48 protein-coding genes, 1 pseudogene and 1 riboswitch (2 of these 50 only partly in view) are annotated in these 57,188 nt (G+C 63.2%); of the genes and pseudogenes, 27 read left to right on the forward strand and 22 right to left on the reverse strand.

What is annotated here, in order from left to right; translation table 11 throughout:
- Positions 1–183 carry the 3' end of a serine protease gene (locus Q7J44_RS18415; protein ID WP_304882419.1) on the forward strand. 1,584 nt of this gene lie to the left of the window's left edge, so 183 of the gene's 1,767 nt are visible here — the last part of the coding sequence; its start codon lies beyond the left edge, outside the window; it ends in the stop codon at positions 181–183.
- 113 nt (positions 184–296) lie between these two features.
- Here the strand turns inward: Q7J44_RS18415 and Q7J44_RS18420 are convergent, their stop codons facing one another.
- The 7 genes from Q7J44_RS18420 to ftsY form a co-directional block, all read right to left on the reverse strand.
- A complete protein-coding gene (locus Q7J44_RS18420) occupies positions 297–1,745 on the reverse strand; it encodes a TrkH family potassium uptake protein (RefSeq protein WP_304882421.1) in 1,449 nt (482 codons plus the stop codon).
- A 60-nt stretch (positions 1,746–1,805) separates the two neighbouring features.
- A complete protein-coding gene (locus Q7J44_RS18425) occupies positions 1,806–3,254 on the reverse strand; it encodes a TrkH family potassium uptake protein (protein ID WP_304882423.1) in 1,449 nt (482 codons plus the stop codon).
- A gap of 63 nt (positions 3,255–3,317) precedes the next feature.
- Positions 3,318–4,406 carry a GTP cyclohydrolase FolE2 gene (gene folE2 / locus Q7J44_RS18430; protein ID WP_304882425.1) on the reverse strand — a complete coding sequence of 363 codons (1,089 nt, stop codon included), beginning with the start codon at positions 4,404–4,406 and terminating at the stop codon, positions 3,318–3,320.
- A 191-nt stretch (positions 4,407–4,597) separates the two neighbouring features.
- The gene (metZ, locus tag Q7J44_RS18435; RefSeq protein WP_304882427.1) at positions 4,598–5,779 is read right to left on the reverse strand and encodes an O-succinylhomoserine sulfhydrylase; all 1,182 of its coding nucleotides are present in this window, start codon (positions 5,777–5,779) and stop codon (positions 4,598–4,600) included.
- A 48-nt stretch (positions 5,780–5,827) separates the two neighbouring features.
- Positions 5,828–5,905, reverse strand: a riboswitch (SAM riboswitch).
- A gap of 140 nt (positions 5,906–6,045) precedes the next feature.
- On the reverse strand, positions 6,046–6,663 hold the full coding sequence (locus Q7J44_RS18440) for an inner membrane-spanning protein YciB (RefSeq protein ID WP_304882428.1): 618 nt from the start codon (positions 6,661–6,663) through the stop codon (positions 6,046–6,048).
- A 3-nt stretch (positions 6,664–6,666) separates the two neighbouring features.
- Positions 6,667–7,572, reverse strand: coding sequence for a DMT family transporter (locus Q7J44_RS18445; protein WP_304882430.1), 906 nt, complete (start codon positions 7,570–7,572; stop codon positions 6,667–6,669).
- A gap of 76 nt (positions 7,573–7,648) precedes the next feature.
- Positions 7,649–8,686, reverse strand: a complete 1,038-nt coding sequence (gene ftsY / locus Q7J44_RS18450) for a signal recognition particle-docking protein FtsY (protein WP_304882432.1) — start codon at positions 8,684–8,686, stop codon at positions 7,649–7,651.
- Positions 8,687–8,860: 174 nt separating this feature from the next.
- Between ftsY and Q7J44_RS18455 the strand changes: the two genes are divergently transcribed.
- Both Q7J44_RS18455 and Q7J44_RS18460 read left to right on the forward strand, forming a co-directional pair.
- Positions 8,861–9,919 carry an alkane 1-monooxygenase gene (locus tag Q7J44_RS18455; protein WP_304882434.1) on the forward strand — a complete coding sequence of 353 codons (1,059 nt, stop codon included), beginning with the start codon at positions 8,861–8,863 and terminating at the stop codon, positions 9,917–9,919.
- Positions 9,920–10,081: 162 nt separating this feature from the next.
- Positions 10,082–10,414 (forward strand): hypothetical protein, encoded by a 333-nt coding sequence (locus Q7J44_RS18460; RefSeq protein WP_304882579.1) that lies wholly within the window; start codon positions 10,082–10,084, stop codon positions 10,412–10,414.
- A 232-nt stretch (positions 10,415–10,646) separates the two neighbouring features.
- On the opposite strand, the gene xseA is transcribed toward Q7J44_RS18460, so the two are convergent.
- Entirely contained in the window at positions 10,647–12,221 is a 1,575-nt protein-coding gene (gene xseA, locus Q7J44_RS18465; RefSeq protein ID WP_304882435.1) for an exodeoxyribonuclease VII large subunit, read from the reverse strand.
- Between the two features lie 65 nt (positions 12,222–12,286).
- Between xseA and purD the strand changes: the two genes are divergently transcribed.
- The 3 genes from purD (at position 12,287) to ptsP (ending at position 17,456) form a co-directional block, all read left to right on the forward strand.
- Entirely contained in the window at positions 12,287–13,549 is a 1,263-nt protein-coding gene (gene purD / locus Q7J44_RS18470; protein WP_304882437.1) for a phosphoribosylamine--glycine ligase, read from the forward strand.
- Between the two features lie 207 nt (positions 13,550–13,756).
- The gene (locus tag Q7J44_RS18475) at positions 13,757–15,013 is read left to right on the forward strand and encodes an aspartate kinase (protein WP_304882439.1); all 1,257 of its coding nucleotides are present in this window, start codon (positions 13,757–13,759) and stop codon (positions 15,011–15,013) included.
- Positions 15,014–15,212: 199 nt separating this feature from the next.
- Complete coding sequence (gene ptsP, locus Q7J44_RS18480; protein ID WP_304882441.1) at positions 15,213–17,456, forward strand: phosphoenolpyruvate--protein phosphotransferase; 2,244 nt, start codon at positions 15,213–15,215, stop codon at positions 17,454–17,456.
- A 132-nt stretch (positions 17,457–17,588) separates the two neighbouring features.
- On the opposite strand, the gene Q7J44_RS18485 is transcribed toward ptsP, so the two are convergent.
- A complete protein-coding gene (locus Q7J44_RS18485) occupies positions 17,589–18,365 on the reverse strand; it encodes an EcsC family protein (RefSeq protein WP_304882442.1) in 777 nt (258 codons plus the stop codon).
- Between the two features lie 52 nt (positions 18,366–18,417).
- Positions 18,418–18,903, reverse strand: coding sequence for a GNAT family N-acetyltransferase (locus Q7J44_RS18490; RefSeq protein WP_304882444.1), 486 nt, complete (start codon positions 18,901–18,903; stop codon positions 18,418–18,420).
- A 177-nt stretch (positions 18,904–19,080) separates the two neighbouring features.
- Between Q7J44_RS18490 and Q7J44_RS18495 the strand changes: the two genes are divergently transcribed.
- A complete protein-coding gene (locus Q7J44_RS18495; RefSeq protein ID WP_304882446.1) occupies positions 19,081–19,662 on the forward strand; it encodes a flavin reductase family protein in 582 nt (193 codons plus the stop codon).
- A 185-nt stretch (positions 19,663–19,847) separates the two neighbouring features.
- Positions 19,848–21,812 carry a bifunctional 2',3'-cyclic-nucleotide 2'-phosphodiesterase/3'-nucleotidase gene (locus Q7J44_RS18500; RefSeq protein WP_304882447.1) on the forward strand — a complete coding sequence of 655 codons (1,965 nt, stop codon included), beginning with the start codon at positions 19,848–19,850 and terminating at the stop codon, positions 21,810–21,812.
- Positions 21,813–22,164: 352 nt separating this feature from the next.
- Here the strand turns inward: Q7J44_RS18500 and Q7J44_RS18505 are convergent, their stop codons facing one another.
- On the reverse strand, positions 22,165–23,583 hold the full coding sequence (locus tag Q7J44_RS18505; RefSeq protein WP_304882581.1) for an NCS1 family nucleobase:cation symporter-1: 1,419 nt from the start codon (positions 23,581–23,583) through the stop codon (positions 22,165–22,167).
- Positions 23,584–23,762: 179 nt separating this feature from the next.
- Between Q7J44_RS18505 and Q7J44_RS18510 the strand changes: the two genes are divergently transcribed.
- Entirely contained in the window at positions 23,763–24,494 is a 732-nt protein-coding gene (locus Q7J44_RS18510; RefSeq protein WP_304882448.1) for a GntR family transcriptional regulator, read from the forward strand.
- A 47-nt stretch (positions 24,495–24,541) separates the two neighbouring features.
- Here Q7J44_RS18510 and Q7J44_RS18515 read toward each other — a convergent pair whose 3' ends face one another.
- The 3 genes from Q7J44_RS18515 to Q7J44_RS18525 form a co-directional block, all read right to left on the reverse strand.
- Positions 24,542–24,718 (reverse strand): DUF4169 family protein, encoded by a 177-nt coding sequence (locus tag Q7J44_RS18515; RefSeq protein ID WP_304882449.1) that lies wholly within the window; start codon positions 24,716–24,718, stop codon positions 24,542–24,544.
- A gap of 100 nt (positions 24,719–24,818) precedes the next feature.
- A complete protein-coding gene (locus tag Q7J44_RS18520; RefSeq protein ID WP_304882450.1) occupies positions 24,819–26,207 on the reverse strand; it encodes a class II fumarate hydratase in 1,389 nt (462 codons plus the stop codon).
- 108 nt (positions 26,208–26,315) lie between these two features.
- Positions 26,316–27,311 (reverse strand): DUF2804 domain-containing protein, encoded by a 996-nt coding sequence (locus Q7J44_RS18525; RefSeq protein WP_304882451.1) that lies wholly within the window; start codon positions 27,309–27,311, stop codon positions 26,316–26,318.
- 234 nt (positions 27,312–27,545) lie between these two features.
- On the opposite strand from Q7J44_RS18525, the gene Q7J44_RS18530 reads away from it, so the two are divergent.
- From Q7J44_RS18530 to Q7J44_RS18550, 5 genes are all read left to right on the forward strand, one after another.
- Positions 27,546–28,046: a DUF2059 domain-containing protein gene (locus Q7J44_RS18530; RefSeq protein WP_304882453.1), complete on the forward strand. Its 501-nt coding sequence runs from the start codon at positions 27,546–27,548 to the stop codon at positions 28,044–28,046.
- Positions 28,047–28,059: 13 nt separating this feature from the next.
- Entirely contained in the window at positions 28,060–28,353 is a 294-nt protein-coding gene (locus Q7J44_RS18535) for a BolA family transcriptional regulator (protein ID WP_304882455.1), read from the forward strand.
- A 166-nt stretch (positions 28,354–28,519) separates the two neighbouring features.
- The gene (locus Q7J44_RS18540) at positions 28,520–29,458 is read left to right on the forward strand and encodes a rhodanese-related sulfurtransferase (RefSeq protein WP_304882457.1); all 939 of its coding nucleotides are present in this window, start codon (positions 28,520–28,522) and stop codon (positions 29,456–29,458) included.
- A gap of 3 nt (positions 29,459–29,461) precedes the next feature.
- Positions 29,462–30,094, forward strand: coding sequence for a DsbA family protein (locus Q7J44_RS18545; RefSeq protein WP_304882459.1), 633 nt, complete (start codon positions 29,462–29,464; stop codon positions 30,092–30,094).
- Positions 30,087–31,865 carry an ABC transporter ATP-binding protein gene (locus Q7J44_RS18550; RefSeq protein WP_304882461.1) on the forward strand — a complete coding sequence of 593 codons (1,779 nt, stop codon included), beginning with the start codon at positions 30,087–30,089 and terminating at the stop codon, positions 31,863–31,865. Before Q7J44_RS18545 ends, Q7J44_RS18550 begins: the two co-directional genes overlap by 8 nt.
- Before the next feature lie 95 nt (positions 31,866–31,960).
- Here the strand turns inward: Q7J44_RS18550 and Q7J44_RS18555 are convergent, their stop codons facing one another.
- The gene (locus Q7J44_RS18555) at positions 31,961–32,533 is read right to left on the reverse strand and encodes a hypothetical protein (RefSeq protein ID WP_304882463.1); all 573 of its coding nucleotides are present in this window, start codon (positions 32,531–32,533) and stop codon (positions 31,961–31,963) included.
- A gap of 492 nt (positions 32,534–33,025) precedes the next feature.
- On the opposite strand from Q7J44_RS18555, the gene hppD reads away from it, so the two are divergent.
- From hppD to Q7J44_RS23355, 8 genes and pseudogenes are all read left to right on the forward strand, one after another.
- Positions 33,026–34,114 carry a 4-hydroxyphenylpyruvate dioxygenase gene (hppD, locus tag Q7J44_RS18560; protein ID WP_304882464.1) on the forward strand — a complete coding sequence of 363 codons (1,089 nt, stop codon included), beginning with the start codon at positions 33,026–33,028 and terminating at the stop codon, positions 34,112–34,114.
- A gap of 87 nt (positions 34,115–34,201) precedes the next feature.
- Positions 34,202–35,338: a homogentisate 1,2-dioxygenase gene (locus Q7J44_RS18565; RefSeq protein ID WP_304882466.1), complete on the forward strand. Its 1,137-nt coding sequence runs from the start codon at positions 34,202–34,204 to the stop codon at positions 35,336–35,338.
- 64 nt (positions 35,339–35,402) lie between these two features.
- Positions 35,403–36,386, forward strand: a complete 984-nt coding sequence (locus Q7J44_RS18570; RefSeq protein WP_304882468.1) for a fumarylacetoacetate hydrolase family protein — start codon at positions 35,403–35,405, stop codon at positions 36,384–36,386.
- A 123-nt stretch (positions 36,387–36,509) separates the two neighbouring features.
- Positions 36,510–37,160: a maleylacetoacetate isomerase gene (gene maiA / locus Q7J44_RS18575; protein WP_304882469.1), complete on the forward strand. Its 651-nt coding sequence runs from the start codon at positions 36,510–36,512 to the stop codon at positions 37,158–37,160.
- A gap of 126 nt (positions 37,161–37,286) precedes the next feature.
- Positions 37,287–38,747: a sodium-dependent transporter gene (locus Q7J44_RS18580; RefSeq protein ID WP_304882471.1), complete on the forward strand. Its 1,461-nt coding sequence runs from the start codon at positions 37,287–37,289 to the stop codon at positions 38,745–38,747.
- Between the two features lie 310 nt (positions 38,748–39,057).
- Positions 39,058–41,073: a methyl-accepting chemotaxis protein gene (locus Q7J44_RS18585; RefSeq protein WP_304882473.1), complete on the forward strand. Its 2,016-nt coding sequence runs from the start codon at positions 39,058–39,060 to the stop codon at positions 41,071–41,073.
- 629 nt (positions 41,074–41,702) lie between these two features.
- The gene (locus Q7J44_RS18590; protein WP_304882475.1) at positions 41,703–43,625 is read left to right on the forward strand and encodes a methyl-accepting chemotaxis protein; all 1,923 of its coding nucleotides are present in this window, start codon (positions 41,703–41,705) and stop codon (positions 43,623–43,625) included.
- 92 nt (positions 43,626–43,717) lie between these two features.
- Positions 43,718–43,822: pseudogene (locus Q7J44_RS23355) on the forward strand (aminoacyl-tRNA hydrolase); the annotation flags it as partial.
- Between the two features lie 21 nt (positions 43,823–43,843).
- On the opposite strand, the gene Q7J44_RS18595 reads toward Q7J44_RS23355, so the two are convergent.
- Positions 43,844–45,052, reverse strand: coding sequence for an MFS transporter (locus Q7J44_RS18595; protein ID WP_304882476.1), 1,209 nt, complete (start codon positions 45,050–45,052; stop codon positions 43,844–43,846).
- Between the two features lie 101 nt (positions 45,053–45,153).
- Here Q7J44_RS18595 and Q7J44_RS18600 point away from each other — a divergent pair, with 101 nt between their 5' ends.
- A complete protein-coding gene (locus Q7J44_RS18600; protein WP_304882478.1) occupies positions 45,154–46,050 on the forward strand; it encodes a LysR substrate-binding domain-containing protein in 897 nt (298 codons plus the stop codon).
- Positions 46,031–46,336, forward strand: a complete 306-nt coding sequence (locus Q7J44_RS18605; protein WP_304882480.1) for a hypothetical protein — start codon at positions 46,031–46,033, stop codon at positions 46,334–46,336. The genes Q7J44_RS18600 and Q7J44_RS18605 overlap by 20 nt, the downstream gene beginning before the upstream one ends.
- Positions 46,337–46,448: 112 nt before the next feature.
- On the opposite strand, the gene Q7J44_RS18610 is transcribed toward Q7J44_RS18605, so the two are convergent.
- The 3 genes from Q7J44_RS18610 to Q7J44_RS18620 form a co-directional block, all read right to left on the reverse strand.
- Entirely contained in the window at positions 46,449–47,537 is a 1,089-nt protein-coding gene (locus tag Q7J44_RS18610) for a metal-dependent hydrolase (protein ID WP_304882482.1), read from the reverse strand.
- A 117-nt stretch (positions 47,538–47,654) separates the two neighbouring features.
- Entirely contained in the window at positions 47,655–49,571 is a 1,917-nt protein-coding gene (locus Q7J44_RS18615; RefSeq protein ID WP_304882484.1) for a bifunctional diguanylate cyclase/phosphodiesterase, read from the reverse strand.
- 6 nt (positions 49,572–49,577) lie between these two features.
- On the reverse strand, positions 49,578–50,096 hold the full coding sequence (locus Q7J44_RS18620; RefSeq protein ID WP_304882486.1) for an oxidoreductase: 519 nt from the start codon (positions 50,094–50,096) through the stop codon (positions 49,578–49,580).
- 386 nt (positions 50,097–50,482) lie between these two features.
- Between Q7J44_RS18620 and arfB the strand changes: the two genes are divergently transcribed.
- Complete coding sequence (gene arfB / locus Q7J44_RS18625) at positions 50,483–50,896, forward strand: alternative ribosome rescue aminoacyl-tRNA hydrolase ArfB (protein ID WP_304882488.1); 414 nt, start codon at positions 50,483–50,485, stop codon at positions 50,894–50,896.
- Positions 50,897–50,937: 41 nt separating this feature from the next.
- Here the strand turns inward: arfB and Q7J44_RS18630 are convergent, their stop codons facing one another.
- From Q7J44_RS18630 to gap, 3 genes are all read right to left on the reverse strand, one after another.
- Complete coding sequence (locus Q7J44_RS18630; protein ID WP_304882489.1) at positions 50,938–52,575, reverse strand: methyl-accepting chemotaxis protein; 1,638 nt, start codon at positions 52,573–52,575, stop codon at positions 50,938–50,940.
- 507 nt (positions 52,576–53,082) lie between these two features.
- The gene (locus Q7J44_RS18635) at positions 53,083–53,547 is read right to left on the reverse strand and encodes a methylglyoxal synthase (protein ID WP_304882491.1); all 465 of its coding nucleotides are present in this window, start codon (positions 53,545–53,547) and stop codon (positions 53,083–53,085) included.
- A 238-nt stretch (positions 53,548–53,785) separates the two neighbouring features.
- Positions 53,786–54,787: a type I glyceraldehyde-3-phosphate dehydrogenase gene (gene gap, locus Q7J44_RS18640; RefSeq protein ID WP_304882493.1), complete on the reverse strand. Its 1,002-nt coding sequence runs from the start codon at positions 54,785–54,787 to the stop codon at positions 53,786–53,788.
- A 134-nt stretch (positions 54,788–54,921) separates the two neighbouring features.
- Here gap and edd point away from each other — a divergent pair, with 134 nt between their 5' ends.
- Together edd and Q7J44_RS18650 are read left to right on the forward strand one after the other, a co-directional pair.
- Complete coding sequence (edd, locus tag Q7J44_RS18645) at positions 54,922–56,748, forward strand: phosphogluconate dehydratase (RefSeq protein ID WP_304882495.1); 1,827 nt, start codon at positions 54,922–54,924, stop codon at positions 56,746–56,748.
- Positions 56,745–57,188 carry the beginning of a glucokinase gene (locus Q7J44_RS18650; RefSeq protein WP_304882497.1) on the forward strand. It continues 525 nt past the right edge of the window, so the window shows 444 of its 969 coding nt (coding positions 1–444); it begins with the start codon at positions 56,745–56,747; its stop codon lies off the right edge, out of view. Before edd ends, Q7J44_RS18650 begins: the two co-directional genes overlap by 4 nt.

The following is a 57,188-nucleotide window of genomic DNA, read 5'->3' on the forward strand; positions in this document are numbered from 1 at the left end:
GCGGACCCGGCCCGTGTGCTGCCCGAAGGCGTCGAATTCGCCGCCTCGGCCAGCAGTCTGCAACAGATGCTGGGCGCGCGCGGTATTGCCCTGAGCGAGACCACCGCCACCGGCGCACTGGCCCCCGAAGACCTGACGCGCAAGGCGACGGGGATGACGGTGCTGGTCAGCTGCTGGGAATGAAGGGGGCGCGTGAGCGTCTGGCCGCGCGCGTGACCCTTGGCGTCGCAGGGGGGCCAGCCCCCCGACGCTTCGCTCCTCTCCCCGGGATATTTCTGAACAGATGATGGGCCGGTTCAGGTCTGCCAGAACCGGCGCATGAACAGGACGTAGACCGACAGCAGCTCCAGTCGGCCGACCAGCATGCCCGCCATCATCATCCATTTGGCCGATGTGGGGAAACCTGACACCGCCCCGGTGGCCCCCACCTCGCGACCAAACACCGGGCCGACGTTGGCGATGCTGGTCCAGGCGGCGGTGACGGCGGTCTTGAACTCCAGCCCGGTCAGCGACAGCGCCACCGAAAGCAGGCCGAAGGTCAGGATGAACAGGGTGAAGAACACGATCACCGAATCCACCACATCCTGCCCCACCGTGCGCCCGGCATAGCGCAGCGGGTTGACCGAGGACGGGTTGTGCAACCGCTTGATCTGCACCTTGATCGCCTCGAACAGGATCAGATAGCGGAACACCTTGACCGAACACCCCGTGGATGAGGTACAGCCGCCGATCAGCCCGACAAGGATCAGGATGACAAAGGGAAATGTGCCCCAGCCCGACAGATCGACGCTGGAAAATCCGGTGCCCGAAAAGGTCGACACCACGTTGAAGGCCGACTCGCGCAGCAAAGGGCCAAAGGCCATGCCATGCGTCGCCACCTCGTACAGAACCACTGCCAGCACCGCATAAAGGTTCCAGCGCAGATAGGCCCGCACCTGCGGGTCCTGCCAGATCGGCAGGAAGATGCCTTGCGCCAGCTGCACAAAGCGGATGAACGGCAGGCTGCCCAGCAGCATGAACGCCACCGCCGCATATTCCAGCGGCCCCTGAAACATGCCGAAAGACGCATCATGGCTGGACATGCCCCCGGTCGACACGGTCGTCAGCGCGTGCATCACCGCGTCAAACCCGCTCATCCCCAGGGCGAAATAGGTCATCGCGCAGGCCACCGTCAGCCAGACATAGATCTGGATCAGCGCGGACGAGATATCGAGCGCGCGCGGCAGCACCTTGCCCAGTGTGTCAAAGCCTTCGGAGCGGAAGAATTGCATCCCCCCCACCTTCATCACCGGCAGGAACAGCAGGGCCACGATCACAATCCCCAAGCCCCCCAGCCATTGCAGGATGCCGCGCCACAGGTTCGCCCCCAGGGGCAGCGCATCCAGACCCGCAATGACGGTTGTGCCGGTGGTGGTCATCCCCGACACCGATTCGAACAGCGCATCGGTGGCCGACAGACCCGGTGCCCCCAGCATCAGCGGCAGCGCGCCAAAGGCCGGCATCGCGACCCAGACCCCGGTGGTCAGAAGGAAAATCTGCTGCAGGCTCATCGATCCGCCCGCCCCGTTGGCCGAGGCCAGCGCGGTCGCCCCCCCCGCCACAAGGCACAGGATCGACGCCTGCACAAAAGCCTGCCAGTTCGGATCACCCGCCGCCCGGTCCAGCGCCATCGGGAACAGCATGAACACCCCCATGGCTGCCACCAGAAGGCCGATCACATAGGTCACAGGGCGCACGTCGATCATGACCCGAGCCTTGGCGAAGCCCCGCGCCCGAGTCAATCAGGCAGGGGGCAGGCAGGGACATCAGGCCCGCCAGAACGACGGCAAAGCCACAACCAGCACCGCCAGCAACCCCAGCCGCCCCAACAGCATAGCCAGTGTCATCAGCCATTTCGCGGCACTGGGAAAATCGCGGAAGGTGCCGGTATCGCCCAGCATCGGGCCGTAGCCATAGCCGATATTGCCCAACGCGCTCCAGATCCCGAACAGCGCAGAAATCATGTCGACCCCGGCCAGCGACATCGCCACCGTCAGCATGCCAAGGATCAGGATATAGCCGGTCACATACAGCATCAGGGCGTTGATCACCTCATCCTCGACCCGCCGCCCGGCGTAGCGCACCGGCGCGATCCGCTGCGGCGACTGGATGCGGGCGATCTGGCTTTGCACCGCCGCCCAGGCCACCTGCACCCGGAACACCGACAGCGCGCCGGATGATGACCCCGAACAGCCGCCGATCAGCCCGACGATCAGCGCCACCGCCATCGAATAGCCGCCCCACCCGGCGAAAGATCCGCTGAAAAACCCGGTGCCGGTGATGATCGACACCAGATTGAACAGCGCCTCGCGCAAGGCAGGCTCAAACCCCATGTCCGATGTCAGCACCCGCCACAGCGTCACGCTGGCCACCGCGTAGACTGTCCAGCGCAGCAATGCCCAGACCTGTGCGTCCCACAGCACCGCGCCGCGCTGGCCGGTGACCATCCGGGCGTAAAGGATATAGGGGAAACTCCCCAGCAGCATGAACAGCGCGCCCGCATATTCCGCAGCCCCCGGATATTTGCCGAACGACGCATCCGCCGGGGAAAACCCGCCCGTCGCAATGGTGGCCGCGCCGTTCACAACCGCGTCCAGCCAGCTCATCCCCAGCGCCAGATAGGTCGCGATGCACAAAAGCGTCAGCCCGGCATAGACCGCCAGCAGCGCCCGCGCGATATCGGTCGCGCGTGGCAGCGCCTTGCCCAGCGTGTCAAACCCTTCGGTGCGGAAAAACTGCATGCCGCCGACCCGCATCACCGGCAGAAAGATCATCGCCACAAAGGCGATGCCAAGCCCGCCGATCCAGTTCAGCATGCCGCGCCACAGGTTCATGCCGGGCGGCAACGTGTCCAGCCCCACAATCACCGTGGCCCCGGTGGTCGTCATGCCCGACGCGGCTTCAAAATACGCGTCGGTGAAGCCCAGACCCGGCGCGCCCAGCGCAAAGGGCAGGCAGGCAAACAGCGGCAACCCGGCCCAGACCAGCACGGTCAGCAGATAGGCCTGACGGATATTCAGCCGCGAAAGGTCCGCATTCGCCGTCGCAATCCGCAGGCCAAGCCCGACGCCGCCGCTGATCAGCGCGCTTTCCAGAAAATCGCCTGCGTTCGGCAGGTTGGCCCAGAAATCAACCAGCGCCGGAACCAGCATCATGGTGGCCAGAAAGATCAGCAGGCTGCCGATCACATTCGCAAGGGGCCGGATGTCGACCATGATGGCCGTGTTCTCTGCCCCCTTGCGCAGATCGTCAAGGACGATCCACGCAAGGCAAACCCGTCAGCCGATGTGAAACAGCGACTGGAACAGGCGCGGGTCCAGACTGTCCTGCGCGAATGTTGCGCCTTCGGTCAGCAGGCTGACCGCATCATGGCTGTGCAGGCTTTCCTGATGGCTGGCCAGCACCCGGAAATCACCGATGCGCGGATCGCGTTTAAGCACCGCGCAGAACAGCCGCGCGGCATCCTCGACAAAGATCGGGTTGGCGGCGTTCAGCTCGGCGAAGGCCTGTTCATCCTCGCGCTTGACCATCACCTGCGTTTCCGTGACCACGGCGGCGCGGGCGATTTCCACCAGATCCTCAACCGACAACTGATCGTCCAGCACCTCGACCGACATCCGCGCCACCGACCGCTGCGAATGCGGTGTGGCCAGCTGGCCGCGCGTGGTGCGGGCGTGTTCTGCCAGTTCAAGGCTGCAAGGGCAGGTGCTGGAATAAACATAATCCAGATGCACGATCTTTTTGCGCACCCCGGCCTGTTCCACCAGCTCGAACGCCACATCGTAATATTGCCAGCCCGACAGGCCGGACCGCAGCGACGCCACCTTCATCGGATATGAGAACCGCATCTGGATGCGCGCGTCAAAGCTGCCCAGATCGGCTTTGTAATCCTCCAGTGCGTCCTCGATCACTGCGAAACCAAAGGCGCGGTCGGCATGGGCGTAGAATGACCGCATGATGCGGCTCATGTTGATGCCCTTCTTCCCGGCCTCAAGGCTGACCGTGCCGGTCACGCTGGTTTCCAGCAGCACGGGGGCTGCGTCACGGGTCTGATACCGGATCGGCAGGCGGAAATTGGAAATACCCACATGCTGAATGCGCTGCCGCTCGCCCCGGATCAGGCTGGCGGGGCCGTTCTGCAGATCGGGCAGGCTGTCCTTGTAGGCCGGCGTCACCACAAAGCCCTGCGGATAGGCGCGGCTGAACGCCGGGCCACCGGCATCCGGCAGCAGATAGCCCACCGACGGCTCCAGCGTGGCGATCTCGTCATCCGAAGACCGCGTCGCCCATTGCCGCAGCACGGCAAGGGCTGCCTCGGCCTCATCACGGCTTGGCTTGCGGTCGATCTCGGGGGTGTGGATGTTCATCGGGGTCGGTCCTTCCGGTTCAGGCCGGGCGCGTGCCGCGGGCCGTCAATGTCAACAGGTATACGCAGGCCGGCCCGCGTCGGATCAGTGGCCGGGGCACAATGGGCCTGCGACATATGCCGCAGCCCCCTCGTGTTCCGACAAAGTATATGGGGCCGACAGCCCCGCAGACAAGTCTTGGTTCCCCGACCTCAGGCCTGTTCCAGCCCGCGCATCAGATCGCCGATCAGATCGCCCGCATCCTCCAGCCCGACCGACAGCCGGATCAGCCCCGGCGTGATGCCAAGCGCGTCCTTCTGATCCTGCGGCAGGCGCTGGTGGGTGGTGGTTGCGGGATGGGTGACGATGGTCTTGGCATCGCCCAGATTGTTGGAGATCTTGGCAATTTCCAGCGCGTTCAGGAACCGGAACGCCGCCTCTTTCCCCGCCGCCACGTCAAACGCCACCAAAGTCCCGCCCGAGCCCATCTGCGCCATCGCAAGCGCATGCTGCGGGTGGCTGTCCAGCCCCGGATAAATCACCGAGGCCAGCTTTTCATGCCCCTTCAGGGCTTTTGCAATCTTCAAAGCCGACTCCGCCATCGCCCGGCAGCGCAGATCCAGAGTCGCCATGCCGTTGAGCATGATCCAGCTTGTGAAGGGCGACATGCTGCCGCCGGTGTGCTTCATGTAAGGTTCCAGCACCTTGCGGACAAAGGCTTCGGTGCCGCAGACCACGCCGCCCAGCGCCCTGCCCTGCCCGTCGATATGCTTGGTGGCGGAATAGACGATCACATCGGCACCCTGATCGACCGCGCGGGAAAAGATCGGCGTGGCGAAAACATTGTCCACCACCACCAACGCGCCCGCCGCATGGGCAATCTCTGACACCGCGCGGATATCGACCAGTTCCAGCGTCGGGTTGGACATCGACTCGAAGAACACCGCCTTGGTGCCCGGCACCACGGCCGCGCGCCACTGGTCCAGATCAGTGCCGTCCACAAAGGTGACGCGAACACCAAACCGCGTCAGCACCTCTTCCAGCACATAGAGGCACGACCCGAACAGCGCGCGCGCGCTGACAACATGGTCCCCCGCCCGCAGCATTGCCGTCAGCGCGCCCGACACCGCCGCCATACCGCTTGCGGTGGCAAAGGCATCTTCGGTGCCTTCCAGCGCGGCAATACGCTCTTCGAACATCCGCGTGGTCGGATTGCCATAGCGGGCATAGATGAACTCATCCGGCCCCGCCTGCACGAAACGCGCCTCGGCCGCTTCGGCGGTCGGGTAGACAAAGCCTTGCGTCAGGAAAATCGCCTCGGCCATCTCGCCGTACTGGCTGCGGCGGCTGCCCTCATGCACCAGTTTCGTGCGCGTGTTCCAAGTGTCAGACATGCCGTCCCCTCAGGCAAAAGAAAAACCCCGAAACCGGCAAAGGTTCCGGGGGATGCGCCCAGGACCCTTTTAGCGGAATGTTTAACGTGGCCCGCAATCCGGTAACAAAGCACCACAAAACGCGGCATACGCCTTTGCCCCCGCCCGGTCAACGCCCTTGCGCGCGCTGTCACAAAGCCCGCACGCCTGCGGATTGCTGCTTTGGAAATACTCCCGCGCGGAGCGCTCCCGCACCCCCCACCCGTGCAACCATGCAGACAAAAGCGCTACTCGCCCTTTTCGCCCGCCTCTTCCGGCTCGATCAGGAACCGCTGCAGCGCAAAGATCTGCCACCACAGGAACGCCATCAGCGCGACCGGCATGGCAAAGGTTTCCAGCTTGACCCAGGTATCGGTCGACATCGTGCGCCAGATGAACTCATTCGCCACCGCCAGCGCCACGAACATCAGACACAGCCGCCGGGTCAGGATCATCCAGCCCTCGCGCTGCATCGGCAGCAGGTCACCGATGACATATTCCAGCCAGCTCTGCCCGCGCAGCAAGCCGATGCCCAGCAGGGCGGCAAGGCAGCCATAGACAATGCTGGTCTTCATCTTGAAAAACCGCTCGTCATTGAAATACGCGGTCAGCCCGCCGAAGAAGATCACCATGAACGCGGTGAACACCTGCATCCGGCTGATGGTGCCGGTCAGCGCCCACAGGATGCCCATGGCCACCAGAAGGATCGGCACAAACACCAGTGCGGCGATGATGAACCCGGAATACTCGGTGCCCGCGATGGTGAAGGTGTCTTCCTTTATCCACAGATAGATCAGGAAAAAGGCCAGCGTCGGCCCCAGTTCCAGCACCTGTTTTGTCACTGCATTGATCTTGCGCTCTGCCATTTGTTATCCCGCCTGCACCATGATTGCCCCGCCCGCCACGCCTGCCATCAGCAAGGCGCGTGCAAAGCCCACTTTTTCACCCAGTATCGCCCAGCCGATCACCGCCGCAAAGACCGTAGAGGTTTCGCGCAGCGCCGCAACCTCTCCGACCTTGCCCAAGCGCGTGGCCAGCATGACCCCGCCAAAGCTGACAAAGGCCACCAGCGCCCCGATCATCCCGCGCAGCACCAAAGGCCCCGCCGGGGGCAAAGCCGCACCGATCCCGCGCCACAGCCGCCAGCCGACCAGCAGCGGAAAGTCGATCGAGGTGATCAGGAAAAACCACGCAAGGAAGGTGAACGGGTCCGGCGTCAGCCTTATGCCCCAGGCGTCATAGGTGGTGTAGACCGCCACCAGAAGCCCGCCCGCAAAGGCCCAGGCCAGCCCGGCCCGCAGCGCCCCGCGCGCCACCACCCCGCCGCGCAGGTTCAGCGCCGCAAGCGCCAGGATCGAGGCCGACAGGATCGCCACCCCCAGCCATTGCAGCGCGCCGTACCCCTCGCCCAGAAAGATCGCCGCGAACGCAAGCGTCGCCAGCGGCCCGGTGCCGCGCACCACCGGATAGACCACGGTGAACGCCGCCCGCTCATAGGCCAGTGCCATCGTCAGCTTATAGGCGAAATGAATGCCAAGCGCACCCAGCAGCACCAGCCATTCCACCCCCTGCGGCCATGGCACGAGGAACAGCGCCACGGGGGCCGAAAAAACCGCGATCCACAGATCAATCGACCCGCGCGTGACCCAAGGGTCATGCCGCCCCTTTTGCAAGGCCCCGAACACCGCATGGGCAAAGGCCGAGGTCAGCGCCAGCATCAGCGCCAGCCGCAGCCCTTCGGGCGTGCCTTCAAGAGAGAGGAGCCATTGAGACATGAAAGCTTCGTCCTTGCTGGACCCGCCGGGGGCTTTGCCCCCGGACCCCCAGAATATTTAGAAACAGATGATGAGGTTAAGTGTCGAGCCCGACGAGGGCACGCGCGAAATCATCGGGGTCAAAGGGGGCGAGGTCGTCAATCTGCTCGCCGACCCCGATGGCGTGGATCGGCAGGCCGAACTTGTCGGCCAGTGCCACCAGCACGCCACCCTTGGCGGTGCCGTCCAGCTTGGTCATCACCAGACCCGAGACATCGGCGATCTTGCGGAAGATCTCGACCTGAGCGATGGCATTCTGGCCGGTGGTGGCGTCCAGCACCAAAAGCGTGTTGTGCGGCGCTGTGGGGTCCACCTTGCGCAGCACCCGCACGATCTTGGCCAGTTCTTCCATCAGGTCGGCGCGGTTCTGCAACCGGCCTGCGGTGTCGATCATCAAAAGGTCGGCCCCGTCAGCGCGCGCCTTGGTAAAGGCGTCAAACGCCAGACTGGCCGGATCTGACCCTTCGGGTGCGGTCAGCACCGGCACGCCCGCGCGGGTGCCCCAGACCTGCAACTGTTCGACCGCCGCCGCACGGAAGGTGTCACCCGCCGCGATCACCACCGACTTGCCCGCCGCCTTGAACTGGCTGGCCAGCTTACCGATCGTCGTGGTCTTGCCCGAGCCGTTGACGCCCACCACCAGCACCACCTGCGGTTTGGTGGGATAGAGCGGCAAGGGCCGCGCCACCGGGGTCATGATCCGGGCCACTTCAGTCGCCAAGGCCTGCCGCAACTCGGTGGCCGAGATCTTCTTGCCATAGCGGCCTTCGGCGATGTTGGCACTGACCCGCAGCGCGGTATCGACGCCCATATCGGCCTGAATCAGCACATCCTCCAGGCTTTCCAGCATCGCGTCATCCAGCTCGCGCCGGGGTTCCTCGACCCCGGGGGCGGAGAACAACCGCCCCAGCAGGCCGGGCTTTGCGCTGTCGGGCTGCGGTGCCGCTGTGCTGCCGATCTCTTGCGGGGCAAGCCCCTCGCCCGCGCCCGTGTCAGCGACCAGCGCCTCCAGCCCATCGCCGATCTTGTCCGACGAGCGGAACATCTTGTCGCGCAGTTTCTTGAAGAATGTCATCGGGGCCCCGGTCCTGTGACGGCACTTTCCTTCACCTAAGCCCAAACCGCCCCCGATGGAAGGCTTTGCCGGACAGATCCGCCCGGCAAGGCCTGCACGGACCGGCGACGCCGCACCACGCCTGAGCGACCGCATCGCCATGGAAAGGCCGGAAACCTGTGCTAAAAGGCAGAGATGACCAGCCGCCCGCTTCCCATGCCCGTCTTTGCCGCCGCCGCCCTGTCGCCCGCCGCCCTGCTGGGCCATGGCGTCTGGGCCGGGGGCGGATGGCTCTGGGCCGGGGTGCTTTATATGGCGGTGCTGGTGATCGTGCTGGACCAGCTGATCCCCTATGTCGCCGGAAATGCGCCCGAAGGGGCGGAGTTTCCCGCCGCCGATGCGGTGCTGGTCGCGGTCGGGCTGGCGGGGCTGGCGCTGATGCCGCTGACGGTCTGGGCCATCACCGCAGACCATCTGCGGACGGGCGAGAAACTGCTGCTGGCCATCGGCACCGGCACCTTTCTGGGGCAGGTCGGCCACCCGGCGGCGCATGAGCTGATCCACCGCCCCGGTCGCTGGCTCTACCGGCTGGGGGTGTTGGTTTACGGCATGATGCTGCTAGGCCACCACGCCTCGGCCCACCGGCTAGTGCATCACCGGGCAGTGGCCACGCCGGATGACCCCAATTCGGCCCGCGCGGAGGAGAGTTTCTGGCGCTTTGCGCCGCGCGCGTGGATCGGTGGCTTCCGCGCGGGCAAGGCGGCGGAAGATGCGCGGCGGATACGGCGGGCGGGGCGGTTGGGGCTGCATCCCTACCTGTGGTATCTGGTCATCGGGCTTGGCAGCCTTGGCGCGGCGGCGCTGATCGGGGGGCTTCCGGGGATGCTCATCTGGCTGCTGTTGTCGGCCCATGCGCAGCTGCAGCAACTGCTGGGCGATTACGTGCAGCATTACGGGCTGAGCCGCGCCCGCCTGCCCGACGGACGGTATGAGCCGGTCAGCCCGCGCCATTCGTGGAACACGCCGCACTGGTTTTCCTCGGCCCTGATGCTGAACGCGCCGCGCCATTCCGACCACCATGCCCACCCGTCGCGCCCCTATCCGGCGCTGCGGCTGGCCGAAGACGCGCCATTGCTGCCCTGGCCGCTGCCGGTGGCCTGCGGCATGGCGATGGTGCCGCGCCTGTGGCGGCGGCGGATGCGCCCGCATCTTAAGCGCTGGCACACCCAGACCGCGCAGGAACCCGCCCAGTAACAGCGCAGTCACTGGCGTTCACGGGCGCGGCATGCAACGCTGTGCCTGTCCCTGACCGGAGGTTCCCCGATGCGCCGCCTTGCCCAAAGACTGGCCCAGACGCTCACCCTGTGCCTGACCCTGCTGCCCGGCCTGCTGGCCGCCGCAGAACCCCCGGTGCCGATGACCGGGGCCGAGTTCGAGGCCTATACCACCGGCAAGACCCTGACCTTCAGCCAGCGTGGCGAGGTCTACGGGGCCGAGCAATACCTGCCGGGCCGCAACGTCCGCTGGGCCTTCAAGGGTGACATCTGCCGCAATGGCAGCTGGTATGAACAGGCCGGGCTGATCTGCTTTGTCTACGAACACGATCCCGGCCCGCAATGCTGGAACTTCTGGCGGCAGGACGGGCGGCTGACCGGGCTGTTCATCGGCGACGGCTTCGGGTCAGAACTGTCGGAGGTCGCACAATCGCCCGACCCCCTCGCCTGTGCCGGGCCTGATCTGGGGGTTTAGGCGGGGTCTGAAATCGCGCACGGGCGCAGCCTTCAGGATACGCTCCGCGGGGAGTATTTCTGAAAGCTGCAATGAAAAGCGCTGTGGGCTTGCAGCTTTTCCAAATACTCCCCGCGGAGCGTCCGCCCGTCTGGTCAAGGGATGAGGGCACAGAACCGCCGCAACAGCAGGCTTTTCATTTTCGAACATTTTTGCGAGCAGACTGCCCAAAGTTGCCCAATCTCTTTCAACTTTAGAACAAAGACCCCTGTTCCGGCGGCTTTGTCCCGCCGCCCTTGCGCGGCGTGGCCTTTGGTGCCGGACCGCCCAATGCCAGCCGCCCGTCGTGAAACTCCACCTCCAGCGCCTGTGCCTTTTCCGCCGCCGCGCGCGAGGTGACGACCGCACCGTCACCGCGCACCACTGCATAGCCGCGCCGCAGGGTCTGGGCGTAGCCAAGCGTCTGCCGCGTGCGGTCCAGCGCGTCCAGCCGCCGTGACAGATCGCTCAGGCGCTGTGCCGGGGCGGCATCAAGGCGGGCGGAAACGCCTTGCAGAACCACGCGTTGGCCGGTGATCTTCACCCCTGCCTGCGTGACCAGCCGCGCCAGCGATGGCGCAAGGCGCGAGGCCCATTTGTCAAACTGCCCGTGCCACTGGTCGCGCCTGCGCGCGATGCGCGCCTCCAGCGTTTCGGCCCGCCGGTCCAGTGCCTCGCGCCGCCGCAGCACCAAACCGGTCAGCGCTGTGGGCGACAACCGCCCCGCCTGCCGTGCATAGACTGCACGCTTGCGGCTGACCGCCAGCGACAGCCCCCCCGCCAGCCGCCCCGTCGCCGTATCCAGCCGCTGCGCCGGGGTGGCGAGCAAAGCCTCGGGCCGGGGCAGCGCGCGCGCCAGGTCGCGCAGCCGCTGGCCGCGCAAGGCCACCCCCTGCGCCAGTGCCCGGCTCAGCCGCGCGCCCAGAGCATCGACCGCCGCCAGCAATTCCAGCCGCACCGGCACCGCCATCTCTGCCGCCGCCGTCGGCGTCGGCGCGCGCCGGTCCGCCGCATGGTCGATCAGCGTGGTATCGGTTTCATGCCCGACAGCCGAGATCAGCGGAATGGCGGATTCCGCCGCCGCCCGCACCACGATTTCCTCGTTGAAGCCCCACAGATCCTCCAAAGACCCGCCGCCCCGCGCCACGATCAGCACATCGGGGCGCGGCACCGGCCCGCCTGCCTCCAACGCGTTGAAGCCCCGGATCGCCGCAGCCACCTGCGCGGCACAGTCCTTGCCCTGCACTGCCACCGGCCAGATCAGCACATGGCAGGCAAAGCGGTCGCGCAGCCGGTGCAGGATATCGCGGATCACCGCGCCCGAGGGCGAGGTCACCACCCCGATCACCCGCGGCAGATAGGGCAGCGCCTGTTTGCGGCCAGCCTCAAACAGCCCTTCGGCCTGCAAGGCCGCCCGGCGTTTCTCCAGCATCGCCATCAGCGCGCCCGCGCCTGCCGGGGCCACATCCTCGACAATCAGCTGGTATTTCGACTGGCCCGGAAAGGTGGTCATCCTACCCGTGGCGATCACCTCCATCCCCTCTTCGGGACGGACCTGCATCTTGGCGACCTGCCCCTTCCAGGAAATCGCGGCAATCACGCTCCGGTCGTCCTTGAGGTCGAAGTACAGATGCCCCGAGGCCGGGCGCGATACCCGCCCCACCTCGCCGCGCACGCGGACAAGGCCGAATTCGCCCTCGATCACCCGTTTGACCGCGCCGGACAGCTCCGACACGGTGTATTCCGGGCTGTTGCCGGGGGGGGTGGGCGTATCGTCCAGCAGATCCATAGCGCTTGCCTCCATCAAGGCGTGACCTTATGACGCCCGGGAACGAAGGCCAAGGGGGCGCGCCCATGAACATCCTGATCCTCGGTTCCGGCGGGCGCGAACATGCCCTCGCCTGGGCGGTGAAGCAAAACCCCAAGACCGACCGGCTGATCGTGGCCCCCGGCAATGCGGGCATCGCGCAACTGGCGGAATGCGCCGATATCGACATTCTGGATGGCAGTGCCGTGGTGGCGTTCTGCGAGGCCAACGCCATCGACTTCGTGATCATCGGGCCGGAAGCCCCCCTCGCCGCCGGTGTCGCCGATGCCACCCGCGCCGCCGGGCTGCTGACCTTTGGCCCCTCGGCGCAAGCCGCGCGGCTGGAGGCATCAAAAGCCTTCACCAAGGAAATCTGCGACGCCTGCGCCGCCCCCACCGCCGCCTATGCCCGCTTTACCGAAAGCGCCCCCGCCCGCGCCTATGTGCAGACGCAAGGCGCGCCGATTGTGGTCAAGGCCGATGGTCTGGCCGCTGGCAAGGGCGTGATCGTGGCGATGAGCGTGGACGAAGCGCTGGCCGCCATCGACGACATGTTCGGCGGTGAGTTCGGGGCAGCCGGGGCAGAGGTGGTGATCGAGGAATTCATGGCCGGCGAAGAGGCCAGCTTCTTCATCCTGACCGATGGCGTCAACGCCCTGCCCATCGGCACCGCGCAAGACCACAAACGCGTGGGGGAAGGCGACACCGGCCCCAATACCGGCGGCATGGGCGCCTATTCCCCCGCCCCGGTGCTGACCGCCGCCCTGCAAGCACAGGCGATGGAGCAGATCGTGCTGCCCACCATTGCAGAGATGGCCCGGCGCGGCACGCCCTATCAGGGCGTGCTCTATGCCGGGCTGATGATTGATGGCGGCCAGTGCCGTCTGGTGGAATACAACGCCCGCTTCGGCGACCCGGAAACCCAGGTGCTGATGCTGCGGCTTGGCGCGCAGGCGCTCGATCTGCTGCTGGCCTGCGCCGAGGGGCGGCTGGATCAGGCCCGCGCCACATGGGCCGATGACCACGCCCTGACCGTGGTGATGGCCGCAAACGGATATCCCGGGGCCTATACCAAGGGCAGCGTCATCGGTGGACTCTCGGCCCTGCCCGAAACCTCGTCCCAGATGGTGTTCCACGCGGGCACCACGCTGCGCGACGGCCAGATCACCGCCTCTGGTGGCCGGGTGCTGAACGTCACCGCGCGCGGGGCGACCCTGGCCGAGGCGCAGGCCCGCGCCTATGCGATGGTGGATGCCATCGACTGGCCGGAAGGATTCTGCCGCCGCGACATCGGCTGGCGCGCGCTTTGACCGGCCCCCTGCGCCCGGTCCGGGCTGCGGATGCCTCCGGCGGGAGTATTTTTGTCAAGATGAAATCTGCGCGCCTGTGCCGTTTCATCTTGACTTAAATACTCATCTTCACCTCTGCCACACGCGCCGCGCGGCAGGGCTTGCGCCGCCCCCCGCCCCGTCCTATGACACGCCCGATTGTTTTGGGGGCCGTGGGAGGACCAATCCATGCCGCTTCTGGTGATGAAATTCGGCGGAACATCGGTGGCAGACCTGTCACGGATTGCGAATGCCGCGAAAAAGGTGCAGGCCGAGGTCGCGCGCGGCTATGACGTGATCGTCATCGTCAGCGCCATGTCGGGCGAGACCAACAAGATGGTCGGCTATGTCGAGGGCACCTCAAAGCTCTATGACGCCCGCGAATATGATGCCGTGGTGTCGAGTGGCGAGAACGTCACCGCCGGGCTGATGGCGCTGCGCCTGCAGGAAATGGATATCCCGGCCCGCAGCTGGCAGGGCTGGCAGGTGCCGATCAACACCACATCGGCGCATGGCTCGGCCCGGTTCATCGACATCCCGCGCGCCAATATCGACGCCAAGTTCGCCGAAGGCTTCAAGGTCGCCGTGGTCGCGGGCTTTCAGGGCCTCTCGGCCGAAGGCCGCATCACCACGCTGGGCCGGGGCGGGTCTGACACCACCGCCGTGGCTTTCGCCGCCGCCTTCGGGGCCGAACGCTGCGACATCTACACCGATGTCGACGGCGTCTACACCACTGACCCGCGCATCGCCTCCAAGGCCCGCAAGCTGGACCGGATCGCCTTTGAGGAAATGCTGGAACTGGCCTCGCTGGGGGCCAAGGTCCTGCAGACCCGCTCGGTCGAACTGGCGATGCGTTACAAGGTGCGGCTGCGTGTCCTGTCCTCGTTCGAGGATACGGATGAAAACTCTGGAACCCTGGTCTGCGACGAGGATGAAATCATGGAATCGAAAGTCGTCTCTGGCGTGGCCTACAGCCGCGATGAAGCGAAAATGACGCTGGTCACCGTCGAGGACCGCCCCGGTGTCGCCTCTGCCATCTTCGGCCCGCTGGCCGATGCCGGGGTGAATGTCGACATGATCGTGCAGAACATCTCGGAGAAAAACTACGGCACCCACACCGGGGCCGTGACCGACATGACCTTTTCGGTGCCGGTCAATCAGGTCGCCCGCGCGCAAAAGGCGATGGAAGAGGCCCGCGCCGCCGGGATCATCATGTATGACGAGCTGATCTCCGACACCGATGTCGCCAAGGTCTCGGTCGTCGGCATCGGCATGCGCAGCCAGGTTGGCGTCGCGGCCCGGATGTTCAAGGCACTGGCCGCCGAGAACATCAACATCAAGGTCATCGCCACGTCAGAGATCAAGATCTCGGTATTGATCGACCGCAAATATATGGAACTGGCCGTTCAGGCGCTGCACGACTGCTTCGAGCTTGACAAAGCCTGACAGCGGGGCCTGACAGGTCAGGCCCGCATCGCCCAAGCCCCCGGAAAAAATCCAGATTCCGGGGGCCACACCCCGCCCACCGCCACCTTTTGCAGCGCCGCACCCTCCGTCACCGGCAATGCCGCGCTGCGGCGTCTTTCTTCCCTCCCCATCCGGCTTTGCCTCGCCTATAGAAGAGGGCAAGACAAAGGATGCCACAATGCCGGAACGGTCAGACAGCGACAGCCGAAAACTTCTGCGCCGCCTGCGCGATGTGCTGGGCGCGCAGTCCAAAGGGCAGGAACGGCTGGACCAGATCACCCATCTGATCGCCGATTCGATGCTGACCGAGGTTTGCTCGATCTACCTGTTCCGCGACCCTGAAACGCTGGAGCTTTGCGCCACCGAAGGGCTGAAGCCCGAAGCCGTCCACCAGACCCGGATGAAGCTGGGCGAAGGTCTGGTGGGCCGGGTCGCGCGCAGCAACACGCCGGTCAACACCGCCGATGCACCGTCGGAAAAGGGCTTTCGCTACATGCCCGAAACCGGCGAAGAGATCTATTCCAGCTTTCTCGGCGTGCCGATCCAGCGGGTCGGCGAAAAGCTGGGCGTGCTGGTGGTGCAGTCCAAAACCGCCCGGCAGTTTTCCGATGACGAGATCTATGCGCTGGAAGTCGTCGCCATGGTGCTGGCAGAGATGACCGAACTCGGCGCGTTTACCTCTGATGATGACGGCATGCGCGCCCTGCACCGCCAGCCGGTGATGTTCCACGGTGCCACCGGGCAAGAGGGCGCCGCCGAAGGCCATGTCTGGCTGCACGAACCGCGCGTGGTGGTGACCAACCCGGTCGCCGATGACCCGCTGACCGAGATTGACCGCATCCGCGAGGCGGTGGGGCAGCTGCGGGTGTCGGTCGATGATCTGTTGTCGCTGCAAAGCCTCGACAAGGACCAGAAACAGGTGCTCGAAGCCTACCGGATGTTTGCCAATTCGCGCGGCTGGCTGCGCCGGATGGAGGAAGACATCCAAAGCGGGCTGTCGGCCGAGGCTGCGGTCGAAAAGGAACAATCCGCCGCCCGCGCCCGGCTGGAAACCGTGCCCGATGCCTATTTGCGCGAACGGCTGCATGATCTGGACGATCTGTCGAACCGGCTGCTCCGTATCCTGACAGGTCAGGGTGCCGATACCGGGGCGGCGATGCCGGAGAACCCGGTGCTGGTGGCGCGCAACATTGGTCCTGCGGAACTGCTGGAATATGGCCGCAAGCTGCGCGGCGTGGTGCTGGAGGATGGCTCGGTCGGCAGCCATGCCGCCATCGTCGCCCGGGCCTTGGCGATTCCGCTGGTGATCCATGCCCGCCGGGTGACATCCGAGGCGCTGAACGGCGACCATATCCTTGTCGACGGCGATCAGGGCATCGCCCATCTGCGGCCCGAAGAAACCGTGGCCCGCGCCTTCCGCGACAAGATCGCGATGCAGACCCAGGCGCAGCAGCGCTACGCCTCGCTGCGCGACCTGCCCGCGCTGACCCGCTGCGGCACCACCATCGCGCTGCACATGAATGCGGGGCTGATGGCCGATCTGCCCAGCCTTGACGGCTCGGGGGCCGATGGCGTCGGGCTGTTCCGCACCGAGTTGCAGTTTCTGGTGCGCAACAAGATGCCGCGCCGTGCTGAGTTGGCCACACTCTACGCGCGCGTGATGGATGCGGCCAAAGGCAAGCGCGTGGCGTTCCGCACGCTCGATATCGGGTCAGACAAGGTGCTGCCCTATATGAAGCCCAATGATGAGCCCAACCCGGCGATGGGCTGGCGCGCCATCCGGGTGGGTCTGGACAAACCCGGCGTGCTGCGCATGCAGATACAGGCGCTGTTGCGCGCCACCAACGGCCGGCCGCTGACAGTGATGTTCCCTTTCGTGTCGGAATTCTCGGAATTCCAGCACGCCCGCGCCCATGTGCTGCGCGAGGTGCACCGCGAACGCTCGCTCGGCCATGTGGTGCCGGATCAGCTGGAAATCGGGGCCATGCTGGAAACCCCCAGCCTCGCCTTCGCGCCGGATGCGTTTTTCCAGCTCACCGATTTTGTCTCCATCGGCGGCAATGATCTCAAGCAGTTCTTCTTCGCCGCCGACCGCGAAAACGAACGGGTGCGCCGCCGCTATGACATGCTCAACCTGTCTTTCCTTGGCTTTATCGAGCAGATCATTGCCCGCTGCGCCGCCACCGGCACGCCACTGTCCTTCTGCGGCGAAGATGCCGGCCGCCCGGTCGAGGCACTGGCGCTCGCCGCCCTCGGTCTGCGCAACCTGTCGATGCGCCCTGCCTCGATCGGCCCGGTCAAAGCCCTGCTGCGTCGCGCCGATCTGGCCCAGATCCGCCGCGTGATCGACACCGCTCGCGCAAACGGCGAAGACAGCGCCCGCCCCACGTTGATGGAGTTCCTGTCCACGCTCAGCGACTGATCCTGCCCGACCAAGCCTGCCAAGGTCCCTCGCCATTTTCAGTCCTGAAATATCCGCGCCGGAGGCAACGTCGCGGGCCGGTAGGCCGCAGGCCAGAGGCGCGCTTGAAAACCGCGCGGCGCAGCCGCTCCTTCAGATCCCCGCCCGCAACCGCGGTGCCGCAACAGCTTCGCGGAAATCGGCCAGCACCTGCTCGGCCCCGTGGGTCTGCGACAGGCGCAGCAGGGCAAAGCGCACCCGGGCGATCTCGGAGTAATAGTTCAGAAACGCCGCATTCACCGCCGCGCCGGTGACCGCCCCGATCAGCGGTATCGCCTGTGCTGCCAGCTTTTGCCCCAAAGCCGTCGCCAGCTTGGGCGCGACACTGGCAATCACCTTCTGCACCGCAGGCCCGGTCAGCGTCAGCCGGGCCGAAACGAAACTGGTGTTGATCCCGTCATCTTCCGCCAGCGGACTGCCCGCGCCGAACACCCGGATACATTCCGCCCGCACCACAGGATCATCAGGGTCGAACCCCTCGGCCCGTGCCGCCTGCCTTATTGCATGCAGGATCACCGTCACCGTCACCGGCAGTTCTGCCAGCGCGGTGGGCAAGCCACCCGCCCCGCCCGCAGCCCCTGTGGCCATGGCGGCAAACAGCGGCCCGCGGGTCCCGGTGTCGGGCAGCCGGTCGCCCTGCCCGGCCACCGCCATGGCCGCCGACAGAGCCTGCGCCACCACCCGCTCAATCTGGGTGCGATAGACCTGCGGCACCAGCGCCATCTGCCGCTCCAGCGTGCCGCCCAGCCGGTTGACCATGGCCATCACCGGCCCATTGGCGCGCTTGTGCCGGGCGGCCAGCGCCCGGATTTCCGGGGAAAGATCCCCGGGTGGCACAATGGTCGACAGATCGGCGGGCAAGGGTTTCATACCTGATGATATGGGGGCAATCCGCCGCCGCGCAATGGCCTATCCGCGCGGCTCAGGTGGCTTTTGTCACCGCCCCCGTCACGCCGTCCCAGGCCCCGGCCTTCAGCGCCAGCCCCAGCACCCGGTCGGGGTTGGTCGGCGGCGGCATCACCACGCCCTCCAGCCGCCGGAACCCGAAGCGCCCGTAATAGGGCGCGTCCCCCACCAGCAGCACCCGCTCCCAGCCCAGACGACGCGCCTCGGCCACGCTTTCGTTGATCAGCAATGCCCCCAGCCCTTCACCCTGCCGGGTCGGGTGCACCGCAATCGGCCCCAGCAGCAGCACATCCTGCCCGCCCACCAGTGCGGGCCAATAGCGGATCACCGCCGCCAGCGTGCCGTCGGCATCGCGCAGGGTCAGGCACAGCGCCGCCACCGTCGGCACCCCGTCGCGTAAGCGGTAGGACGACAGCGCCGTGCGCCCGGGGGCAAAGCACAGATCATACAGCGCCTCGACCTCCCACCAGTCGTCCTCGGTCTCTTCCTCCAGCCTGTACACCCGGATTGCTCCCCGCTTAAACACCTGCAACCACGGGCGATTCCCTGCTCCAGCCCCAGACGGGGCCGCGACAAAGCCGCGTGACAAGTGCGCGTAACATGCGTTTATGTCAGGTTCAAATACCTGTTCCCAGAAGTCTGCTTTTCCCCCGATCCCCGCCGAAAGGACCGCGTGCCGATGTTCTACCGCCCCGAAGATGGTCACGGCCTGCCGCACAACCCGTTCAACGCCATCGTCACCCCCCGGCCCATCGGCTGGATCTCCTCCACCGGGTCACAGGGTGACAATCTGGCCCCCTATTCCTTCTTCAACGCCGTGGCCTATGTGCCGCCGCAGGTGATGTTCGCCAGCACCGGGGCCAAGGACAGCTTGCACAACATCCGCGAAACCGGCGTCTTTGCCGCCAACATCACCGCCGCCGACCAGTTGCAGGCGATGAGCGAAACCTCCGCCGCCCTGCCCCCCGGCACCGATGAGTTCACGGCCGCCGGGGTGGCAAAAGCCGCCTGCACCACCATCCCCTGCCCCCGCGTGGCAAATGCCCCCGCCACGCTGGAATGTGTCGTGACCCAGATCATCGCGCTGAAGGGCCGCAATAACTTTCTGATATTGGGCGAGGTCACCGGCATCCACCTGCGCGATGACTGCATGGTCGATGGCCGCTTCGACCCCGGCCGCTATCACCCGCTGGCCCGGATGGGCTACCGCGACTATGCCATCGTCACCGAGGTTTTCGAACACCTGCGCCCCGGCGACTGACGCTGCGGGCCTGCACGCACCGCTTCCCAAGTCGGTAGGGCGGGGGCCTCCCCGCCTGCCCGGCCAAGGCCCGCGTCCCAGATCCGCTCACGCAAGCACTCAACCCGCAGAGGAGTCTTGCGTGCAAGGCTGTTACATTGGCAGGATAGACGGCAGAGAAAATCAACCAACCCATGAGGCTGCCGATGCCCCCCCTGTCCCGCCGCCAGTTCCTGCTGACCTCCACCGCTGGCAGCCTTGTGCTGCTGCACCCCTTTGCCGCGCATGCGCAGGCCGGTCAGGCCCATCTGCGGATTCTGGCCACCACCGATCTGCACTGCCATGTGCAACCCTATGATTACTATGCCGACAAACCCAATGACACCATGGGTCTGGCCCGTACCGCCAGCCTGATCGCTGCCGTCCGGGCCGAGGCTGGCAACAGCATCACCGTCGACAATGGTGATTACATGCAGGGCAACCCGATGGCCGATTTCATCGCCTATGCGCGCGGCATGAAAGACGGCGATCTGCACCCGGTCATCGCCGGCATGAACGCGCTTGGCTTTGATGCGGGCACGCTGGGCAACCATGAATTCAACTACGGCCTGCCCTTCCTTGATCTGGTCAACGCCCGCGCCGATTTCCCGGTGCTTTGCGCCAACGTCGCCAGGACCCTTGGCGCCTCGCCGCGCGAAGATGACCTTTACGCCCCGCCTTACGTGATCCTCGACCGGGAACTCACCGATGGCAGCGGCGCTGCACTGCCGATCCGCATCGGGTTGATCGGCTTTGTCCCGCCGCAGATTTTGCAATGGGACCGCAGCCATCTCGACGGCAAGGTTCAGACCCGGGATATCGTGCAGGCCGCGCAAGCCTGGGTGCCGCAGATGCGCGAAGACGGGGCCGATATCGTCATCGCCCTGTGCCATTCCGGCATCGACGCAGGCCCTTATGCCGAGGGGATGGAGAATGCCGCCCTGCATCTGGCCGGGGTCGATGGCATCGACGCGCTGGTGACCGGCCACCACCACCGCCAGTTCCCCGGCAGTGATTTTGAAGGCGACGGCATCGACAACGCCAAAGGCACCCTGCGCGGCAAACCCGCTGTGATGCCCGGCTTCTGGGGCAGCCATATGGGGTTGATCGACCTGATGCTGACCCATGACGGCGGCACATGGTCGGTCGCCGCCCACGAATCCACCCTGCGCCCGATTTACGAGCGGCTCGAAGACCGCTCCATCAAACCCCTCGCCGATGACTTCGCCCCCGCGATTGCGGCCACCGCCCAGACCCATGCCGATACCCTTGAGTATGTGCGGGCCGAGGTCGGCCAGACCTCTGCCCCGCTGCACAGCTATTTCGCGCTGGTCGCCGATGACCCGTCGGTGCAGATCGTCAGTCTGGCGCAGATGTGGTACGTTTCCCAGCTGCTGCAAGGCACCGAACACGAAGGCCTGCCGATCCTCTCCGCCGCCGCGCCGTTCAAGGCGGGCGGGCGCGGCGGGCCGGAGTATTACACCGATGTCGCAGTCGGTCCGGTCGCCATCAAGAACGTGGCCGACCTTTATCTCTACCCCAACACCCTGCAAGCTGTGCGGATCACCGGCGCGCAGCTGAAAGACTGGCTGGAACGCAGCGCCGGGATCTTCAACCAGATCACCCCCGGCGAGGCCGACCAGCCGCTGATCAACCCGGCCTTCCCCAGCTATAATTTCGATGTGATCGACGGCGTGACCTATCAGATCGACCTGACCCAGCCGTCCAGATATGACAGCGACGGTGCCTTGGTGGATGACACCGCCAACCGCATCATCAACCTGATGTGGGACGGCGCGCCGGTTGAGCCCGCTGCCGAATTCATCGTCGCCACCAACAACTACCGCGCCGGCGGCGGCGGCAGCTTCCCCGGCACGGGGGCAAGCACCACCATCCTGCAAGCGCCCGACACCAACCGCGACGTGATCGTGCGCTATATCGTCGATCAGGGCACCATCAGCCCGGCAGCAGATGCAAACTGGAGCTTTGCCCCCGCAGGCGGCGCCACCGTGATCTTCGACACCGGCCCCAAAGCCGCAACCTACCTGCCCGAGATACAGGCCCGCGGGTTGATGATCGACCCCGCAGGGGACGGCGACGACGGCTTCGCCCGCTTTCGGATCACGCTGTAGCCGCGCAACCCGGCGGGGTGCCCAACAGGGCTACCGGCAGTACTGCGCCCAAAGCCCCCGGACCGTGGTCGCCCCCCCCTCAAGGGGCACCCTTAGTGGGAGGGGGGCGAGGGGACGGCTCTCAGCGTAGGGCGGGGTTCACCCCGCCACTCCAACGCAATACCCATGAGGGTCCGGCTGGCCCCGCCCATTTCGAAAAAAATGTTAAGTCTACACCGACAAGCCATTGCTTTCATGACCTTCCACTCCCTGCAACACAGGCAGACACCGCCTCCCTTCTCCGCCGCCCCAAAAGCAACAGGCGGGCAGAAGATCTGCCCGCCTGTTGTCCTTTCAGTCTGACTTGTAGAACTCAGCCCGCCAGGGTGCCTTTGCAGCGCTGATAATAGATCCCGCCGCCCAGAAGCGCACCGATCACCCAGGCATAGCCCTGCAACTGCTCCAGCACCGGAACCCAGACCGTCGCCACCGAAAACACCGCCGCGATGCCAAAGGCCAGCAGCGCGTGCTGGTTCCAGCCATTGCCATAGTGATAGACCCCGCCGTCCATATTATACAGATCGTCGCGGTTCAGCACCTGCTTGCGGATCAGATAGTAATCCACCACCAGAATCCCATAGAGCGGGGCCAGCGTCGCGCCCAGCGTGTTCACAAAGCCGCTGATCCCGATCGAACTGATCACCGCCGTCCACAACCCGCCAATCACCAGCGCAAAAACCGAGGTGACAATCCCCGCCTGACGAAAGCTGATCCGCCCGGGGGCCAGATTGGCAATCCCGTTCACCGCCGGGATGAAGTTGGCCACCAGATTGATGCCCACCGTCGCCGCAAAGAAGGTGATCGCCGCGATCACTCCCAGCAGCACGCTATCGGTCCGCTCCACAATCTCGGTCGGGTTGATGATCTGCTCGCCGTACACCGCCGCAGCGCCTGCGGTGGTCAGCAGCGCCAGCGCCGAGAACAGGATCATGTTCAGCGGCAGCCCGGCCAGATTTCCCTTGACCATCGCATCCTTTGACTTGGCATAGCGCGAGAAATCGCTGAAATTGATCATCACGGCGGCGAAATAGGCGATCATCGTGCCGACAATCGCGATGAACCCGGCAAATTCCGTGCCCCATGTGCCGTCCGGGTTGGCAAAGATCGTCGCCGCCTGCTGCAACAGCTGGCCGTCAGACTTCACCCACAGCACGGCGACCAGCCCGATCATCACCGCATAGACAAAGGGGCCGGCAATGTTCAGGAAGGTTGCCACCCAGGTCATGCCGCGCCAGAAGATCACGATATGGAAGGCCCAGACAATCAGGAACGACAGCCAGTCGATCCCGGTCATCCCCAGAAACTCACCCCCACCCGAGGCCCCGGTGATCAGCCGGATCAGCAGTGCCAGCGCGGTTGAGGCAAAGTAAACCTGCACCCCGTACCAGAACACCGCCACAATCGCGCGCAGAATGGCCGGCAGCTTCGCCCCGGCCGTGCCCATGCTGGCGCGGGCGAACACCGGATAGGGAATGCCGTATTTTTCACCGGCAGCGCCCGACAGGTTCACCAGAAACATCACGAACAGCCCGGCCGCGATCAGGGCGGCAAAGGCGGTCCAGCCGCTGACGCCATAGCCGATGAACAGCGATGCCACGAGGCTGTAGCCGAACAATGACTGCACATCATTGGCCCAGACGTTGAAAATCGCGAACCAGCCCCATGTCTTTTCATGCGGCTCGGTCGGACGCAGCGCGTCCTCGTCTCCCGCCAGGTCTTCGGTCGCTGTCATGACTGCCATTGTGTTGTCCCTTCCTTTGTTGGTCTGTGCCGTCTTGCTGGTCCCCGGGCTGTTGACCGCCCGTTCATGTGACGCTTTGCCACTGGCATGGCGCAAGACATTTATCGTAACATGTTAGGCAGAGGCCCAGCAACAGACTACATAGCACGGCAAAGAAGGACCTTATTGAAATGAAAGACAATCGGCCCGCTGCCCCTGCGGATACCACCGACGCCGATGGAAACGGCACCGGGTCCGGCGTTCGCACAGATCACCCGCAGGGCGATCAGTCCGATCAGGCGCACCGGGCCCTTGTCGACGGGTTGCGTGGCGGCACCCTGCGCAGCGGCATGTTCCTGTCAATGCCGATGCTGGTCACTGAGCTGGGCTTCCCCCTCGCCGCCGTGCGGGAAGCGGTCAAGCGCGCCGAGGCCGCCGGTCTGGTCCGCATCCTGCCCAAACGCGGCGTCATGGTCATGACCGCCGACCCGGACACCACGCGCGACTGCATGGATCTGCGCGCGATGCTCGACCTGCACGGCGCGCGCCGTCTGCTGGCGGGGGCGGATGCCCTGCCGCTCGCCGCCCTGCGCGCCACGCATGAGGCGCTGCTGCACGACGCAAGCGCCCCCGCCGCGCCCGACCTGCAGCGCCGCGCGATCACCACCGACCTGTCGCTGCACGACGCGCTCGCCACCGGGCTGGACGGCCCGGTGCTGCGCCGGCTCTATGCCGAAAACCGCGACCGCATCGCCGTGATCCAGACCCAGCGCCCGTTTCTGGCCGACCGCATCATCCCCGCCATGACTGAACATCTGGCCATCATTGCAGCACTCGAGGCCCGCGACCTGCCCGCCGTCGAGCAGACCATCCGCACCCACCTGACCAACACCCTGCGCTGGTGGGGGATCGACAGCCGCTGACCGCAATTCTCCTGCATCGCACAAACAAGGGCGGGGAGACCCCCGCCCTACGGGTCACGCTTGTGTCCATCCAGATCTCGGGCGGCTTTTTCGGCTTCGGCCTTTTGCCGGTCGCGCTCAGTTCGGGTCAGGCCGGATTTCGCCGCGTTTTCATCCGCCTTGGCGCGGGCGGTCTTGCGGGCGGCCTGCTTTCTGGCTTGGCGCAGGTTGACGATCTCGGCCATGTGCTTAACGCTCCCTGCCCGCAGCAGGGGCTGCGGGCGTTCGATGCTTCGAACGCTCCACCGGAGCTGTTGGTCCGGGTCAGCTGACCCGGATCGTCTTTCACCCCTTGGGGCCGATCATATCCTCGGGCCGCACCACGCGGTCAAAGGTCTCGGCATCGACAAAGCCAAGCGCAATCGCTTCTTCTTTCAGGGTGGTGCCGTTCTTGTGGGCGGTTTTGGCCACTTTGGTCGCGTTGTCATAGCCGATGGTGGGGGCAAGTGCCGTGACCAGCATCAGCGATTCCTTCATCAGCTTGTCGATGCGCGGAATGTTGGCTTGGGTGCCCACCACCATATTGTCGGTGAACGACCCGGCCGCATCGCCCAGAAGCTGCATGGATTGCAGCAGGTTATACGACATCATCGGGTTGTAGACGTTCAGTTCAAAGTGCCCTTGCGATCCGGCAAAGCCGATGGCGGCGTCATTGCCCATCACATGGGCGCAGACCATGGTCAGCGCCTCGGCCTGCGTCGGGTTGACCTTGCCCGGCATGATCGAACTGCCGGGCTCGTTGGCCGGTAGTTTTAACTCGGCAAACCCGGTGCGCGGGCCTGAGCCGAGCAGGCGCAAATCATTGGCGATTTTCATCAGGGCCACGGCGAGGGTTTTCAGTGCACCGGACAGACTGGTCAGGGGTTCGTGGCCAGCCAGGGCGGCGAATTTGTTGGGTGCGGTGACCAGCGGTAGGCCGCTCAAGGCCGCGAGTTCGGCGGCGATGGCCTCGGCAAAACCCGGCGGCGCATTGAGCCCGGTGCCGACGGCAGTGCCGCCCTGAGCGAGTTCGCAAACCGCCGGCAGGGTGGCGCGGATCGCTCGCTCGGCATAGTCGAGCTGGGCGACGAAAGCAGAGAGTTCCTGGCCGAAGGTGATCGGTGTGGCATCCATCATGTGAGTGCGCCCGGTTTTCACCAGTTTACTGTGGCGTGCGGCTTGCTCGGCCAGCCCGCCAGACAGTTCGGCCAGGGCCGGCAGCAAGTCATGCAGCAGGGCGCTGGCCGCGGCGATGTGCATGGCCGTGGGGAAGCTGTCGTTGGAGCTTTGTGCGCGGTTGACATGATCATTGGGGTGCACCGGACTCTTGCCGCCGCGCGCGCTGCCGGCCAGTTCGTTGGCGCGGCCGGCGATCACCTCGTTGACGTTCATGTTGCTCTGGGTGCCGCTGCCGGTTTGCCACACTACCAAGGGGAATTGCTCATCATGCTGGCCGGCCAGTACTTCGTCGGCGGCTTGCTCGATCAGCCTGGCAATGTCCGGCGGGAGGTCGCCGATGCGGTCATTGACCCGCGCGGCGGCTTTCTTGATCAAGGCCAGGGCATGCAAAACGGCCACTGGCATGCGCTCCTCGCCGATGGCGAAGTTGACCAGTGAGCGTTGGGTTTGCGCGCCCCAGTAAGCCGTTTCAGGTACTTCAATGGGGCCCAGGCTGTCGGTTTCGGTGCGGCTCATGGAACTCTCCAGAAGGCGATTCAGCAAGTTTAGGCCGCTGCAAGGGTTCGCAGGTTCCCTGGCAGGTTATTTGTCTCGCTTGTGCTGACAGTCCTGATTGCATGGGCTCTACCAGCGCGCCTGGGTTTTGCCCAGCCAGCCGAGTGCTCGATCCACTGGCACACATGCGCCGGTTGGGCCGCGGAGCATGCCGTCAAAGTGACCAAACCATTGTTTGGTATCGGCGTAGAAGGGGCCGAGGCGCGGGTAGGCTTTATGTAGCTGCTGTGCAGTGAAGGTCAAATCGACACGTCCGTCGAGACTGTTCAGGCGCCATGGCGCCAGTGGTGTCTGGGGTTGTTGGATCAGTACCTGGGTATCCAGGTGCAACAGTTCGCCGCCGAACCACAAGGCGTTTTCCGACAAGCCGCTGTGATCGGTCCAGCCTGCCCCGAAATTACCGGCAATGCCGCCCGGCGCGGCAAAGGCGGCGCGTGTCCAGTGACTGTGCAATGGCCAGACACCGCGGCCAAAGTCCATGGCGGCAAAGCTGTGCCCGGCTACGCAGCTGTAGTGCCGGTTACCCAGTTGCACGCTGCCGCTGGTTGGCAGCCCCATTTGCCGGCAGGTGGCATGAAAGTGTCGCGGGCCGAGCGGGGCGATCAGATTGACCGAGTCGAGGTGGGCAGGCCGCTGGATATCCAGATCAACCTGCAGTGGTTGGCCGCCGATGTCTGGCGCAGCGGCCGTCAGTCTTGTGCGCCCAGGCTGTTCGATAACGCGCACTTGCAGGCGTGGGTGGCAGAACTCATGGCTTTGCTCAGGCTGGCTCGGCAGTCCACAGCCTTTCGCAAGCAGGCGCAACTGACTATGCGCAACCGCCTGGCCAGTGCTCAGGTCGAGGAAATAGGCAGCGCCGTAACCCACATAGTCGAGGTCGGCCTGGGTCAGGGAGAGCATCCAGTGCGGGGTGGTAATGCACCAGTGGTTCCAGCGTTTACGGCGGCCGAGATGACCGGGCAGGGCGCAGTCGACTCGAGGGCGCGGCGACCAGCCAATGGCCTGCGGATTGAGCTGGCCTTGAGCGTCGCACAGGGCTATCGCACAAGAGGTGTGTGGGCTCATCGGTTACGTCCATGTATGTTGCTGCACGCAGCGCAGCGAGTTCGCCGGCATCGAAGCGCGTAGAAGTTATCTTGATATAGGTTGAGCTTGCCCGTACCGACAGGGCAGGGCAAGTGCTGGCATTCTGATCTGCCCTGATTAGGACGGCGTTTGCTTGAGTGGCAGGCGGGCTTGGGCACAAAATGGCCGGTATTGGGTCATACATGACTCGTCCTATTTAATCCGGAGCCAAAAATGTCACGTTTACCTGCCCTCTGCGCCGTCGCCATATTAACCTGCGGCAGCGCTCAGGTGTTTGCCGATGCCACCAGTCATGCGGCCGATGCGGAGCGTTTTCTGCAACTGGCCCAAGCCGACAAACTGGTGGTGCCAGTCTATGCCCAGGTGCAACAGATGTTCGCCCAGCGGTTTGCCGAAAGCGGCACGGGCAAGAACAAACAGGCGCTGCTGGAAACCTATCAGGCCAAGGCCAACGCCGAGCTGGACCGGGCGGTTGCCTGGGACAAGCTCAAGCCCGACATGATTACGCTCTACACCAGCAATTTCAACGAGCAGGAATTGCAGGAATTGGTTAGTTTCTATCAATCGCCATTGGGCCAGAAAGTCTTGCAAAAAATGCCGATGCTGACCGAGCAGTCGGCGCAGCTGACCCAGGGTAAACTGCAAGCAGCCGTGCCGAAAGTGAATAAGCTGCTGGCGGACATGACCACTGAGCTGGAGCCGAAAAAACCGTGAATGGAGTTTTAATATGTCGAAATTAGCTCAACTGCAGACTGCCTTGGCTGCACTTGATCCTTTGCATCTTGAGGTGCTGGACGAAAGTCACATGCACAGCAGGGGGCTGGAAACCCATTACAAAGCCGTGATCGTCAGCCCTTTATTTACGGGCTTGAATGCAGTGAAGCGCCATCAGAAGGTCTACGCCAGCCTGGGCGACTTGATGGCTCAGGTGCATGCCTTGGCGTTGCACACCTATACCCCCGAGGAGTGGGCGCAGCAAGGTGTCGCGCCAGCCTCGCCGACCTGTAAAGGTGGGCATTGATGCGGCGAGAATAGCGCAGGGGATAGATCCTTGAGCCGCTGTTGATTCGCTCTACACGGCAAGCGCCAAGAAAAGTAAACTACCCAGCGCGCCGGCTCATGCCGGCGCGTTTTTTTGCAATCCCAGTCCGCTCTTTACGTGGGCGACTACTGAAGGAAGAAGTTCGATGAGTGATAAAATAGTGGTGGCCGCGCTGTACAAGTTTGTCTCCCTGCCGGATTACCCTGCACTACGCGAGCCCTTGCTGCAAAGCATGCTGGCCAATGGTGTCAAGGGCACCTTGCTGATCGCCGAAGAAGGCATCAATGGCACCGTTTCTGCTTCGCGCGCCGGCATCGACGGCTTGCTCGCCTGGTTCGCCCTGGATCCGCGCCTGGCCGATGTCGATCACAAAGAGTCGTACTGCGACGAGCAGCCGTTCTACCGCACCAAGGTCAAGCTGAAGAAGGAAATCGTCACCCTGGGCGTACCGGGCGTCGACCCCAACCTGCAGGTCGGCACCTATGTCGAGGCCCATGACTGGAACGCGCTGATCAGTGATCCCGACGTGCTGCTGATCGATACGCGCAACGACTATGAAGTGGCGATCGGCACCTTTGAGGGTGCGGTCGACCCCAAGACCAAGTCGTTTCGCGAGTTTCCCGATTACATCAAGGCGCACTTCGACCCGGCCAAGCACAAAAAAGTGGCGATGTTCTGTACCGGCGGGATTCGCTGCGAGAAGGCGTCCAGTTATATGCTCGGTGCCGGCTTTGCCGAGGTGTTCCATCTCAAGGGCGGGATCCTCAAGTACCTGGAACAAGTGCCCCAGGAACAGACCAAGTGGCGCGGTGACTGTTTCGTCTTCGATAATCGGGTCACCGTGCGGCATGATTTGACTGCGGGCGATTATGATCAGTGTCATGCCTGCCGCACGCCGATTTCCGTGGAAGATCGGCAGTCCGAGTATTACACCGCAGGCGTAAGCTGCCCGCATTGCTGGGATTCGCTGCCCGAGAAAACTCGCGCCGGCGCTCGTGAACGGCAAAAGCAGATCGAACTGGCTAAAGCCCGTAACCAACCGCATCCATTGGGTTACAACGCACGCCAAGCTAACGAGGGATAGGCCATGCAAGCGCGCTTGCTCTACGTGATGGACCCGATGTGTTCCTGGTGCTGGGGTTTTGCCCCGGTACTCGAGTCCCTCGTCGAGCAGGCGGCTGCGGCCGGCGTGCCCTTGCAGCTGGTCCTCGGCGGCCTGCGCCGTGATGGCGTGGCCATCGACGCGGCGGCGCGGGTGCGATATCTGGGCTACTGGCAGGCAGTCAATGCCAGTACTGGCCAGCTATTCAATTTCATCGACGGCTTGCCCGAGGGCATGGTTTACGACACGGAGCCGGCCTGCCGGGCGCTGGTTACCGCGCGAAGTCTCGATGTGCATAGCGTCTGGCCGCTGACCCAGTTTATCCAGCGCGCTTTTTATACCCAGGGCGAGGATGTGACTCGGGCCAGTGTGCTGGTCGGGCTGGCCGAGCGTGCCGGGATTCCACGCATCGTTTTTGCCGAAGCCTTCGACAGTGTCGAGCAGCGGGAAGCCACCAGCGCCGATTTCAGCTGGGTGCAGGACCTGGGCATCTCCGGCTTTCCCACCTTGCTGGCCGAACGCAACGGCCAATTGGCCCTGCTGACCAATGGCTATCAGCCCCTCGAGGTTCTGGCGCCCTTGCTCGGTCGCTGGCTGGAGCGCGCGGCTCATGCCTGATCGGTTGAGTTGGGCGGAAATCCGCCGCCTGGCCCTGCATCACAAGAAAGCCCTGATCCTGGCCAATCTGGTGGCGTTCTTTGCCACCCTGTGCAGCGTGCCCATACCTCTGCTGCTGCCGTTGCTGGTCGACGAAGTGTTGCTCAACGATGGCGATGCCGCGCTCACGGTGATGGATCGCTTCCTCCCGAGTAGCTGGGAAACCGCGGCCGGCTATATCGGCCTGATGCTGGTGTTGACCTTGCTGCTGCGCGGCTCGTCATTGATCTTCAACGTGCTGCAGGCACGCCTGTTCGCGCGCTTGTCGAAAGACATTGTCTACCGTATTCGCATTCGTCTGCTCGAGCGGCTCAAGCGCATTTCACTCACTGAATACGAGAGCCTTGGCGGCGGCACCGTGACCACCCACCTGGTCACCGATCTGGAAACCCTGGACAAGTTCGTCGGCGAAACCCTCAGTCGTTTTCTGGTTGCTGTACTGACCTTGGCAGGCACCTCGGCGATATTGCTGTGGATGCACTGGCAACTGGCGCTGTTGATCCTGCTGTTCAATCCGCTGGTGATCTACGCCACGGTGCTGCTGGGCAAAAAGGTCAAATACCTGAAACGCCTGGAAAACGACAGTACCTCGCGCTTTACCCAGGCGCTCACCGAAACCCTCGAGGCGATCCAGGAAATCCGTGCCGGCAATCGCCAGGGATACTTTCTTGGTCGTCTTGGCGGGCGAGCGCGGGAGGTGCGTGACTACGCTGTGGCCTCGCAATGGCGAACCGACGCCTCGAATCGTGCCAGCGGCCTGCTGTTTCAGTTCGGCATCGACGTGTTTCGCGCTGCAGCGATGCTCACCGTGCTGTTCTCCGACCTGTCGATCGGCCAGATGCTCGCGGTGTTCAGCTACCTGTGGTTCATGATTGGCCCGGTCGAGCAGTTGCTCAACCTGCAATATGCCTTCTACGCAGCCGGTGGTGCGCTGGCGCGGATCAACGAACTGCTCGCGCGGCGTGACGAGCCGCAGTATCCGGGCGGTGCAGATCCATTCACAGGGCGCGACACCGTCGGTATCGAGGTGCGCGGCCTGACCTTCGCGTATAACGACGAACCGGTGCTGGATAACCTCAACCTGAGCATTGCACCGGGTGAAAAGGTGGCCATCGTCGGCGCCAGCGGTGGCGGCAAGAGCACCCTGGTGCAGCTGTTGCTGGGTCTTTATACGCCGCAGGCGGGGATCATTCGTTTCGGCGGCTGCAGCCAGCAGGAGATTGGCCTGGAAACCGTGCGTGAGCAGGTCGCGGTGGTGTTGCAGCATCCGGCGCTGTTCAACGACACGGTGCGTGCCAACCTGTGCATGGGCCGTGAACGCAGCGACGAAGCCTGTTGGCGCGCCCTGGAAATCGCCCAGTTGGCCGGCACCATAGGCGCACTGGCCAACGGCCTGGACAGCATCGTCGGGCGTTCCGGCGTGCGCCTATCCGGCGGCCAGCGCCAGCGCCTGGCCATCGCCCGCATGGTCCTGGCCGAGCCGAAAGTGGTGATTCTCGACGAGGCCACCTCGGCCCTGGATGCCGCCACCGAGTACGCCTTGCACCAGGCCCTCAATCAGTTCCTGCACGGGCGCACCACCCTGATCATCGCCCACCGCCTGAGTGCGGTGAAGCAGGCGGATCGGGTCCTGGTATTCGATGGCGGCAGCGTCGCCGAGGATGGCGATCACCAGCAGCTGATCGCCGATGGCGGGCTATACGCCAAGCTGTATGGACATTTGCAGCACTGAGGGGTTGTTAACACTGCGGCCTATGGCAGCCGCCAACAGGCGCGTGGCTTTATTACGCTCGACTTGAGGGGGCTGTGTCTCCAGCCTCTTGGAGGTTAGGGCGTCGCTGCAGCTGCTGGCGTACTGGCCCACTTCTGCAGGTGTTGCGCGCGCGCCTGACTGTCGGCCATTTGCTTATCCAGTGCCTCCTGATAGTCGCTCAGCCAGCTGCGTGATCCCGCGATCATGCCGGCGAGGTCGCGCATGCCGTTTTTCAGCGCCGCCAGGCTGAGCTGGAAGCTCTGTTCCTGGCCGATCAGGGTTTGTGCGACTTGCAGCTGCAAGTCGCGGTTGTCGCCGCTGGTCAGCGGCGCTGCAGGTTTGCTGCTGTGCAGGGTGCTCAACTGATTACCGTGCTGGCTCGCGGTCTGTTCGAGTTCTGCGATCTGTTTCTGCAGTGCGCTTGCCTGTTCTTGCAGGCTCTGGATCTGCTTGGCGCCGCTGTTGTCTTCCTGTTCGCCGGAGCGGCTGAGCAAGCCGATGGTCAGCCAGCTGGCGAGCGTCATCACCAGCACCGCGGCCAGGATGAACAGCAGGATGCGGTCGAGTCGACGGCCTTTCTCCAGCAATTCCAGGCGTTGCTCTGCACTGATGGGCTCGCCGCTACTTTCTTGTGGGTCGTTGCTCATGGCTTTTCCGTCGCGTGATTGTGGCGGTCTAAGTGGCAAGTCTCTGCATGGCATTGTGCCACTATTTTGATATGGCTGGCGTTTCGTCTCGTTGCTGGGTTGGGCGCTATAAATTCGGCGTCTTAAGGTTGGGCCACAGTTCATAGCTAAGCGTTCAACTATTCCTGCACGTTGCGCACTGCAGCGCCGCCTGACGCAGCTGATTGCGAGTGTATGCAGTCATCTTCAGCCAAATCAGTGCTTGTTTGGCAGTTATATGCGCCGCGCTGTAAATAAAACGTTACGACTTGCCTGGTTTTTTACCGTGCTAGCAGCGCTTTCTCTGGTGGCTGGTCAGCCGTAAGGTTTTGTTGCCATTGCCGGTGCCAAGTGTCGCCGCCCGGCGTCTGGGCCATCTTGTGGGGTGTGCTTGCCTCGGTTGTTATGGAGCTATCCGCGTCGTCCTGCCTGCTTGTGATGGCGCTGAATCCACAACAATAACGAGGAGGCGTAATGACCGCCGTGAACAAGATCGAACAGCACAATCCCATCGGTACCGACGGCTTCGAATTTGTCGAGTACACCGCGCCGACGCCCGAGGGCATCCAGCAGTTGCGTGAGCTGTTCACTGCCATGGGCTTTACCGAAACTGCCAAGCACCGCTCCAAGGAAGTCTGGCTGTTCCAGCAGAACGACATCAACTTTGTGCTCAACGGCAGTCCCACCGGGCATGTCCGCGAATTCGGTTTGAAGCACGGGCCAAGCGCCTGCGCCATGGCGTTCCGGGTGCAAAACGCCGCCCAGGCAGCGTCTTATGTCGAGTCGCAAGGGGCTACGCTGGTCGGTAGTCACGCGAACTTCGGCGAGTTGAACATCCCCTGCGTCGAAGGTATTGGCGGCTCCTTGCTGTATCTGGTGGATCGCTATGGCGACAAGAGCATCTATGACGTCGATTTCGAGTACATCGAAGGCCGTACCCCGCAGGACAACGCGGTCGGCTTGAAAGAGCTGGATCACCTGACCCACAACGTCAAGCGCGGGCAGATGGATGTCTGGTCGGGCTTTTACGAGCGGATTGCCAACTTTCGCGAGATTCGCTATTTCGACATCGAAGGCAAACTCACCGGTCTGGTTTCACGGGCCATGACCTCACCGTGCGGCAAGATCCGTATCCCGATCAACGAGTCGGCCGACGACAAGTCGCAGATCGAGGAATTTATTCGCGAGTACCACGGCGAAGGTATTCAGCACATCGCCCTGTCCACCGAGGACATCTATGCCACCGTGCGCCAGCTGCGCGCCAGCGGCGTGCAGTTCCTGGCGACTCCCGGCACCTACTACGACAAGGTCGACACCCGCGTGGCCGGTCATGGCGAGCCAACCGATGTGCTGCGTGAACTCAGCATCCTGATCGATGGCGCTCCGGGCGTCGGTACGTCGGGCGATGACGGCATCCTGTTGCAGATTTTCACCAATACGGTGATCGGGCCGATCTTCTTCGAGATCATCCAGCGCAAGGGCAACCAGGGCTTCGGCGAGGGCAACTTCAAGGCATTGTTCGAGTCCATCGAGGAAGACCAGATCAAGCGCGGTGTGCTCTAGGAGCCTTCGCCCCGGCGCCTATGATTAATAGTGTGCAGGCGCACCGATTAATGGTGCGCACGGCGCACCCTACGATGGAGTTCTGTCATGAGCCGTAACTGGATCAGCTTCCCCCTGCGTGAAGGCGAGTGCTCGCGTCAGGCGCATTGCGACTTTCCCGAGGGCACCTACGAGCGCGAGATGGGCCGCGAGGGGTTTTTCGGCCCTACGGCGCACTTGCACCATAAGCATCCGCCGACTGCCTGGATCGACTGGCAAGGCCCATTGCGCCCGCACGCCTTCAACTTCAACGATATTTCCAGTGAGCGCGATTGTCCGCTGGAAGCGCCGCTGACCCTGCACAATGCCGATATGAAGTTGCGCCTGTGGAGGACCCACGGCGCGATGCGCCACCTGGTGCGCAACGCGGATGGCGACGACCTGCTGTTTATTCATGAGGGGGCAGGGGAGTTCTACTGCGACTTCGGCCACCTGAGCTACCGCGACGGCGATTACCTGCTGATTCCGCGTGGCACCGCCTGGCGGATTGAGACCAGTGCGCCGACCTTTATGCTGTTGATCGAAAGTACCGATGGCGCCTACCAGCTGCCGGACAAGGGCCTGCTTGGTCCGCAGGCGATTTTCGATCCGGCGGTGCTCGATCATCCGCGCATTGATGAGGCCTTCAAGGCTCAGCAGGACGAGAACACCTGGCAGCTGCGGATCAAGCGGCGCAATCAGATCAGCACCGTCACCTACCCGTACAACCCGCTGGATGTGGTTGGCTGGCATGGCGACAACACTGTGGTGCGCCTCAACTGGCGCGATATTCGCCCGCTGATGAGCCACCGTTACCACTTGCCGCCATCGGCCCACACCACCTTTGTCGCCAACGGTTTCGTGATCTGCACCTTTACTCCGCGTCCGGTGGAAAGCGACCCCGGTGCGCTCAAGGTGCCGTTCTATCACAACAACGACGATTACGACGAAGTGCTGTTCTACCACCGTGGCAACTTCTTCAGCCGCGACAATATCGAGCAGGGCATGGTCACGTTGCACCCGTGCGGCTTTCCCCACGGGCCGCACCCCAAGGCGTTGAAAAAGGCGCAGGTCGATCCGGCTACTTTTATCGACGAGGTGGCGGTGATGATCGACACCCGCCGCGCCCTGGACATACACCCGGCCGCCGCACAGGTCGATGTGCCCGAATACGTCAACTCCTGGCGTGCGCCGGGATTGAAGTAGGCCGCACGCGCCGCAACCCGACGGATATCTGTGGTGCGCATGGCGCACCCTACGAGGTTTGAGCATGAAACTCGCATCATTGAATAAAGGCCGCGACGGCGTTCTCGTCGTGGTGTCCCGCGACCTCAGTCGCGCTATCAAAGTCCCGGTCATTGCCGCCACGCTGCAGGCTGCGCTGGATAACTGGGCTGTGGCCAAGCCCAAGTTGGAAGCGGTGTATCAGCGTCTTAACGATGGGCTGGAGGAGGGCGCATTCGCCTTCGATCAGGCCGCCTGTCACAGCCCGTTGCCGCGTGCTTACCACTGGGCTGACGGCAGCGCTTACGTCAACCACGTCGAGTTGGTGCGCAAGGCGCGCGGTGCTGAAATTCCAGAAAGCTTCTGGCATGACCCGCTGATGTACCAAGGCGGTGCCGACTGTTTTATCCCGCCGCACAGCCCTATCCAAGTGGCCGACGAGGCGTGGGGCATTGACCTGGAAGCCGAGATTGCGCTGATCACCGACGACGTGCCAATGGGCGCAAGCGCCGCCGAGGCCGCCGGGCATATCCAGTTGCTGATGCTGGTCAACGATGTGTCGCTGCGCAACCTGATCCCTGGCGAGCTGGCCAAGGGCTTCGGCTTCTACCAGAGCAAGCCCTCGTCCAGCTTCTCGCCTGTGGCGATTACCCCGGACGAACTGGGCGACTGCTGGAAAGACGGCAAGGTGCACCGCCCGCTGGTCTCGCACATCAACGGCGCGTTATTCGGTCAGCCGGATGCCGGCACCGACATGACCTTCAATTTCCCGACCCTGGTCGCCCACGCCGCCAAGACCCGGCCGCTGGGAACGGGCACCATCATCGGTTCGGGCACCGTGTCGAACTACGACCGCAGCGCTGGTTCCAGCTGCTTGGCGGAGAAACGCATGCTGGAGATTATCGAGAGTGGCGAGGCGAAAACCCCGTTCCTCAGGTTCGGCGATCGGGTGCGTATCGAGATGTTCGATGCCGCAGGCCATAGCCTGTTCGGTGCTATCGATCAGGTGGTGGAGAAGTACAGGCCGTGAATGGGTAGATCGTAGGATGGGTCGAGGAGCGTAGCGACGATACCCATCGGGTGCAGTGATGGGTATCGCTGCGCTCAATCCATCCTACGTTTCGCTCTTGGTTACGTCGCCAAAGGAGCTTGCATGCTGACTCTATATTCCTACTGGCGCTCCAGCGCCGCCTATCGGGTGCGTATTGCCCTTAATCTCAAGGGCCTGGCCTATCAACAGGTGCCGGTGCATCTGCTCAAGGATGGCGGCCAGCAGCATGCGGCCGAGTACCAGGCGCTTAATCCGCAGCAATTGCTGCCGCTGCTGGTGGACGAAGGCAATGGCGGGGTGCGTATCGCCCAATCGCTGGCGATTCTCGAATACCTCGACGACGTGTTTCCGCTACCCGCGCTGTTGCCCAGCGACCCTGCCAAACGCGCCCAGGTGCGTGCCCTGGCTCTGCATATCGCTTGCGATATCCACCCGCTGAATAACCTGCGGGTGCTGCAATATCTGACCGGCGAGTTGGGGGTCAGCGAGCCAGGGAAAGACGCCTGGTATCGGCATTGGACGCACAAGGGCCTGGTCGCAGTCGAAGCCGGGTTGGCGGTCTTCAATGATCGGCTGTCGCTCGGCGAACGGCCCGGATATCTGGAAGCGTGCCTGATCCCGCAGCTGTATAATGCCCGCCGTTTTAACTGTGACCTCGATGCGTACCCGCGCATTCTCGCCATTGCGGCGCGTTGTGAATCTCTGGATGCCTTCCAACAGGCGGCGCCTGAGGTGCAACCCGACGCCCAGTAACCTCGCGCCGCGCTTGTTGCTGCGAGGGTCTGGCGAAACCCGGCTTTTATCCAGGCCTGCTCATTCCGCCGCGCCACAAGCGCGGCGGGTTCTATTTCGTCACAGATAAAAACAAGCAGGTGACGCATGATCCGTGAAAAACCGAAGAACCTCTGGCTCTCGCGCTGGGGCTTTATCCTCGCTGCAACCGGCTCCGCCGTGGGCCTGGGCAATATCTGGAAATTCCCCTACATCACCGGCGAATACGGCGGTGGTGCGTTTGTATTGATGTACCTGGCCTGCATTCTGGCGATTGGTATTCCGGTGATGATGACCGAGATCGCTATCGGCCGTCGTGGGCGTGGCAGCCCGATCGACGCCATCGGCCGGGTGGTGCGCGAGAGCAGCGGCAATCCACTGTGGAAGGCGGTGGGCGGCATGGCCATGCTGGCCGGTTTTATGATCCTGTGTTTCTACGTGGTGGTGGCCGGCTGGGCCTTTGCCTACACGGTGAAAATGCTCGACGGTTCTCTGGCTGCCACCAGTGTCGAGGCGCTCGGCGGGGTGTTCCAGGCGCATAACGCCAACCCCTGGCAGCTCGGCGGCTGGAGCGTGTTGGTGGCGCTGTTGACTCTGGCGATTGTAGCCAAGGGGGTGCAGCAGGGCATTGAGAATGCGGTGCGCTGGATGATGCCTGGCCTGGCCGTAATGCTGCTGGTGCTGGTGGGCTATGCCTTTACCAGTGGCGGCTTCAGCGCCGGCTTCGATTTCCTGTTCAGCTTCGACGCCTCGAAGATCACCGGCGAGGCCCTGCTCGCCGCGTTGGGGCATGCCTTCTTCACCCTCAGCCTGGCGTCCGGGGCGATTCTCACCTACGGCTCTTATATCCCCGATGGCCAGTCGATTGCCCGTACCACCTTCGTCGTCGCCTTGTGCGACACCAGCGTCGCGCTGCTCGCCGGTCTGGCGATTTTCCCGATCATCTTTGCCAACGGCATGAGTCCGGGAGCAGGGCCAGGTTTGATTTTCATGAGCCTGCCGCTGGCCTTCCAGCAGATGCCGTTCGGCACCGCGTTCGGGGTGTTGTTCTTTGCCATGGTGTCGATCGCCGCGCTGACCTCAGCGATTTCCATGATCGAAGCTACGGTGGCCTACCTGAACGAGAAGCACGGCATCAGTCGGATGAAATCCGCGGCCCTGGCCGGCGGCGCGCTGCTGGTGATCAGCCTGTTGGCCATGCTCTCGTTCAACCTGATGGCCGGCTGGACGCCGCTGGGCAAGAACTTCTTCGACTGGCTGGATTACCTGACATCGCGCTGGATGATGCCCCTGGGCGGGATTTTCCTGGTCTGCCTGGCGGGCTATGCGCTGCGCGACGAAATCATGCGCGACGAGCTGAACCTGCCGCCGCTGGGCTATGCCCTCTGGTTGTTCATGGTGCGCTACGTCAGTCCGGTGCTGATCATGGTGGTGTTCCTGCACGCGCTCGGTTGGCTCGGCTTCGACCCGGTTACCGAGTGGTACTGGATCGTCGGGGCCATCGGTCTGCTTACGGTATGTGGTGAGGTGCTGCGACCACGTGTGTTGCCGGTACTCGTTGGGCGTTAATCGCGGCAAACTAAGTGGCAGTGAGAGGGGCGCACAGGCGAAAGCCGTGCGCCCTTTTTGTTACTTACAGATTGGCCGCCATAACCTTGGCGCGGACTTTTTGGCGATAATTCGCCATTCGCGATAAAGGATCAGCGGAAACTTGCCGATAAACCGGGTTATCCGCAGCATTCGGGTTTTGGCTTCATCACGCTGAGCAACCGCCAGCCGCTCTGGCGCAGGCCTTGGCGCTTTTACCTGGGCCGGCGCAGGCCTCTGGCGCAAGGGTTGCAACAACGCGAGGCTAAACTGCCATCAGTCGTTCATGTGCTTGTCTGGGCCGCCATCGTGCAGCCTTGCTGCGCTCGATAATAAATACGGAGCCGTTCTTATGTCCTCTTCTGCCGCCCGCCTGCTCGCCGATCTGTCTGTCGGTAAAAAGCTTATGTGTGGCTTCGGCCTGGTGCTGTTGCTCACGGTGGCTGTTACCGGCAGTGGCTTTCTGGCGGTGCAAGCCGTGCTGGACGGGCATGCCAGCACCAGTGGCCTGTCGGCAATCGATGCCCAGGTGCTGCAGGCGCGCCGCGCCGAGCGTGATTTTGCCCTGCGACAGACCAGCGAAGCCGCCGCCCAGGTGCATGAGCAGCTGGACCGGGTCGGCGCCGCAGTTGCCCAGCAGTTGGCACTGGCGTCCGGCGCTGATCAGGCGCGCCTGAAAAGCATGCAGCAGGCCATCGACGACTACCGCCGCCAGTTCGACAGCTTTGTCGGGCAGCAGGGTAATGCCCGTGCGGCGCGTACGCAGATGCGTGAGGCGGCCGGTGAGGCGCGTGATCAGTTTGATGTGATTGAACTGGACATGTACGACGCAGTGCGTGAGCTGCGCCTGGAAGGTGACAAGCTGCGCGGCAGTGACCCGCTGACGCTGGCGGAAACCGCCTCGGGCCTGAGCAAGCGCATGCTCGATCTGCGCGGCCATGAAAGCCAGTTCATCATCGATGGCTCGGCCGAAGCCCTGGAAGAGTGGACCTATATCAACGATGACCTGCAAACCGTGGCGCGCAGCTTGATGGTCTGGCTGGATGACGACCAGAAAGGCGCTATCGAAACTGCCTTGAAGGCCCTGACCCTGTATCAGCAGGCCTTTACCAATTATCAGCAGGTACGCGAGCAGAGCCAGCAGAGCGAAGCCGCGATGGTTGAACGTGCCCAGGCCGCGCTGGCCCTAGTGGAGGAAGCCAAAGTCCAGGAAGAGCGGGCCATGGTCGCTGACAGCCGTCAGGCCATGCTGTTGCTCGGCGCCATGGGTATTGCCGCCGTGGTTCTGGGTATGCTGGCGGCGTTGATTATTTCCCGTCTGATCGTTGCGCCCCTGCAGCAGACCGTGGTGTTTGCCCAGCGCATCGCTGCTGGCGACCTGACCCACGACCTGCCGCAGGATCGACGTGACGAGCCGGGCCAGTTGATGGCGGCCATGCAGGTGATGAGTGTGAGTCTGCGCACTCTGGTCGGGCGAATTGGCGGGGGCGTCAGCCAGATTGCCGCCGCCGCCGAGCAGTTGTCGGCGATCACCGCGCAGACCAGCGCCGGGGTGCAAAGCCAGCGTCAGGAAACCGAACAGACCGCTACTGCCATGCATCAGATGGCCGCCACTGTGCAGGAAGTGGCGCAGAACGCCGAACAGGCTTCTTTGGCTGCTCGCGCCGCCGATCAGGAGGCGCAGCAAGGCAATCAGGTGGTGCAGCAGGCGGTCAGCCAGATAGGCCATCTGGCCACCGAGGTGCAAGAGTCCGCCGAAGCGATTGCCGCGTTGAATCAGGAAAGCGCACGGATTGGCGGCGTGCTGGAGGTGATTCGCAACGTCGCCGAGCAGACCAATCTGCTCGCGCTGAACGCCGCCATCGAAGCCGCACGGGCTGGCGAGCAGGGCCGGGGTTTTGCCGTGGTGGCCGATGAAGTGCGCGCCTTGGCCAAGCGCGCGCAGGAGTCCACCGAAGAAATCGAAGGGCTGATCGCCAGCCTGCAACGCCTGGCCAAGGGCGCAGTGGAAAAAATGGACAGCAGCCGTAGCCTGACTCAGCGCACCGTCACCCTGGCGGGCGAAGCCGGCGCCGCCCTGGGCCGTATCACCCAGGCGGTGAGCACCATCGAGCAGATGAATCAGCAGATCGCCGCCGCCGCCGAAGAGCAGAGCGCAGTGGCGGAAACCATCAGCGAAAGCGTGACGCGGGTACGCGATATCGGCGAGCAAAGCGCCAGCGCCAGTCAGCAGACTGCGGCGTCCAGTGCCGAGCTGGCGCGTTTAGGCGTTGAGCTGCAGGGGCTGGTGGCGCAGTTCCGCAGCTGATCAGAGCGCTGTTATTGCACGCCGCTGCTGGCCAGCTGCGCTTTACGCAGTTCATTGGCCCAGGCCAGTAACGGCACCTGAATTTCGGGTTGCCAGGTGCGACCAAAACAGCTGCCGGCGTTAGAGGTAGCTGCGGCCCATCGGCAGGCGCTGGGCGAAGTGCCGCCGCGAGTCAGTAGCTCAAGCTTATGCTGCTGGCCGGGCGCACCGGGATCATCATCGCTGACACCGGTGCGTGGGTGGCTTACTGCGGCCACCCGTTGAACATTGCCCCCGGTATGCTGCGGCAGACGCCTATCGCGCGTTGCTGTATATCGCTTTCAGTCTCGACGGTGGCGGTGAGCGGGTAGCTGCCTGGGCCAGTGCTCTGGAGCAGCTGCGCCACTCGGTGAGTTGAAGCGCATTCAGCGTCGGAACCAGCCAGCCGTCGCGCCGTAAAAATGCGGAACCGGCGCGAGCCCAGCCCAATGCCGGCGACAAACTGTTTGTGGATTGTTACGGGCACGCATACCAATTTTGTGCCGCAACCCCGCGTTAGAGCGTCAGCACAGCCCTTGTGCTGGCTTCAACAACAATAATTCTCCAGCGAAACCTGAACGGCCTGTCTTAGTCACAGCTGGAGAATTTTCATGAACACCTGGTTTGCCAACCTTAGTGTCACCCGTAAGCTGGCCCTCGGCTTCGGCCTGGTGCTGGCCCTGACTCTCGCCCTGGCATGGGTCGCCTGGTCCGGTCTGGGTAGCCTTATCCAGCGCAGTACCTGGATGAGCGATATCACCCAGCTCAACACCACCCTGACCAATCTGCGCATTGCCCGCCTGCAGTTCATGCTGGCCAAGGGCGATGCAGCGAGCAGCGATCGCGTACTGAGCAACCTCGATATCTATTTGCAGCAGCAGAAGAAGTTGCTCGGCAGTTTCACCAATCCGGTCAACGTCAAGCTGCTGCAGGAGCAGGATCGCTATAACCAGGATTACCAGCGCTCGCTCGGTGGCATGCGCGCCGCCTATGCGGCTACTGATGCTGCACGGCGCGAGGTAGCCGGCGAGACGCAACAACTCGGCGAGTTGCTGGGCGCCATGGAGCGCAGTGTGGAGTTGTTGCCGGAGTACGACGGCGACCGTTTTGCCCAGTTGCAGGCGCTAACCCGCACCCAAGGCGAGCTGCTGCGCCTGCGCTACCTGCTTGAACGTTACGACAGCGCCCCAGATGCGCAAACCGAGCAGGCGCTGGTTGAGCGCATCGCCGCCGCCCACGCCAGTCTCGGCCCGTTGGAGCAAGCCTTCGGCGTCGCTCAGCAGGATGTGGTACGCCGCATCGCAACGGCATTGGGTCAGTACCAGAAGACGCTGCAGGCGTTCAAGCTGGCCACTGGCGACATTGCGCGCACCCGTCAGGAAATGACCGTGCAGCAGGGTGAGATCGTGCGTATCAGCGAGACGCTGTACCAGTTCCAGATGGACCGCCTGGCCATCGAGAGCGCCCAGGCGCGTAGCTTGCAGATCGGCGCCACACTGCTGGCGATGCTCTTTGGCGTGCTGGCCGCCTGGGTTATTACCCGGCAGATCACCCGTCCGCTGCAGGACACCCTGAGCGCGGTGCAGCGCATTGCCGAGGGTGACCTGACTGCCAGTGTGCAGGTCGACCGTCGCGATGAGATGGGCCAGTTGCAGCAAGGTATCCAGCATATGGCCGCGACCCTGCGTGAGTTGATTGGCGGTATCCGAGATGGCGTGGGGCAGATCGCCAGTGCCGCCGAGGAGCTGTCTGCCGTGACCGAGCAGACCAGTGCCGGCGCCAACCGCCAGAAAAGCGAGACTGACCAGGTGGCCACCGCCATGCATGAGATGTCGGCCACCGTGCAGGAAGTGGCGCGCAACGCCGAACAAGCCTCGCAGGCCGCCAACGAGGCGGACGGCCAGGCGCGCCTGGGCGACAAGGTAGTGGGCGAGGTGATCGCTCAGATCGAGCGTTTGGCCGCCGAGGTCAGCCGTTCCAGCGAGGCCATGAATGGGCTACAGCAAGAAAGCAACAAGATCGGCAGCGTGATGGACGTGATCAACGCGGTGGCCGAGCAGACCAATCTGCTGGCGCTCAATGCCGCCATTGAGGCCGCGCGCGCAGGCGAGGCCGGGCGCGGTTTTGCCGTGGTCGCCGACGAGGTGCGCGGCCTGGCCCAGCGCACGCAGAAATCCACCGAGGAAATCGAAGCACTGATCGCCGGTCTGCAGAACGGTACCAAGCAGGTGGCGGCAGCGATGCGCAACAGCTGCAGCCTCACCGACAGCAGCGTCGAACTGACGCGCAAGGCGGGCGACTCGTTGGGCAACATCACCCATGCGGTGTCCAACATCCAGTCGATGAACCAGCAGATCGCCGCTGCTGCCGAGGAGCAGAGTGCGGTGGCCGAGGAAATTAGCCGCAGCATCATCAGCGTGCGCGACATTTCCGAGCAAACCGCCACTGCCAGTGACGAGACCGCCGCTTCGAGTGCAGAGCTGGCGCGCTTGGGCAATCAACTGCAAATGCTGGTTAGCCGCTTCCGCGTTTAACGCGCAAGCCTGCAGGTCGTGGCAGCCAGTCACGGCCTGCGGTATTTGGGTCAGGCCATCGGCGCTTAAGCCCATAGGCGCTTGGCAACCCGGGCGAGCAAAGCGTCAATAAGGTGTCCAGTGCGGTACATCTGCGCTTCGACATCCAGGCGTCCAGCTTACCGCCGTTCTCCAGGGAGCGGCTGCTGGCGTTGCGACCTTTTAAGCGCCGAACGGGCTCAGTGGCCGGCGACCAATGTGGCGCTACCGCTGCTCGGTTGCGGCAGTGGGTTTTTGCGATCCAGATGACCACTCCAGACGGTCAGGGCGTAGGCCACCAGCACTACCAGGCCGCCGATCCAGGCGGTATGGATCAGTCCCAGATGGGTAACGATCAGCCCACCACCCCAGGCGCCGCCAGCGATGCCGAGGTTGAAGGCAGCGATATTCAGGCCCGACGCGACATCCACAGCGTGCGGTGTGTGATGTTCGGCCTGGCGCACCACATACACCTGCAGGCCCGGCACGTTACCGAAGGCCACCGCGCCCCAGAGCAGCACGGTCAGCAGCGCGAGCCATGGGTTGTGGGCGGTAAAGGTGAGCATAAACAGCACAGCGGCGAGCAGCAGGAAGATGATTTTCAGTGCGCTGATCGGCCCATGTTTATCTGCCAGTTTGCCGCCCCAGATATTGCCGAAGGCCACAGACACGCCATACACCAGCAGCACCAGGCTGACGCTGCCAGCGCTGAAACCGGCCAGGTCCTGCAGGATCGGCGCAAGGAAGGTGAAGGCAATGAAGGTGCCGCCGTAGCCGATGGCGGTCATCGCGTACACCAGCAGCAGGCGTGGTTGTTTGAGCACTTGCAGTTGCTGAAGTACCGAGGCCGGTTTGTTGTGTTGAATGTTCTTCGGCACGTACAGCCTTTTGCCGACAAAGGCGATTACCCCCAGGGCGGACACCGCGAGGAAAGTTTCGCGCCAGCCAAAATGCTGACCGATAAAGGTGCCCAACGGCACGCCAGTGACCAGGGCCACGGTCAGGCCGGTGAACATAATGGCAATCGCGCTGGCGGCTTTTTCTTTCGGGACCAGACTGGTGGCGATGGTCGAGCCGATGGAGAAGAACACCCCATGAGCCAGGCCGGTGACGATCCGCGCAATCACCAGTGATTCATAGCCGGGTGCTTGCCAGGCCAGCAGGTTGCCGGCGGTAAACAGCACCATCAGGCCGAGTAGCAGTGACTTGCGCGGTACCTTGCCGGTGAGGGCGGTAAGCAGTGGCGCGCCGATAGCCACACCGAGGGCATAGAGACTGACCAACAGGCCGGCAGAGGGCAGGCTGACACCCAGGTCAGCGGCGATGGTGGGCAGCAAGCCGACGATCACGAACTCGGTGGTGCCGATGGCGAAAGCGCTGAGGGTGAGCGCCAGTAGGGCGATGGGCATAGGGGAAACTCCGCAGAGGGTTGTGTGGCGCGCAGTCTCACCGGAACACTCATGCAGAAAAATAGGGTTTTCGGCACAAGATATTTGACTAAAATGCATGAATGAAAACGACCCTCGATGAACTACTGGCCTTTGTCAGCGTGGTGGACTGCGGTTCGATCAGCGCCGCTGCCCAACAACTGACGCAGACGGCGTCCGGTGTGAGTCGCGCCCTGAGCCGGCTGGAAGAAAAGCTCGATGTCACCCTGTTGCGCCGCACCACGCGCCGTCTGGAGCTGACCGAGGAGGGCCAGGCCTTTCTGGTCCAGGCGCGCAAGATTCTCGATGCGGTGGAAAGTGCTGAAGAGCAGATAAAAGTGCGCCGGCAGAAGCCCGCCGGGCGTTTGCGGGTAAATGCTGCCGCACCCTTTATGCTGCATGCGGTGGTGCCGCTGGTGGCGGGGTTTCGTGCGCAGTACCCGGAGATTCAGCTGGAGCTGCACAGTAGCGACCAGATTATCGACCTGCTGGAGCAGCGCACCGATATCGCCATCCGCATCGGCCCGCTGCGCGATTCCACCCTGCATGCGCGGCCGCTGGGCAGCAATCGCCTGCGCATTCTCGCCAGCCCGGCCTACCTCAAGGCTCATGGCATGCCGAAAAGCGTCGAGGACCTGAGCCGGCATAGCCTGCTCGGCTTTACCCAGCCTGATAGCCTTAACCAGTGGCCGCTGCGCCATGCTTTGGGCGATGCCTACAGCATCACCCCGAGCCTTAGCGCCTCCAGCGGCGAGACCTTGCGCCAACTGGCGTTGACCGGTGTGGGGATCGTTTGCCTGTCGGACTTTATGACCGCTGCCGACCGCGCCAGCGGTGGGCTGGTGCAACTGCTGCTGCGTGAAACAGTCGAGGTGCGGCAGCCGATTCACGCGGTGTACTACCGCAACACCGCGCTGGCCTCGCGCATCAGTTGCTTTCTCGATTACCTGGGCAACCAGCTTGTCGACCCTGCCAGTTAGCTGCTGTGCATATGGCATTTCTCCAGGCGCGCGACTGGAGCGTAATGGTGCTGCCGAGCAAGGCACCGAGCGTGCCGAGCGGCTGCATGACAGTCTGGCAGCAGTTACTGCGTTACTGGTTCAGTTGCAGCAGGTCGCCGCTGCAGCCGAGGAGCAGAGTGCCTTGGCTGAAATCATCAGCGAAAGCGTTACCCGGGTGCGAAGGATCCGCGAGCAGAGCGCCACTGCCAGCGAGCAAACTGCCGCCCCCAGCGCTGAACTGGCGCGTCTGGGTGTCGAGTTGTAAGACGTGGTCGCGCAGTTCCGTACCTGAGGTAAATCAAGGGTCTGGCGCAATCCGGGAGTGGTCTTCAGGGTTCAGAGTCTTGTTGATCCCGGCTCCAGATTGCGCTGCATCGTCAGCAGTCATCGTGCCCAGCGGCGCAGGCCTGCCGGGCGGCGCTGAGTTGGGGCTTTCCCAGTTCGCTGGCCCAGGCTGCCAGGGGCACCTGCAGATCCGGCTGCCAGATGCGCCGCCACAGCACCTGCAAATGCTGCAGGTCGGTGAGCGGCGACGGCCAGCGATCGATCTGCTCATGAATCTGCCATTCGCCGTTCTGCTTGCGGGCAAAGTCGAAGCGGAACGGGTGCACGCCGGTCATGCCCAGGCGTATGTCGGTGACCACCAGATGCTCGCCGATCTGGTCGTAGCGCAGCACGCCATCGGTGAACCAGGCCAGGCGCTGGTGCGCGGCCGAGTCCGCGAGTACCTCGGCCAGTTCAGTGCCGCGCGACAGGCGGGTGAGTCGCGGCGGTTGCGGGTCGAGCCAGCCGACCAGCGTTTCATGGTAGTCCTCGCCATCCAGCACGATCACCCGCCAGAGCAGGCTGTTGAGTGGCGTCGGGGTGCTGAACAGTGCCTCGGCCTGGATACCCTGGCGCGCCAGTTGCGCCTCGACACGTTGCTCGGCCATGGATTTACCGGCCAGGGTCGAGCCCAGGTACAGGGTCGACAGCGCCAGTGCAATCAGCGGCGCTTTGGCCATCTTGTCGCGCAGGCCGAAGGCCAGCCCCAGCAGTACGGCGATCAGCAGTGGCACTGTGTACAGCGGGTCGATGATGAAGATGCTCGACCAGGCAGTTGGCGTCGGCATTAGCGGCCAGAACAACTGGGTGCCGTAGCTGGTAAAGCTATCCAGTAGTGGATGGGTGAGGAGTATCAGGGCCACAGTGGCGAACAGGCGTTGCGTTGAATAGCCCTGGTGCGGGTAAACACGGCGCACCAGCCAGGTCAGCAGCAGCGCCACGCCGAAGAGAACGAACAGCGAATGACTGAAACCGCGATGCTGGGTCATGTTCGCCACTGCATCGCCGTAATCAATAATCACATCAAGATCGGGCAGGGTGCCGAGCATGGCGCCGTATAGCAGAGCCTTACGGCCCTGCCAGCGGCCGAGCAGTGCGCCCTGGATGCTGGCGCCGAGCACTGCCTGGGTAATCGAGTCCATCGGTTGATTGTCCGTTTTTTCTGGACGCTTAGATTACATCCACACGCGTTGCGGCTGTTGCTCGGAAATCCCAGGCAACGATTTTGCCAGGGGGTATTTGGCCCGCTGTTACCCGCGTTAGCCTTGCAAGTGGTGCAGCGGCAGGCGTTTTTTCAGGGCGGGCCGGGTGAGAAAGTCAGCGTGCCAGGTAATCAATGCCGGCACGGGCATGGGTTTGCCGTACCAATAGCCTTGGGCGTGATCGCAGCCCAGGTCGATGACTTGCTGGGCATCGTTTTCATCCTCGATGCCTTCGCCGGTCACCGTGAACCTGAAGGTGTGACAAAGCTCGACGATACTGCGTACCACACGCTGCAGTTGTTGGTCATGGCTAATGCCCTTAATGAATGACTTATCGATTTTTATCCGTTGTACGCGTAGTTCGCGCAGGTAGGACAACGACGAGTAACCGGTGCCGAAGTCATCCAGTGCTACCGCGATGCCTTGCTCATTGAGCTTGTGCAGGATGCTGCTGCCCTCGTTGAAGTTGGCTACGGATATCGACTCGGTCATTTCCAGGACTAGCTGGTTGGCGCGGATCGGGGCCTCGGTCAGCCATTGCTCAATTTGGTCGGGCAGGCTGGCGGTAAACTGCGCAGGAGAGAGGTTCACCGAAAAATACAGTGTTTCGCGCAGGCCTTGCGGCAAGCGGAGCAAATCCTGCTTGAGCCGCTGCAGAATCCACTCACCGAGTGCTTGTCCCAGTTGATTGTTCTCCGCCAACTCGACCACTTCCAGCGGCGAGATATAGCCAAGGGTCGGGTGTTGCCAGCGCAGCAAGGCTTCAACCCCGATACTGGTTTTGCTCAGGCCGACAATCGGTTGATAGTGAAGGCTCAGGCCCGATGACGCTGTTTGCGCCATTGCCCGCTTGAGGTCGTCGAGCAGGTTCTGACTGCGCAGATAACGGTTGCTGATCTCTTCATTGAATACTTCCAGGCCCTTGTGCTTGCCCGCGCGCAGTTCACGCGCAGCCAGGGTGGCGAAGTGGTACAGCTTCTGCAGGCTGGAACTGTGGTCTGGGTTGAAGCTCAGGCCAATACGTGAGCCCACTTGAAACAGGTGCTTGTCGCTTTGAAAGTCGAAGCTCAACGTGTAGGTGAGGCTACTCAGGGTGCTGATCACCAGCTCTTCAGGGAAGTCCTGAGGAAATATCATGACGAACTCGTCACCGGCCACCCGGGCAATGAAGCTGCCTTGCGGTTTCAGCCGGTTGAGGGTTTCACCGATGCGCTGTAACAGGCGATCACCGGCCTCGTGGCTGATGCATTCATTGACTGATCGGAAATTACTCAGCTCGATCACCGCCAAGGCGCAGCAGTCTGCTGCCTTGGTGTCGTTTTGTAGCGCTTGAAAACTGTTGCGGTTGGGCAGGCAAGTCAAGGGGTCGTTGCGGGCCAAGAAACGATTCTGCCGCGACTCCAGATAGAACATCAGGATCAGCCCGCCGCCACAGAACAGCAGGCCGAGCAAGAGTAGGTGGCTGAGGCGTTGGTTGTGGTGTATCTCGTCGATAATCCGCGCTGCTTCCGGGCCGGTGAAGTTGCTGATGATCACCTGGCGAATGGGCGTCAGGTACAGGTTGTAGCGTTCGATGGCCTGCACGATCGGCGCGCCAGCTTGCAAGGTGGGACTGAAAATAAGCGCTTCATCGCTGCGCAGTTGGCTGAACAACTTTGCGACCATCTCGGCAGCATTGAAGCGTTGGCGGATGGTGCTATTTTCTTCGCCGGAGAGAAAGGTCTCGAGGCGGCTCCAGAGCAGGTCGTAATGCAATTGCAGTTTTTCCTGACTGGTGCCTCCAGCCTGGAACAGTTGCAGCGTGTTGACGAAGCGCAGGTATTCGAATTCCAGCTGGGCCAGCGACCAGGCGGAAAGCTGGATGTGTGCCGAGGTCATTTGCGAGTTGCGCTGGTTGTTGACCAGCGACGTGGCGATACCACCAGCGAAGCCCAGGGTGATCAGCAGCAGGAACAGGTAGCGTATGCGACGCATCGGCGCTTACCGGGCAATGTTCAGTGACTTGAGCTGCCAGACCATCGCCTGGTGATGCTCCTCCTTGCGCAGTTCAGGGAAGTCGTTCAGCGGGTAGATAACCCAGATAGGACCTTTGTCGCGCACGCTCATAATCTTGCCGTTCTTGCGCGTTGCCAGAATCACCGGATACTTGCTCGCGACCTGCAGGTTCAACAGCATGCTGTAGTCGTTGAGAGCAGTGGCGTCGATGCGCTGGCCCTGGGCCTTGAGCTCGTCGAGCAGAACGCTGAGCCGAACGCCTTGGTAACTGTCTACCTGCTCGGTCCAGGGCGTCTGGGTATTCACCTCGACCTGGGGCAGTGCATCGAGGCGCTGCAAGTCGAACAGGGCTTGTCCCTGTGGGCAGCATCCCAGTTCACCGGCCACGGTCAGAATTATTGGGTTTGCCGGGAGCGCTTGCCAGTCGTCGGCAGCATTGACGCTAGGGCTTACCAGGCAAACAGGCAGCAGCAACGGGATAAGGCGCTTGAGCAGTGATGGCATAGAGGTAGACCACTTTTTATTGGTGTGTGAGGCTGGTTGTCGCCTGCACGCTGGTGGTTGATGTTTCTCTAGTTGGCAGTATTGCGCAACGTACAGGTCTTGCATGGGTATCCAATTCGCGTAGTGGCATTATGCCTTTATTTGTCTTTATTTACCTCTGACGCCTCGGTTTATCGGGCAATTGCTGATCAGCTTTTGCGTAGAGCGCAGTGATTAACGGGGTTGCCTATAAGGGTGAGCGCAGGCCGATGAGCCGGGCAGCGAATCTGCTGGCCTGCATGTCTTCCCGCGTGCTGAGAAGTCGTGAGGCGTCGAGCGGAATAGCGAGGCTACCTTCAGGCGTGCTTGGTATATCCTGACGGCCCTTTTTGCCGAAGCGTCTTTTCATGCTGGTTATTTCCAACAGCGTCCACTTGCCCGACGCTGAAATCGAGTTGACCGCTATCCGCGCCCAGGGCGCCGGTGGGCAGAACGTCAACAAGGTCTCCAGCGCGATGCATCTGCGCTTCGATATCCAGGCGTCATCCTTGCCCGCGTTTTACAAGGAGCGTCTGCTGGCGTTGCGCGACAGCCGTATTACCGCTGGCGGTGTGGTTATTATCAAGGCCCAGCAATACCGAACCCAGGAACAGAACCGCGCCGATGCACTGGAGCGGCTAGCCGAATTGATCCGCAATGCCGGCAAGACCGAAAAAGCCCGGCGCCCGACCAAGCCAACCATGGGCTCGAAGAAGCGCCGCCTGGAGGGCAAGACCAAGCGCGGGACGATCAAGGCGGGACGTGGCAAGGTCGATTTTTGAGGCATGCCGAGCTAGCCTCAGTCGCGTGGTTTCAGTACCGCTCAGACTTTGAAGAAGCTGACTTTCTCGGTCAGGTGCTTGGCCAGGGTCGCCAGTTCGCGGCTGGCAGTGGCCACTTGCTCGGACCCGGCCGAGGTTTCCAGGGTGGCGTTGTGGATCCGGTTGATGTTCTGGTTGACCTCTTCGGCGACCGCGCTTTGTTCTTCCGAGGCGCTGGCGATCTGCGCATTCATGTCGTTGATCGCGCCGACTTCATGGCGAATCTTGCTTAGCGCGGTTTCCGCCAGGCCGGTCTGTTCGACGGTTTGCTGGGCCAGCTGACGGCTGCTGCGCATGACCTCGGCGGCCTTGCCGGCACCTTCCTGGAGCTTGCCGATCATGCCGCGAATTTCCCGGGTGGACTCCTGGGTGCGGGTCGCCAGCGACCGTACCTCATCGGCCACCACTGCAAAACCGCGGCCGTGCTCGCCGGCCCGCGCGGCTTCGATAGCGGCGTTCAGGGCCAGCAGGTTGGTCTGTTCGGCAATAGCGGTGATCACGCCAATGATTTTCTCGATGTTCTCGCTATCCTGGGAAACCTGCAGCACGCTTTCGGCGGCGCTTTCGAGGATCTTCGCCAGGTTGTGGATGGCGCTGGCGGTTTCGCCGACCACGCGGTTGCCGGTAGCCACCTCGCTGTCGGCATTGCGTGTAGCCGACGCTGCACTTGAGGCATAACCGGCCACCTCATTCACGGTAGCGGCCATCTGCTTGATGGCTGTTGCCATGTGCTCGGCTTCACTGGACTGCAGGCGCAGTTGCTGGTTGTTGTCGGCCGAGGTTGTCAGCAACTGGCTGGACGAAAGGGTCAATTCGCCCGCCGCCGAGCGCACCTGGGTGATGGTCTCGGACAGGTGCTTGATCATGTCCTGTACGGCACCCATCACGCTGTCCGGATAGTTTGTTTCGATGCGCTGATTGAGTTCGCCACGGGCCAGTCGCTGGATGGTGTTTGCCACTTCATAGGGCTCGGCGCCGAGGGTGGCTTTCAGCTTGCGGATGATCATGCTCGACACCAGGAGACTGAGCACGATTGCCGCCGCGGTGACCAGCAGGATCAGCAGCCGGAAACCCCCGGCTGCCGCGCGCACGGCCTCGATGTCTTGACTGATGATGTTTTCTTCATGGTCAATGAAGGCATTGATCCGTTTCAGCCACTCGCTATAGGCCGGCGATACTTCGCGCATCAGGAAAGCTTGAGCGCCCGCGATGTCGCCTTGCCGGCGCTCGGCGATCAGCGTGGTAGTGAGGGCCAGAGTGCTGCGTTCGATATCCTTGATGCCGCTCAGTAGGTTCTGCTCGATCGCGGTCGGACGCTGTTCGGCGAACAGGCTGTCCATTGTTTTGGCTGAATCCTGGTAGAAGCTGTTCAGGCGCTCAATGTCGCGCAGAATGCTGCTCAGTTCTTGATCGCTGTCGACAAGAACGGCGTCGCGGATGGCGATGGCGCGGTCATGCACGCTGCCGCGGAAGTTGATGGCATGACGCTGCTTGACCGCTGCCTCCTCACTGACTGTCGTCAGGGTGGCGTCGATGAAGCTCACGCGCTGCACGCCAATTAGTGTGATGAGCAGCATCAGCGAGAGAATCAGGCCAAACCCCAAGCCGAGGCGTTGGGCAATGGTCAATGGTGCGTGCATGGGATGAGCCCTGTCGTTAGGTTTTTCGGGTTTTTAGCGCTAGGTAAGGCTGCGGCAGCCGGATGAGCAGGTCTGTGCATTTGTTGTGCGCATCCTATACAAGAAATATTATTTGTATAGCTTTATATGGCGCCATTTAATTGGCAGCTCAGGTGTTGTGTGAGTGGCTGTCGTTGTCTGGCGTGGATGGCTTTTGCAGTGTTTCTGCTGGTCTGTGGCGGATTTCTACTGTTCAGTAGGGACGCCTGGCGGCGGGCGCACGCGCCTCTGTTCGGCGCTGATCATGCTGGTGCAAAAGTTGTACGCATCGAGAGGCCGTGCTGCCGTATGGTGGGCTGGATCGAATGAGGGGGCAGTGCCTGGCAGTGAGCGCGATGTCAGAGCTGGCCGTGGGGCGGGGGAGGCGACGTGCGGTCTCAGCGGATAATTTATGCGGTCTGTTAGCGCAGCGCCGTGCTGGCGTCACTCACTCGACTGCGTGAGGCGCCAGCTTGTCGATCCTGCCAACTAGCTGCGGGCGGCGAGGTAGGCGCTGTAGTCGGGAATGCGGTAGTCGTGGGCCTGATCCAGTAGTGCGCTGCTGAGCATATAGTCGGCGCTGCTTTCGTTGCAGGCCACCGGGATGTTCCATACCGCGGCCACGCGCAGCAGTGCCTTGATATCCGGGTCATGGGGCTGCTGCTCGAAGGGATCCCAGAAGAACACCAGCATGTCGACCCGTCGCTCGGCAATCCGCGCGCCCAGTTGCTGGTCGCCGCCGAGCGGGCCGCTGATCATGCTTTCGATCGGCAGCTTGAGGCGCCGGCCGAGCAGCAGGCCGGTGGTGCCGGTGGCCAGCAGGTGGTGTCTGGCCAGCTTGTCGCGCTGGCGCTCGCTCCAGTCGAGGAGAAATTCCTTGCAGTGGTCGTGGGCGACCAGGGCTATGCGCTTGCGCTCGGGCAGGGTAGCGGTGGTAAAGCTGATGCGGCTCATGATGGGTTCCTGGTCCCGCTAGCTGAGCGGGTAATCGGTCGGACTCGGCATGCCTGGTAGCCTGGATGCAATCCGCGGAAATGCTGTCGCGGATCGCATCCGGGCTACGCAATTGCAGTAATGATGAGCTTGGTAGGAGCCAGGGGGACGCCTAGTCCTTGCTGGCGATCTTTGTAGATCAAACGAATCGCCAGCAAGCTGGCTCCTACACTGATAGAGGTGCCGCTCACAATCGCCTTCAAGCCGCGTTATGCAGCGCCAGGCAGGTATCCAGCATGCGGTTGGAGAAGCCCCATTCGTTGTCGTACCAGGCCATGACTTTCACCAGCCTGCCGCTGACCTTGGTGTGGTTGGCGTCGAAGATCGACGACAGCGGGTTGTGGTTGAAGTCGCAGGACACCAGCGGCAGGTTGTTGTAGCCCAATACCGGCGAGGTGAGGCTGGCGGCCAGGAGCAGGGCGTTGATTTCCTCCGCGCTGGTGTCGCGCTTGACCTGCAGGGTCAGGTCGACCAGCGAGACATTGATCACCGGCACCCGTACGGCCATGCCGGTCAGCTTGCCGGCCAGTTCCGGTAGCACCAGGCCTACGGCTTCGGCGGCGCCGGTTTGGGTCGGGATCATCGACTGGGTGGCCGAGCGGGCGCGGTAGGGGTCGCTGTGGTAGACGTCGGAGAGGTTCTGGTCGTTGGTGTAGGCATGGATGGTGGTCATCAGACCGTGTTCGATGCCCAGTTCGCGCTGCAGCACCTGGGCCACCGGGGCCAGGCAGTTGGTGGTGCAGGAGGCGTTGGAGATTATCTGCATGGACTGGCGCAGACTGTCGTGATTGACGCCGAAGACGATGGTGGCGTCGGCGCCCTTGGCTGGTGCCGAGATGATCACCTTGCGTGCGCCGGCAGCGAGGTGGGCGGCGGCCTTGCTGCGCTCGGTAAACAGCCCGGTGCATTCGAAGACTACGTCGACCTTGTGTGCCAGCCACGGCAGGTCGGCCGGGTTGCGAATGGCGCTGACGGCGATACGATCACCGTTGACGGTGAGACTTTCGCCATCGCTGTCGACGTTGCCGTCGAAGATCCCGTGCACGCTGTCGTACTTGAGCAGGTGGGCATTCATCGCGCTGTCGCCCAGATCATTGATGGCGACCACCTGCAGCTGTTGGCGGTAATCTTGGCTATAGAGCGCGCGAAGCACATTGCGGCCGATGCGGCCAAAACCGTTGATTGCGATGCGGATAGTCATGGAAGAGGCTCCGGCCTATTTTGTTGTTGGAATTACAAGATTATGCTCGTAAGCATAGAAATCAAGTGTTTTCAGTGGCAGTATTTTTGTATTAAGTACAAAATATTGCCACCCGCCAGCCTGGAGTCAATCACATGCATCCCCGCGTAATTGAGGTAACCGACCGCCTGATCGCCCGCAGCCGCGCAACGCGTGAGCCCTATTTGGCGATGATTCGCGCGGCAGCCAGTGAAGGCCCGCAGCGCGGCAAGCTGCAATGTGCCAATTTTGCCCACGGCGTGGCCGGCTGCGGCAGCGAAGACAAGCAGGCCCTGCGCCTGATGAATGCGGCCAACGTGGCGATTATTTCTGCTTATAACGACATGCTCTCGGCCCACCAGCCCTACCAGGACTATCCCGAGCGAATCAAGCAGGCCCTGCGTGATATTGGTTCGGTCGGCCAGTTCGCCGGTGGCGTGCCGGCCATGTGCGATGGCGTGACCCAGGGCGAGCCGGGCATGGAACTGGGCATTGCCAGCCGCGAGGTGATCGCCATGGCCACCGCCGTGGCGCTGTCGCACAACATGTTCGATGCCGCGCTGTACTTAGGGATCTGCGACAAGATCGTCCCCGGCCTGATGATGGGCGCCCTGCGTTTCGGTCATCTGCCGAGCCTGTTCGTACCGGCAGGGCCCATGCCCTCCGGGCTGTCGAACAAGGACAAGGCCGACGTGCGTCAGCGCTATGCCGAGGGCAAGGCGACGCGCGACGAGCTGCTGGAGGCCGAGATGGCTGCCTATCACAGCCCCGGCACCTGTACCTTCTATGGCACCGCCAACACCAATCAACTGCTTATGGAGGTGATGGGCCTGCACCTGCCGGGTGCGTCTTTCATCAACCCCAGCACGCCGCTGCGCGATGCCCTGACCCATGAGGCGGCGCAACAGGTCACCCGCCTGACCAAGCAGAGCGGGCAGTTCATGCCGCTCGGCGAGATCGTCGACGAACGTTGCCTGGTCAATTCCATCGTCGCCCTGAGCGCCACCGGCGGTTCGACCAATCACACCCTGCACATGCCCGCCATCGCCCGCGCGGCGGGGATCCAGCTGACTTGGCAGGACATGGCCGATCTGTCGGCCGTGACGCCGACCCTGGCCCACGTCTATCCCAACGGCAAAGACGACATCAACCATTTCCAGGCCGCTGGTGGCATGGCCTTCCTGATTCGCGAACTGCTCGATGCCGGGTTGCTGCACGAGAACGTCAACACCGTGGCCGGTCATGGTCTGAGCCGTTACACCCGCGAGCCCTTCCTCGAGGACGGTCAGCTGGTCTGGCGCGATGGCCCGAGCAAGAGCCACGACGAAAGTGTGCTGCGCCCAGTGGCCAATCCGTTCTCTGCCGAGGGCGGCCTGCGTCTGATGCAGGGCAACCTCGGTCGTGGGGTGATGAAAGTCTCTGCCGTGGCTCCGGAGCATCAGGTGGTCGAGGCGCCGGCGTTGGTGTTCGAGGATCAGCAGCAGCTGGCCGATGCCTTCGCCGCCGGCGAACTGGAGCGCGACTTTGTTGCGGTGATGCGCTTTCAGGGGCCGCGCAGCAACGGCATGCCGGAGCTGCACAAGATGACCCCGTTTCTGGGCGTGCTGCAGGATCGTGGCTTCAAGGTGGCGCTGGTCACCGACGGGCGCATGTCCGGCGCCTCGGGCAAGATTCCCGCGGCCATTCATGTCTGCCCCGAAGCCTTCGGCGGCGGGCCGCTGGCGCTGGTGCGCGACGGTGATCTGATCCGCCTCGACGGCCACGCCGGTGAATTGCAGTTGCTGGTCGACGCCGACGAGTTGGCCGCGCGGGAGCCGGCGGTCGGTACTCTGGACAATGCCGTGGGCTGCGGCCGCGAGCTGTTCGCCTTTATGCGTCAGTCCTTCAGTTCGGCAGAGCAGGGCGCCAGTGCCTTTACAACTAGCCTGGAATCGCTGACGTGAAGCTAGCTCTGGTCGGTGATATCGGCGGCACCAATGCGCGTTTTGCGCTGTGGCGCGACGACCAGCTGGAGTCGGTGCGGGTGCTGGCCACTGCTGATTTTCCGGGGCCAGAGGCGGCGATCCTCGCCTACCTGGGCGGGCTGGGTCTGCCGCTGGGTGCAGTGGCTTCGGTATGCCTGGCGTGTGCCGGGCCGGTCAGTGGCGACCTGTTTCGCTTCACCAACAACCACTGGCGCATCAGCCGTACGGCTTTTTGCCGCGAGCTGCAGGTGCACGAGTTGCTGCTGGTCAACGATTTTTCCGCCATGGCTTTGGGCATGACCCGGCTGCGCGACGATGAGCGTCTACAGGTTTGTCCCGGTTCGCCCGAGCCGGAGCGCCCCTGCGTGGTGATCGGGCCAGGCACCGGTCTTGGCGTCGGCACGCTGCTGGCCCTGGCC

The organism is Pseudotabrizicola sp., from assembly GCF_030656345.1.
Lineage (GTDB): Bacteria > Pseudomonadota > Alphaproteobacteria > Rhodobacterales > Rhodobacteraceae > Pseudotabrizicola.

What these genes read in the sequence shown, in the direction of transcription:
- xseA (WP_304882435.1), bottom strand. Translation starts at nt 12,221, where the DNA reads ATGGATCTGCTGGACGATACGCCCACCCCCCCCGGCAACAGCCCGGAA.
- Q7J44_RS18540 (WP_304882457.1), top strand. Translation starts at nt 28,520, where the DNA reads ATGAGTGATAAAATAGTGGTGGCCGCGCTGTACAAGTTTGTCTCCCTG.
- maiA (WP_304882469.1), top strand. Translation starts at nt 36,510, where the DNA reads ATGCTGACTCTATATTCCTACTGGCGCTCCAGCGCCGCCTATCGGGTG.
- ptsP (WP_304882441.1), top strand. Translation starts at nt 15,213, where the DNA reads ATGCCGGAACGGTCAGACAGCGACAGCCGAAAACTTCTGCGCCGCCTG.
- Q7J44_RS18475 (WP_304882439.1), top strand. Translation starts at nt 13,757, where the DNA reads ATGCCGCTTCTGGTGATGAAATTCGGCGGAACATCGGTGGCAGACCTG.
- Q7J44_RS18510 (WP_304882448.1), top strand. Translation starts at nt 23,763, where the DNA reads ATGAAAGACAATCGGCCCGCTGCCCCTGCGGATACCACCGACGCCGAT.
- Q7J44_RS18500 (WP_304882447.1), top strand. Translation starts at nt 19,848, where the DNA reads ATGCCCCCCCTGTCCCGCCGCCAGTTCCTGCTGACCTCCACCGCTGGC.
- Q7J44_RS18595 (WP_304882476.1), bottom strand. Translation starts at nt 45,052, where the DNA reads ATGCCCATCGCCCTACTGGCGCTCACCCTCAGCGCTTTCGCCATCGGC.
- Q7J44_RS18620 (WP_304882486.1), bottom strand. Translation starts at nt 50,096, where the DNA reads ATGCCATCACTGCTCAAGCGCCTTATCCCGTTGCTGCTGCCTGTTTGC.
- hppD (WP_304882464.1), top strand. Translation starts at nt 33,026, where the DNA reads ATGACCGCCGTGAACAAGATCGAACAGCACAATCCCATCGGTACCGAC.
- Q7J44_RS18565 (WP_304882466.1), top strand. Translation starts at nt 34,202, where the DNA reads ATGAGCCGTAACTGGATCAGCTTCCCCCTGCGTGAAGGCGAGTGCTCG.
- arfB (WP_304882488.1), top strand. Translation starts at nt 50,483, where the DNA reads ATGCTGGTTATTTCCAACAGCGTCCACTTGCCCGACGCTGAAATCGAG.
- Q7J44_RS18630 (WP_304882489.1), bottom strand. Translation starts at nt 52,575, where the DNA reads ATGCACGCACCATTGACCATTGCCCAACGCCTCGGCTTGGGGTTTGGC.
- Q7J44_RS18420 (WP_304882421.1), bottom strand. Translation starts at nt 1,745, where the DNA reads ATGATCGACGTGCGCCCTGTGACCTATGTGATCGGCCTTCTGGTGGCA.
- Q7J44_RS18485 (WP_304882442.1), bottom strand. Translation starts at nt 18,365, where the DNA reads ATGAAACCCTTGCCCGCCGATCTGTCGACCATTGTGCCACCCGGGGAT.
- Q7J44_RS18525 (WP_304882451.1), bottom strand. Translation starts at nt 27,311, where the DNA reads ATGAGCCCACACACCTCTTGTGCGATAGCCCTGTGCGACGCTCAAGGC.
- Q7J44_RS18460 (WP_304882579.1), top strand. Translation starts at nt 10,082, where the DNA reads ATGACCGGGGCCGAGTTCGAGGCCTATACCACCGGCAAGACCCTGACC.
- Q7J44_RS18520 (WP_304882450.1), bottom strand. Translation starts at nt 26,207, where the DNA reads ATGAGCCGCACCGAAACCGACAGCCTGGGCCCCATTGAAGTACCTGAA.
- Q7J44_RS18580 (WP_304882471.1), top strand. Translation starts at nt 37,287, where the DNA reads ATGATCCGTGAAAAACCGAAGAACCTCTGGCTCTCGCGCTGGGGCTTT.
- Q7J44_RS18635 (WP_304882491.1), bottom strand. Translation starts at nt 53,547, where the DNA reads ATGAGCCGCATCAGCTTTACCACCGCTACCCTGCCCGAGCGCAAGCGC.
- Q7J44_RS18610 (WP_304882482.1), bottom strand. Translation starts at nt 47,537, where the DNA reads ATGGACTCGATTACCCAGGCAGTGCTCGGCGCCAGCATCCAGGGCGCA.
- Q7J44_RS18535 (WP_304882455.1), top strand. Translation starts at nt 28,060, where the DNA reads ATGTCGAAATTAGCTCAACTGCAGACTGCCTTGGCTGCACTTGATCCT.
- folE2 (WP_304882425.1), bottom strand. Translation starts at nt 4,406, where the DNA reads ATGAACATCCACACCCCCGAGATCGACCGCAAGCCAAGCCGTGATGAG.
- Q7J44_RS18545 (WP_304882459.1), top strand. Translation starts at nt 29,462, where the DNA reads ATGCAAGCGCGCTTGCTCTACGTGATGGACCCGATGTGTTCCTGGTGC.
- Q7J44_RS18615 (WP_304882484.1), bottom strand. Translation starts at nt 49,571, where the DNA reads ATGCGTCGCATACGCTACCTGTTCCTGCTGCTGATCACCCTGGGCTTC.
- Q7J44_RS18590 (WP_304882475.1), top strand. Translation starts at nt 41,703, where the DNA reads ATGAACACCTGGTTTGCCAACCTTAGTGTCACCCGTAAGCTGGCCCTC.
- Q7J44_RS18455 (WP_304882434.1), top strand. Translation starts at nt 8,861, where the DNA reads ATGACCAGCCGCCCGCTTCCCATGCCCGTCTTTGCCGCCGCCGCCCTG.
- Q7J44_RS18530 (WP_304882453.1), top strand. Translation starts at nt 27,546, where the DNA reads ATGTCACGTTTACCTGCCCTCTGCGCCGTCGCCATATTAACCTGCGGC.
- metZ (WP_304882427.1), bottom strand. Translation starts at nt 5,779, where the DNA reads ATGTCTGACACTTGGAACACGCGCACGAAACTGGTGCATGAGGGCAGC.
- Q7J44_RS18505 (WP_304882581.1), bottom strand. Translation starts at nt 23,583, where the DNA reads ATGACAGCGACCGAAGACCTGGCGGGAGACGAGGACGCGCTGCGTCCG.
- Q7J44_RS18445 (WP_304882430.1), bottom strand. Translation starts at nt 7,572, where the DNA reads ATGTCTCAATGGCTCCTCTCTCTTGAAGGCACGCCCGAAGGGCTGCGG.
- gap (WP_304882493.1), bottom strand. Translation starts at nt 54,787, where the DNA reads ATGACTATCCGCATCGCAATCAACGGTTTTGGCCGCATCGGCCGCAAT.
- purD (WP_304882437.1), top strand. Translation starts at nt 12,287, where the DNA reads ATGAACATCCTGATCCTCGGTTCCGGCGGGCGCGAACATGCCCTCGCC.
- Q7J44_RS18570 (WP_304882468.1), top strand. Translation starts at nt 35,403, where the DNA reads ATGAAACTCGCATCATTGAATAAAGGCCGCGACGGCGTTCTCGTCGTG.
- ftsY (WP_304882432.1), bottom strand. Translation starts at nt 8,686, where the DNA reads ATGACATTCTTCAAGAAACTGCGCGACAAGATGTTCCGCTCGTCGGAC.
- Q7J44_RS18440 (WP_304882428.1), bottom strand. Translation starts at nt 6,663, where the DNA reads ATGGCAGAGCGCAAGATCAATGCAGTGACAAAACAGGTGCTGGAACTG.
- edd (WP_304882495.1), top strand. Translation starts at nt 54,922, where the DNA reads ATGCATCCCCGCGTAATTGAGGTAACCGACCGCCTGATCGCCCGCAGC.
- Q7J44_RS18425 (WP_304882423.1), bottom strand. Translation starts at nt 3,254, where the DNA reads ATGGTCGACATCCGGCCCCTTGCGAATGTGATCGGCAGCCTGCTGATC.
- Q7J44_RS18550 (WP_304882461.1), top strand. Translation starts at nt 30,087, where the DNA reads ATGCCTGATCGGTTGAGTTGGGCGGAAATCCGCCGCCTGGCCCTGCAT.
- Q7J44_RS18555 (WP_304882463.1), bottom strand. Translation starts at nt 32,533, where the DNA reads ATGAGCAACGACCCACAAGAAAGTAGCGGCGAGCCCATCAGTGCAGAG.
- Q7J44_RS18495 (WP_304882446.1), top strand. Translation starts at nt 19,081, where the DNA reads ATGTTCTACCGCCCCGAAGATGGTCACGGCCTGCCGCACAACCCGTTC.
- Q7J44_RS18515 (WP_304882449.1), bottom strand. Translation starts at nt 24,718, where the DNA reads ATGGCCGAGATCGTCAACCTGCGCCAAGCCAGAAAGCAGGCCGCCCGC.
- Q7J44_RS18600 (WP_304882478.1), top strand. Translation starts at nt 45,154, where the DNA reads ATGAAAACGACCCTCGATGAACTACTGGCCTTTGTCAGCGTGGTGGAC.